The organism is Pseudomonas sp. HP_08, from assembly GCF_055284095.1.
In genome coordinates, this window is the sequence record NZ_JBTOQC010000011.1 from 115,344 (window position 1) to 170,819 (window position 55,476).

The window sequence follows — 55,476 nt, forward strand, 5'->3', positions numbered from 1 at the left end:
TTATGCCAGTGACTTGGTGAACTTCATTCGTGAAGAAACCGGCGATCACTTTCATATCGAAGTCGCGGCCTACCCGGAGATGCACCCGCAGGCGCGCAACTTCGAGGATGACCTGGCGCATTTTGTGACCAAGGTCAACGCCGGTGCCGACAGCGCGATCACCCAGTATTTCTTCAATGCCGACAGCTATTTCTACTTCGTCGAGCGCGTGCAGAAGCTGGGCGTGAACATCCCGATCGTGCCGGGCATCATGCCGATCACCAACTACAGCAAGCTGGCCCGGTTCTCGGACGCCTGCGGCGCGGAAATTCCGCGCTGGGTGCGCAAGCAGCTCGAAGCCTACGGCGACGACAGCGCGAGCATTCAGGCCTTTGGCGAGCAGGTCATCACCGAGATGTGCGAAAGCCTGCTGCAAGCCGGCGCGCCGGGGCTGCACTTCTACACCCTGAACCAGGCCGAACCGAGCCTGGCGATCTGGAACAACCTCAAGCTGCCACGCTGAGGTTGATAACAGGTCCTTGGCGGCCCCGAAACATTGCTTCGGGGCCGCACTCCTGATAAAACCGTTGGGCAGCCGGAAACCAGCACAGCGTAGTGGCTCTGTTATACTCCGGCCTTCCCGCCAGGCTTACGCCCGGACGCTGGGTCTTGCAAAAGGCATCTCGATCACGCCGATGCAGTCACGAGATGGATTTCCGACCCTGCTGCACCGGACGCGATGCGTTCCTCATGAGCTCCTGAAAACCGCGGCCCACATCCCGCCGCAGGTCAAAGCAGCCAGAACGCCATTGCGCCAGGCACGATTTCCCTGAGCACAAGCTCCAACCAGAACAGGATTTCTCATGTCCTTTGCCTCCCTCGGTCTCTCCGAGGCTTTAGTCCGCGCTGTTGAAGCGGCGGGCTACACCCAGCCTACTCCCGTGCAACAGCGGGCTATCCCCGCCGTGTTGCAAGGTCGCGACCTGATGGTTGCGGCGCAGACAGGTACAGGTAAAACCGGTGGTTTCGCCCTCCCGATCCTGGAGCGGTTGTTCCCCAACGGTCACCCGGACAAATCCCAGCGTCACGGCCCGCGCCAGCCGCGCGTACTGGTCCTGACCCCGACCCGCGAACTGGCAGCGCAAGTGCACGACAGCTTCAAGCTGTATGCCCGCGACCTCAAGTTCGTCAGCGCCTGCGTATTCGGCGGTGTCGGCATGAATCCTCAGATCCAGGCCCTGTCCCGAGGCGTCGATGTACTGGTCGCCTGCCCGGGCCGCCTGCTCGACCTTGCCGGTCAAGGCAATGTCGATCTGTCCCACGTTGAAATCCTGGTGCTGGACGAAGCCGACCGGATGCTCGACATGGGCTTTGTGCATGACGTCAAGAAAGTCCTCGCACGTCTGCCGTCCAAGCGCCAGAACCTGCTGTTCTCGGCAACCTTCTCCAGCGACATCACGGCCCTGGCCGGCAAGTTGCTGCATGACCCAGAGCGCATCGAAGTCACGCCACCGAACACCACGGTCGAGCGCATCGAGCAACGTGTGTTCCGCCTGGCCGCCAGCCACAAGCGGGCACTGCTTGCCCACCTGATCACTCAGGGCGCATGGGAACAGGTGCTGGTCTTCACCCGCACCAAGCACGGCGCCAACCGCCTGGCCGAGTACCTCGACAAGCACGGCCTGAGCGCTGTAGCGATTCATGGTAATAAAAGCCAGAACGCCCGCACCAAAGCCCTGGCCGACTTCAAGGCCGGCGAAGTGCGGATCATGGTTGCCACCGACATCGCCGCCCGCGGCCTGGACATCGACCAGTTGCCACACGTGGTCAACTTCGAGCTGCCCAACGTCGACGAAGACTATGTGCACCGTATCGGCCGTACCGGTCGTGCGGGCCGCACCGGCGAGGCGATCTCGCTGGTTGCACCGGACGAAGAAAAGCTGCTCAAGAGCATTGAGCGCATGACCAAGCAGAAGATTGCCGACGGCGATCTGGCCGGCTTCGACGTCAACACGGTTGAAGCTGAAAAGCCTGAAACCCGTGAGCCTCGTCCACAGCGCAATACCCGTAACGGCCGTGCCGAAGGCGCTGACAAAGGCGAAAAGGGAAGCGGCGGCCGTCGCGATAAAGGCAAGGACAAAGGGCGCGAAAAAGACAAGAGCAAAGACAAGCCGGCCGCCGCAGCGGCACCGGGTGAACGTCCTGCTCGCCCACCGCGCGAGAAAAAACCGCGCGAAGGCACTGGCCGCAGCCAGCAACAGCCACAACAGCAACAGTCGGCTGCAGCCGCCATCCCGCGCGCACCGGCCAACCGTGATCCGGAAGTGTTCCTGGATGACGAGGTCGACAACTTCGGCAACCGCGCCGACTACGTCAGCCCTTATAAAGGCAATGCGCAGGGCCGCGGCCGTCGTCCAGGCGCCGCCTCGTCGCCAGGCACTGGCGCAGCACGGCCGCAGGGCCAGGCACCACGCAACAACTCGCCACGCCCGGCAGGTGCTGGCGCAGGCGCCGGTGCCGGCAAGCGCACCCACAACGGCCCGCGCACCGGCGGCCCACGCAACAACGCCCCGCGCGATCGCCAGGCTCGCGAAGAGCCCGCCGTTCGACCACAGGAGCGTCAGCCGCAGCAGCCAAAAATCGTGCACAAGGAATCGAAGATCGATCGCTTCCCGTCTGCCGAACTGCTCGACGAGTTGCCAAATCGCCCACGCGGTGAAAAACCGGCCCTGCTGACCCGCAATCGCGACAGCTAAAAGCCGCTAACGAAAACGCCGACCCTAGGGTCGGCGTTTTTGTATGCGCAATCTGTAAAACGTAACGAGCGCAGTAGTTTTACTTCTTCTGTACGCCTTCCAGCGAGATATCCAGATCCAGCGTCTGCGACGTCGGGCCTGGGCCTTTGATGCCGAAGTCGTTCAGGTTCAACGTGGTCGAACCGTTGAAGCCGGCACGGTAGCCGCCCCATGGATCCTTGCCTTCGCCGTTGAAAGTGGCCTTGATGACGACGGGCTTGGTGACGCCGTGCAGGGTCAGGTCGCCAGTCACGTCAGCGGTTTTCTCGCCGGTGGATTTCACGCTGGTGGAGACGAACTTGGCTTCAGGGAATTTGCCGGTGTCCAGGAAATCCTTGCTCTGAATGTGCTTGTCACGTTCGGCATGGTTGGTGAACAGGCTGGCGGTTTTCAGCTCGACCGCGATCTTGCTCGCTTCAGGCTTGGCGGCGTCAAAGCTGAACGTGCCGTCCCAGTCCTTGAAGGTACCGTGGATGAAGCTGTAACCCAGGTGGCTGATCTTGAAGTCGATGAAGGCGTGCTGGCCTTCCTTGTCGATCACGTAGTCAGCGGCCATTGCCTGACCGGCTGTGAACAATGCAGTACCCAGGGCCAGAGCGGCGAGAGACTTCTTCAACATGCTGTATTCCCTTTTTGGTTGAACTATCAATTACGACCCAGCATGCGCTTTAGGGTCACGTCACGATCGATGAAATGGTGTTTCAGAGCAGCCAGGCCATGCAGCACCGCGAAAATCACGATGGTCCAGGCCAGATAAAAGTGTATTTCTCCTGCGAGGTCGGCCTGCTGCGGCAGTCCGCTGATCAGCGCCGGCACCTCGAACAGCCCGAATACCGGAATGCCCACGCCGTCGGCGGTGGAAATCAGGTAACCGGCGGTCATCACCGCAAACAACGCGACATACAGAAACAGATGGCCGAAGGCCGCGCCGATGCGGGTCAATCTACTGTAGCTGGCCAATGGCGGTGGTGGCGGACTGATAAAGCGCCAGATCACCCGGCCCAGCATCACGGCGAACAACACAAGGCCAATGCTTTTGTGCAGGTCAGGACCTTGTTTACGCCAGCTGTCGTAGTAATCCAGCCCCATCATCCACAGCCCCAGGCCAAACAGGCCAAAGACCGTCAAGGCCACACCCCAGTGCAGCACGCGGCTGACCAGACCGTATCGAGAAGGTGAATTACGTAGCTGCATTGCCCAATACCTTGTAAGACGTGCGATCAGACTAGCGATTTATCTATCGAAAAAAAGCGCAAAAAACTGCTTTGAAGTATCGATAAATACGATCTTTATAACCGTCTGTCACCGCGTTTGTGTCAGACCCCAGGGATATCGACCGGTTCGTTACAAGCCTGTAAACCGGGCGCAACGCAGCATCGCCAGAAATTGGCGTGGGGAATATCAGCTGAAGACCACCGGCTTTGGAGTGCCGATGAACGGTCGTTACGGCGGGCAATCACCGTCGCGGCGCCATTGCCGGGGGCTGACGCCGAACCAGCGGCGGAAGGCGCGGCTGAAGGCGCTGGTTTCCGAATAGCCCAGCAGCGGCGCCAGGCTGGAAATCGGTAACTGATGCTGACGCAGATAATGGGTGGCCAGCTCACAGCGCAATGTGTCGACCACGGCCGAAAAGCTCAGGTTCTGTTCGCGCAAGCGCCGTTGCAGCGACCAGCTGGCCATGCCCAGTTGCGCGGCAATGTCTTCCAGCACCGGTTCGCCCTCCAACAGCCGCTGGCGCACCTGTTCGCGGACCTCATCGACGATATCCAGCGCGCCCTGCCCGCCCTTTTCACTCAACCGGCTGAGCTGGCTCAGCGAGTCCTGCATCACCAGCAGCAACAACGGGTCGCTCTGCGGCATGCTGCGTTGCAGGCCGCGCTTGGGGATCAGCAGTGAATTGAACGGCTGCTCGAAGTACACCGGCGCGTCGAAGACTTTGCAGTGCTCATGCCAGTGCTCGGGACGCGGATGCTCGAAATGCACCGCCCGCGGCGCCCACTGGCTGCCCAGCACATGGCGCACCAGGTTGAGCGCCATGCCCAGGGTCAACTCGGCGTCCTGACGCCGGCTGAGGATCGCGCCGTGGCGCACCTGGTAGTCGAAGCGATAGCAGTCGCCCACATCGACCAGACGGATCAGGCTGTTGCGCTGGTGCAGCGGAAAGGCGCGGGCGAAGTTGATCAGTGCCTGTTCGACGGTGGCCGAGCACAAGCCGATATAGCCCAGCAGCCCCAGCGCCTGGGGCTTGAACTGCTGGCCGTAGTACAGGCCGAAATTGTCACAGCCCGACTGGCGCGAAGCCTCTTCGAGCACCTGGCAGTAGTTGGGCAACGCCAGGCTCAGGGTCGGGTGGCGCAGCGACTCGGGGTCGATGCCGGACACACCCAGAATGCGGTCAGGGTCGCCGCCCTGCTTTTCAATGAAGTCGCACAGCCCGCTGGCGGCGGCCGCCAGCACACCGGCGTTGGCCTGAGCACCGGCCAGCAGCGAGGATCCCGCCGAGAATTCTGGCTGGGCGAGAAGAATGCTCATGGACGCCTCCTTTGTGACAATTGATGTCAGCAAGCAAGAAATACGCCGCTCACCCTGATGACGGCGGGGCGCAACGCTTTCGCCGGATCGATGCACGTTGCAAACGCGAATAAATGCACCCAAATGGGTCATCAGGGAACACCCGCACCGATGCCGGGCGGCAGATTTGACTCAATACGACAGCCCTGCACGTGGTCGGTAAAAAGTTGACCCTGGACGACAAAGAGCCATTCTCAAGGTCAAGTCGCGCCCATGAAATCCGCTCATGATGAAGATGAGGCTCGTTAATCAGGCCATCTCGAATAACAACAAACGTCGTCCGGAGAATTCTCATGATCTATGCCAAACCAGGTACTGCAGGCGCTGTCGTTACGCTCAAGCCGCGTTACGGCAACTACATCGGCGGTGAGTTCGTCGGGCCGGTCAACGGCCAGCACTTCACCAACACCAGCCCTGTGGATGCCTCGGTGATTGGCGAATTCCCCCGCTCCGACAGCGCCGACATCGAGCGCGCGCTGGACGCCGCCCATGCCGCCGCCGATGCCTGGGGCAAGACTTCGGTACAGAACCGTTCGCTGATTCTGTTGAAAATCGCCGACCGCATCGAAGCCAATCTTGAGTTGCTCGCCGTCGCCGAAAGCTGGGACAACGGCAAGGCCGTACGCGAGACCCTGAACGCCGATGTGCCGCTGGCCGCCGATCATTTCCGCTACTTCGCCGGCTGCATTCGCGCCCAGGAAGGCAGCAGCGCCGAGATCGACGAGCACACTGCCGCCTACCATTTTCACGAGCCGCTGGGCGTGGTCGGGCAGATCATCCCGTGGAATTTCCCGCTGCTGATGGCGGCCTGGAAACTGGCGCCGGCGCTGGCGGCCGGTAACTGCGTGGTGCTCAAGCCGGCTGAACAGACGCCGCTGTCGATCACCCTGCTGGCCGAAGTGATCGGCGACCTGCTGCCGCCCGGCGTGCTGAATATTGTCCAGGGCTTTGGCCGCGAAGCCGGTGAAGCGCTGGCCACCAGCACGCGCATCGCCAAGATTGCCTTTACCGGCTCGACGCCGGTCGGCTCGCACATCATGAAATGCGCGGCCACCAACATCATTCCGAGCACCGTGGAGCTGGGCGGCAAATCGCCGAACGTGTTCTTCGAAGACATCATGCAGGCCGAGCCTGCCTTCATCGAAAAGGCCGCCGAAGGCCTGGTGCTGGCGTTCTTCAACCAGGGTGAAGTCTGTACCTGCCCGTCGCGGGCGCTGGTGCAGGAGTCGATCTTCGAACCGTTCATGGTCGAGGTCATGAAAAAGATCAAGGCCATCAAGCGCGGCAACCCGCTGGACACCGAGACCATGGTCGGCGCCCAGGCTTCGCAGCAGCAATACGAGAAGATTCTCGGCTATCTGGAAATCGCTCAGCAGGAAGGTGCGCAATTGCTCACTGGCGGCGCCTCGGAGTCACTCGAAGGCGATCTGGCCAGCGGTTATTACATCCAGCCGACGCTGCTCAAGGGCACCAACGACATGCGCGTGTTCCAGGAAGAGATCTTCGGCCCGGTGGTCGGCGTAACCACCTTCAAGGACGAAGCCGAAGCCTTGGCGATTGCCAACGACACCGAATTCGGCCTCGGCGCCGGGGTCTGGACCCGCGACATCAACCGCGCCTACCGCATGGGCCGGGCGATCAAGGCCGGGCGTGTATGGACCAACTGTTACCACCTGTACCCGGCGCATGCTGCCTTCGGCGGCTACAAAAAGTCCGGGGTCGGGCGCGAAACCCACAAGATGATGCTCGACCACTATCAGCAGACCAAAAACCTGCTGATCAGCTATGACATCAATCCGCTGGGCTTCTTCTGATCTGCCGCATAGACAGCCAATCCAACACAGCAACGACCCGCTGCGGCGGGACGTGAAGGAGTCCAGATATGTCCAAAGAGACACTGACCACACCCTCTCAGGGGGGTGTGGAAACCGAAGCGGTCAGCGCCGAGTATTTCGCCAGCCGCCAACTCAAACAAGGCGCCGCCGGCTGGGTATTGCTGATCGGCCTGGGCGTAGCCTATGTGATTTCCGGTGACTACGCCGGCTGGAACTTCGGCCTGGCGCAAGGCGGCTGGGGCGGCATGTTCATCGCCACCTTGCTGATGGCGACCATGTACCTGTGCATGTGCTTCTCGCTGGCCGAACTGTCGTCGATGATTCCTACCGCCGGCGGCGGCTACGGCTTTACCCGCACCGCGTTCGGGCCTTGGGGCGGCTTTCTGACCGGTACGGCGATCCTGATCGAATACGCCATCGCGCCCGCCGCGATTGCCTGCTTTATCGGCGCCTATTGCGAGTCGCTGTTCGGTATCGGCGGCTGGATCATCTACCTGGTGTTCTACGTGGTGTTCATCGGCATCCACATTCTCGGCGCCGGCGAGGCACTGAAGCTCATGTTCGTGATCACCGCCGTGGCTGCCATCGCGCTGGGCGTGTACATCGTGGCGATGGTCCCGCACTTCCAGGTGGCCAACCTGTTCGACATCCCGGCCACCGAAGCCACTGGCGCCAGCAGCTTCCTGCCGTTTGGCTACATGGGTATCTGGGCCGCGCTGCCGTATGCGATCTGGTTCTTCCTGGCCGTTGAAGGCGTGCCGCTGGCCGCCGAAGAAACCAAAGATCCGAAGCGCGACCTGCCACGCGGCCTGATCGGCGCCATGCTGGTGCTGCTGGCCTTCGCCGGCCTGATCCTGCTGGTCGGTCCTGGCGCGGCCGGTGCCCAGGCGCTGGTGGCTTCGGGTAACCCGCTGGTCGAGTCGCTGGTCAAGGTCTACGGCGGTTCGACCTGGATGAGCCAGTTCGTCAACCTGGTCGGTCTGGCCGGCCTGATTGCCAGCTTTTTCTCGATCATCTACGCCTATTCGCGGCAGATCTTCGCCCTGTCGCGTGCCGGCTACCTGCCACGCGGCCTGTCGCTGACCAACCGCAACAAGGCGCCGGTCATGGCCCTGATCGTACCGGGCATCATCGGTTTCGGCCTGTCGCTGAGCGGTCAGGGCGACCTGCTGATTCTGGTCGCGGTGTTCGGCGCCACGCTGTCGTATGTGCTGATGATGGCCGCGCACATCACCCTGCGCGTGCGTCGTCCCGACATGCCACGCTCGTACCGCACACCCGGTGGCGTGCTGACCTCGGCGGTGGCACTGGTGCTGGCAGCCATTGCACTGGTCGCGGGCTTTCTGGTCGACACGCGGGTCGTGATCGGCGCTGCGGTCATCTACGCTCTGTTCATTGCCTACTTCGCCTTGTACAGCCGTCACCATCTGGTGTCCGGTACCCCCGAGGAAGAGTTCGCGGCCATTCAGGCGGCTGAACAATCCCTGCGCTGACCTGCTTATAGCGGCCACCCTGCGGGTGGCCGTGACAGGAGACTGATTAATGGCTCGGTTTACCCACACCATCGCTCACATGACCTGGAGCTTCGACAGCCTGCGCGAGCTGATGGCCAAGGCCAGCCCGGCGCGTTCCGGTGACTACCTGGCCGAAGTGGCCGCCGGCAGCGATGCCGAGCGCGCCGCAGCACAAATGGCGCTGGCCAATGTACCGCTCAAGCACTTCCTGCAGGAAGTCCTGATCCCTTATGAAAGCGACGAAGTCACCCAGCTGATCATCGACACCCACGACGCCGAGGCTTTCGCGGTGGTCAGCCACCTGACCGTCGGCGGCCTGCGGGACTGGCTGCTCAGCGAACAGGCCACCGAGGCCAGCCTCAAGGCACTGGCGCCCGGCCTGACCCCGGAAATGGCCGCGGCCGTGTCAAAGATCATGCGCATCCAGGACCTGGTGCTGGTCGCGCAGAAAACCCGCGTCGAAACGCGCTTTCGCAACACGCAGGGTTTGCGTGGGCGGATGTCGACCCGCTTGCAGCCCAACCACCCGACCGACGACCCGGCGGGCATCGCCGCCAGCATCGTCGACGGCCTGCTGTACGGCAACGGCGACGCCATGATCGGCATCAACCCGGCCACCGACAGCATGAGTTCGATCTGCACGCTGGTCGAGATGCTCGACGCGATCATCCAGCGCTACCAGATTCCGACCCAGTCGTGCGTGCTGACCCACGTGACCAGCTCGATTGCCGCCATCGAACGCGGCGCGCCGCTGGACCTGGTGTTTCAGTCGATCGCCGGCACCGAGGCGGCCAACGCCAGTTTCGGCGTCAGCCTCAAGGTGCTGCAGGAAGGCTATGAGGCGGGACTGAGCCTCAAGCGCGGCACGCTGGGCAACAACCTGATGTACTTCGAAACCGGACAAGGCAGCGCCCTGTCGGCCAACGCCCACCACGGCGTCGACCAGCAGACGTGCGAAGCCCGTGCCTATGGCGTGGCCCGGCATTTCAATCCGTTTCTGGTCAACACCGTGGTCGGCTTCATCGGCCCGGAGTACCTGTACAACGGCAAGCAGATCATCCGCGCCGGCCTTGAAGACCACTTCTGCGGCAAGCTGCTCGGCGTGCCGATGGGCTGCGACATCTGCTACACCAACCACGCCGAAGCCGATCAGGACGACATGGATGTACTGTTGACGCTGCTGGGCGCGGCGGGGATCAACTTCATCATGGGCATTCCGGGTTCGGACGATGTGATGCTCAACTACCAGACCACCTCGTTTCACGACGCGCTGTACGCCCGCAAGGTGCTGGGCCTGCATGCGGCGCCGGAGTTCGAGCAGTGGCTGGCGCGCATGGGCATCTTCCAGCAGCAAGGCGGTCAACTGCGCATGGGTAACGAACTGCCGCCGGCGTTCCGTCAGGCACTGGCGCAACTGGCTTAAGAGGTGGACATGACCGACCAATCCCCCGCGACCGAAAACCCCTGGCAGCATTTGCGCCAGCTGACGCCTGCACGCATTGCCCTGGGACGGGCCGGCACCAGCCTGCCGACGGCGGCGCAGCTGGATTTTCAGTTCGCCCACGCCCAGGCCCGCGATGCCGTGCACTTGCCGTTCGACCATGCCGGGCTGCGTGACGAACTGCACGAGCGCAAATTCGACACGCTGCTGGTCCACAGCGCCGCGCCCGACCGCCACACCTATCTGCAACGCCCGGACCTGGGCCGCAAGCTCAACGAGGAGTCCGCGCAGGCGCTGGATGATTACGCGGCGCAACACGGCAAGGGTTATGACCTGGCGATCGTGATTGCCGACGGCCTGTCGTCACTGGCCGTGCGCCGCCACAGCCTGCCGTTTCTCGACAAGCTGCTGGAGCAGGTGACAGAAGCGGGCTGGTCGCTGGCGCCGATCACCCTGGTCGAACAAGGCCGAGTGGCAGTGGCCGACGAGGTGGGCCAGCGGCTGGGGGCGAAGATGAGCGTGATCCTGATCGGCGAACGGCCGGGGCTCAGCTCACCGGACAGCCTGGGGCTGTACTTCACCTACGGGCCAAAAATCGGCCTCAACGATGCGTACCGCAACTGCATCTCCAACGTCAGGCTTGAAGGCCTGAGCTACAACATGGCGACCTTCCGCCTGATGTACCTGATGCGCGAAGCCTGCCGCCGCCAGCTCTCCGGCGTCGACCTGAAGGACGAAGCCGAAGTGCCGGTGCTGGATAACAGCGGGCCGGGGAATTTCCTTCTTAACGACAATCGCTGAGCCCGACGAACACAGGCCCCAGTAAATTTGTGGCGTTTCATCAATTTTGCGAGCGCTAGCGCACTCGGTCGCCGGCAAGCGGGCTCCTACGTAATGTGTGTCGTGCTCAGTATCAAGGCCAGCCAACCTCTGTAGGAGTGAGCGCCAGCTCGCGAAGGCGAAGGTGCAGTCACCCTAAATGGGCTGATTTCACTGGCCCTTTCGCGAGCTACGCTCGCTCCTACGTAATGTGTGTCGTACTCAGTATCAAGGCCAGAATGCGCGAGCCTTGAAGGCTGAGAGCACAGTGGCTACAGGGTTACGCCGTCTTACGGGGCGGTCTTCTTCACATGTTCTTTCTTGGCGTGTTCCTTGTGGGTCGACGCCTTGTGGTGCGTTTCCTTTTTGGCTGGCTCGACCTTGGCCGGTGCAGCCGCCGGGGCAGGTGTTGGCACAGGTACTGATGCTGGCAGCTGAATCTGCGCCGCTACAGGCTCGGGAGCCGGTGCCGGTTCTGGCGCTTTCTCGGCCGGTTTCTCTTCGGCGGCGCCAAACAGTTTGCTGAAGAATCCGGGCTCCTGCTTCTTCACCGGTACAGCGGCAGGCGCCGCCAGTAATGGCTTGGGCTCGAACGACTTGCCCGCCGCCAGGTCCTGCACTTGGCTGGCGGCACGTTGACCGCTGCGCAGTGCGCCTTCCAGGGTGCCGGGGTACAAGGTGTCGGTGTGCTCGCCGGCAAAGGCTATGCGTTGCACCGGCTTTTCCCACAGGCGCCAGAACTTGCTGATCTGCCCAGGCCCATACGCCAGGTACGATCCACCGGTGCCCGGGTCGACGCTGTAGCGGCGGATTTCATAACCGGTGTAGGCGCCGCGTGCCTGCGGATACAGCGTGTGCAGGCGAATCAGCACCTGATCGACCAGTTGCTTGTCGCCAAAGGTCTGCATGATCCGCGCGTTGTCGCCCGACAGGTTGATCACCACGTTGGCGCCGCCCTTCAGCGCCGGCTCGATCCACAGCATGCCCAGCCCGGTATTGCTGAAAATCTCGCCCGACAGGCGCGCCTTGCTGTCCCATACCGGGGTCTTGAACTTAAGCATGATCTGGTCGCGCCAACCGTAGTTGGTGCCCTTGAGCGCCGCCTGATGTTTGGGGTCCAGCGCCGGGGTGAGCTGAATCTGGCCCAGCGCGCGCAGCGGCACGGCCAGCACCACGTAGTCGGCGCTGTAGCCCACCGCGCCGACCTTGACGGTCACGCTGTCCTTGTCCTGGATGATCGCTGACACCGGTGACTGGGTCTTGATCGCCTTGATCTGCCGGGTCAGCGCTTCGATCAACACCGCGCTGCCACCGGGCAGGCGTGCTGCGCGGCGGTCGCGCTCGTCGACGCCACGATACACGCGGGTCTGCTGGGCGAAATACAGCAGCGACAGGCGCGATGGTTCGTCGTAGCGGGTGCGGATCTGCTGGTTGACCAGTTGCCGCGCCACCGGCGGCAGGTTCTGGCGGTCCAGCCAGTTGGAGACGTTGATCTGATCGAGGGCAAACAGCGTGCTGTTGGCCGCCGGATTTTCCGGGTCGTCGATCGAACGTGCCAGGTTATCCAGGGTGTCTTCGTAACGCTTGAGCGCCTCGGCGGTAGCCGGTTGTTTGGCGGCCAGGTCGGCGGCGGTGAAATACACGCCATCGATCAGGTAGCCGGGGCTGCGCACATACTCAGGCGCCGCGACGCTGGCCAGCTTGAAACGCTCCAGGTACTGATTGAGCAGTGGCTGGGCCTTGGTGTTGCCGATCCACTCACTGCTGGCCAGCCCCGAACGCCCGCCGGTGCTGCCACGTGCTTCGAGCACCGTGACTTGCCAGCCCTTGGCCTGCAACTCATAGGCGGCGGTCAGCCCCGCCAGCCCGCCACCGACCACAATGGCCGTGCGCGGTTTGTCATCGGCGAGCGTATTGACGCTGACCAGTCCTATAACCACCCACACACAGGCACGCAGCCAGGCCGAACGCATTGCGTAAACTCCGATAGAAAATGCAGGAAATGGCAGCAATGAGCTGCAGATAAAGCGAAGAGCCGCGCAGCATACGTCAGCTGTTGCTTGCCGCAAAGGTTGTTCGCACGCCAGCCATTCCGTAGGCTTGCGCGATTGTTTGTCCTCGCATTCGGCGAGTCGCTTAACGGAGATTGCCCATGGGCTTGAACGATCAGTGGATGCAGCGCGACCTGGCGGTGCTGTGGCACCCCTGCACCCAGATGAAAGACCACGAACAACTGCCGTTGATTCCGATCCGCCGGGGCGAAGGTGTGTGGCTGGAAGACTTCGAAGGCAAGCGCTACCTGGATGCGGTCAGCTCGTGGTGGGTCAATGTCTTCGGCCACGCCAACCCGCGCATCAACCAGCGCATCAAGGACCAGGTCGACCAGCTTGAACACGTGATCCTCGCAGGCTTCAGCCACCAGCCGGTGATCGAGCTGTCCGAGCGTCTGGTCAAGCTGACGCCCGAAGGCCTGACCCGCTGCTTCTATGCCGACAACGGCTCGTCGTGCATCGAAGTGGCGCTGAAGATGAGCTTTCACTACTGGCTCAATCGCGGCCAGCCGGGCAAGCAGCGCTTTGTCACCCTGACCAACAGCTACCACGGCGAAACCATGGCGGCGATGTCGGTGGGTGATGTGCCGCTGTTCACCGAAACCTACAAGCCGCTGTTGATGGACACCCTCAAGGTGCCCAGCCCGGACTGCTTCCACCGCCCGGACGGGGTGAGCTGGGAAGAGCACTCGCGCACGATGTTCCAGGCCATGGAGCAAACCCTGGCCGAGCACCACGCCAGCGTCGCGGCCGTCATCGTCGAGCCGCTGATTCAGGGTGCCGGCGGCATGCGCATGTACCACCCGGTGTACCTCAAGCTGCTGCGCGAGGCCTGCGACCGTTACGGCGTACACCTGATCCATGACGAAATCGCCGTGGGCTTCGGCCGCACCGGGACGATGTTCGCCTGTGAACAGGCCGGAATCCGCCCGGATTTCCTGTGCCTGTCCAAGGCCCTGACCGGCGGCTATCTGCCGCTGGCGGCGTGCCTGACCACCGACGAGGTGTATGACGCCTTCTACGACGACTACCCGACCCTGCGGGCCTTTTTGCATTCGCACAGCTACACCGGCAACCCGCTGGCCTGCGCCGCTGCCCTGGCGACTCTGGACATCTTCGAGCAGGACAACGTGATCGAGGCCAACAAGGCCCTGGCGCAACGCATGGCCAGCAGCACCGCGCACCTGGCCGACCACCCCAACGTCGCTGAAGTACGCCAGACCGGCATGGCGCTGGCCATCGAGATGGTCAAGGACAAGGCCAGCAAGACGCCCTATCCGTGGCAGGAACGCCGTGGCCTGAAAGTGTTTCAGCACGCCCTTGAACGCGGCGCCCTGCTGCGCCCGCTGGGCAATGTGGTGTACCTGCTGCCGCCGTATGTGATCACCGAAGCGCAGATCGACTTTCTTGCCGAGGTGGCCAGCGAAGGCATCGACATCGCCACGCGCGAAAGCGTCAGCGTTGCGGTGCGCGAGAATTTCCACCCCGATTTCCGCGATCCGGGCTAGACCACACTTACATTATCTTCACCAGAGACCACGCATGAGACTGTCCCGTTTCTTCATCGACGCCCCGCTGAGCCTGGGCGAACACAGCTTGCCTGAGGCCCAGGCGCATTACATCGGCCGGGTGCTGCGCATGACCGAGGGCCAGGCCCTGCAGGTGTTCGACGGCTCGGGCGTCGAATACCGTGGCACCTTGCTGGAAGTCGGCAAGAAGCAAGTGCGCGTACAGCTCGACGAGCAGTTTGCCGGCCAGGCGGAATCCACCTTGCGCATCCACCTGGGCCAGGGCCTGTCGCGGGGCGAGCGCATGGACTGGGCGATCCAGAAAGCCACCGAACTGGGCGTGGCTGAAATCACCCCGATCGTCAGCGAGCGCTGTGAAGTGCGCCTCAAGGATGAGCGTGCGCAAAAGCGTCAGGACCACTGGCAACAGATCGCGATCAGCGCCTGCGAACAGTGCGGCCGTTCGGTGGTGCCGGTGATTCACCCGCCGCTGCCATTGGCCGAGTGGCTCAAGCAGACCGAAGCCGACCTGAAACTGGTGCTGCACCCGGTCGCCGAACCGCTGAGCAGCCATGCAGCACCTGCGAGCCTGGCGTTTCTGATCGGCCCAGAAGGCGGGCTGAGCGAGGCAGAAGTCGAGCAGGCCAAAGCCGGCGGCTACCACGCCGCCCGCCTCGGCCCGCGCGTACTGCGCACCGAAACCGCCCCGGTGGTAGCCCTGAGCGTGGCGCAACAACTGTGGGGCGACTTCTAACAAACGCTGCAGCTCTTGCAGGAGCGCGCTCCGGAATTTGTGTCGTACTCAGTATCAAGGCCAGCCCAAAATCCGTGGGAGCGAGCGCCAGCTCGCGAATGCTGACTATCAGTCACCGAATGGGTTGACTATGACGGCCCCTTCGCGAGCTCTACGCTCGCTCCTACGGCATTTGTGTCGTACTCAGTATCAAGGCCAGAATGCGCCAAGCCTTGAAGGCTGACGCGCATTTGGCTTGAGAACACAGTTGCTACAAGGGTCTGTGCTTGCAAGGTGTCAGCGACAAAACGTTGCCGGTTAAAGCACATACCCATAGATCGCCACAAAATGCATCAGGCTGCCGGCGATCACGAACAGGTGCCAGATGCCGTGCCAGTGACGGATGTGGTCGAAGGCGAAAAAGATGATGCCGACGGTGTACATCACGCCACCGCCGGCCAGCCAGATAAAGCCCGCCGTGCCCAGGGTGGCGAGCAGCGGTTTGACCGCCACCAGCACGATCCAGCCCATCACCGCGTAGATCACCACCGACAGCACCCGCGCTTCGGAGCGTGGCTTGATCTCTTGCAGGATGCCGATCAGCGCCAGCGCCCAGACCACCCCGAACAGGCTCCAGCCCCACGGCCCGCGCAACGACACCAGGCAGAACGGCGTGTAGCTGCCGGCGATCATCAGGTAGATCGAAAAATGATCGACCTTGCGCATGATCGTTTTCGCCCGCCCGCGCACGCTGTGATAAACCGTCGAGGCGCTGTAAAGGCCGACCAGGCACACGCCATACACCGCCACGCTGACGATCTTCCAGATGTCGTGTTGCAGGCTCGCCAGCACCAGTAGCCAGACCGCACCGACGGCGGCCAGCAGCGTGCCGACCAGGTGCGACCAGGCGTTGAATTTTTCTCCGTAGTACATCGTTAACCGCCCTTTTGTTGCCGAAGGTTTACTATCGAACACTCCACTAAAAGCACGCCCACCAGAAGCGCCGCCAATGCAGATCGACGATGAATTGACCCTCAAGAAGCTCGAAACATTCCTGGCGTTCATGCGCACCGGCAATCTGAGCCGTGCCGCTGCCGAGTTGCAGACCAGCAATGTCAGCGTCCACCGCGCCATTCATTCGCTGGAAAGTGCGCTGCGTTGCCCGCTGTTCAAGCACGAAGGCCGTAACCTTACGCCACTCGAAAGCGCCTATGTGCTGGAAGAACGCGCGCAGAAGCTGATTCAGGATGTCGTGACCACCGTAGAACTGACGCGCCAGGCGGCCGGTTTCTCGGCGGCACGTTTCAAGCTCGGGGCGTTGTATTCGCTGACTGTGCGCACCGTGCCGCAGTTGATCATGGGGTTGAAGCTGCGCCGCAGCGAGCTGAATATCGACCTGATCCTGGGCTCGAACATGGACCTGCTGTACAAGCTCAAGAACATGGAAGTCGACGCGATGCTGGTGTCGCTGGACGAGAACGTCAACGACCCGGACTGCGATCACCTGGCGCTGTTTTCCGACGATATCTTTCTCGCGGTGCCGGTCGATTCGCGCTTTGCCCGGCACAGTGAAGTGGACTTGAGCGACCTGCGCGAAGAGACCTTCATCACCCTGACCCAAGGCTTCGCCACCCACCGCGACGGCGTGCGGGTGTTCAGCCAGGCAGGCTTCGAGCCCAAGGTGGCGATGCAGGTGAACGATATTTTCACCCTGCTGAGCATGGTCAGCTCAGGCGTCGGCTACGCGCTGCTGCCGGGGCGCATCGCCGCGGTGTACGAAAACCGCGTGCGGCTGATCCCCTTGCAAGCGCGTTACCGCATGCAGCAAGACATCGGCGTGGTGTTCCTCAAATCCCGCGAACGCGACCCGAACCTGCTGGCCCTGGTCGCGGAATGCCGCATGTATGCGAGCCGCACCTGACCTGGTAGGAGCGCGCTCTGCCGGAATGCCGGACCACCGCGACCGAGTGCGCAGCGCTCGCAAAGTCTCGGAAACGCTGAAAATTTACGACTGCTAACGCAGCCGGTCGCGGGCAGAGCGCGCTCCTACCGGGGGTCAGCCCACCAGGCCGCGTACGGCGAAATACAGCAGCGAGGGGCCGAGCAGGCAGCCCAGACCCGTGTGAAAGGTCGCGGTCAGTGCGCCGTAGGGCACCAGTCGCCGGTCGGTGGCGGCAAGGCCTGCGGTCACGCCGCTGACGGTGCCGGCCAGGCCGCCGAAGACCATCGCCGAGCGCGGATTGTCCAGGCCCATCCAGCGCGCGGTCATCGGCGTGCCGACCATCACCACGATGGCCTTGATCAAGCCGGTGGCAATCGACAGCGCCATCACATCGGAGCTCGCGCCCAGCGCCGCGCCGGTCACGGGACCGACGATGTAGGTCACCGCACCCGCACCGATGGTGGTCATGCTCACCGCATCGCGATAGCCGAATACCCACGCCACGCTGGCGCCGACAATGAACGGCAGGATGGTGCCCAGCAGCAGCGCCACGACACCGATCATCCCGGCCTTGCGCGCTTCGGTGGCTTGCACTTCGAACGCCGTGGCAACGATGGCGAAATCGCGCAGCATCGCGCCACCCATCAGACCGATGCCGGAGAACAGCGCCACATCCGCCAGGCCCTTCTGCCCGCCAGTCAGGGTGCCGCCGACCCAGGCCAGCACCAGGCCGATGACGATGGCAATCGCCGAGCCGTGCACACGGCCAAAGGTCAGCCGGTTAGAGATGATCACCGAGACCCACATGATGATGCCGACAAAGGCAAAGGCGGTGATCAGGCCGTTGTGTTCCAGGGCTTTTTCAATGAGTGCCTGCATATCAGCGCCCTCCCGCCGGCGCAGCGCCCGGAACGATCAGCGGCTCTTCGGCGGGCAAAGGTTCACCCTTGTTGGTACGGCTGATCAACGCAATGGCGCAGGCGCACAGCACCACCGAACCGAGCGCGGCGAGGACCGCGACCGGCCCGCCCTTGAGTGCAGTAACGACATTCTGTTGCGCGGCCATCGCGACCACCACCGGGATGTACATCGCGCCCCAGAAACCGACGCCCATCTCGCAGCCTTTGCTCATGCCGCCGTTCTTTTCCATCCACAAACGCGCGCAGATCAGCAGGATCATCGCGATCCCGACCCCGCCCACGTTGGATTTGACGCCCAGCAGCACGCCAAGCATGTCGCCGATGACCACGCCTGCAAGCGTGCAGATGGCCAGTAATGCCACACCGTAGATAATCATGTGTCGTTCCTTTTTTGCATTGCTGAAGTTGTTGTTTTTGTCCTTCGTAGCAGCTGCACTCGGTCTCTAGGGTTGGCGGCTTTCCTCCTCGCGCGACAAGGCGACCAGACTGTCCAGACGCGCGCCGTCATAGGCGATCGCCGTTGCGTGTTGCAGGACCTTGCGGCCCAGCCCGGTCAGTACGGAACCGGGTGGCAGTTCGATCTGTAGATGAACGCCGCGCTCATGCGCGGTTTCGACGGTGCTGCGCCAGTCGATGACCCGGCACATGTTGAACGCCAGGTCGTCGCGCAGCTTTTCAGCGTTGTGAATCGGCCGTGCCGAGGTGCCGCTCAGATAGCGCAGCCGTGGCGTGCGCACCTCGACCCTGGCGAAGGCCTCGGCCAGCGCACGCGCCGGTGCGTCGAGCAATGTGCAGTGCGACGGCACGCTGACCGCCAGGCGTTTTGCGCCACTGGCACCGGCGGCTTTGGCCAGTTTGGCAACCTGCTGCATGGCCGCTTCGCTGCCGGCGATGACCAGTTGCCGCTCGGCGTTGATATTGGCCAGGAACACCGGCGTCTGCGGGCTATTGACCTGCGCCAGCAGCCCTTCGACCTCGGGCAGTTCCAGGCCGAGAACCACGGTCATGCCATAGCCTTCGGGATAAGCGTTGTGCATCAGCTCGCCGCGCAAGGCGACCAGTCGCAAGGCATCGTCGAAGGCCAGTGCCTCGGCGATCACCGCTGCGGGATAAGCACCGATCGACAAGCCGGCCACGAAATCCGTCGTACAGCCACGCCGTTGCAAGACCCGCGCAGCCGCAACGCCGGCGATCAGCAAACACAACTGCACGGCGCGGGTGCTGCGCAAGGCTTGCTCGCTGTCCAGAGCCAGGACGTCTTCGCCCAGCACTGTGCTGGCGTGGTTCAAGGTGTCCAGCACCTGCGGCTCACTGGCCAGGCGATGGAGCATGCCCGGTTGTTGCGCGCCCTGGCCGGGAAACACCCACAAGCGGCTCATGCGCAGGCCTCAAGGGGCTGCCACGGGTCGCTGAGCAACAGCGCGCCGTGACTGCTTTTGAGCAAGACCTGTCGCGAGCTGCCGGCCCATTCGCGCAGCGCCAGCGCGCCGCCCGGCAGTTGCAACTGCACGTCGATGCGGCACGCCGCGGTACCCAGCGCCGCGACCAGATCCGCCGCCCAGGCGCGGGACATATACGCCAGGGTGCGCACGATCAGGTCCAGATCGCTGTCCTGATGCAAGGCCGCGACACCGCTGGCCAGCTCGAACCCGGCACTGCCGGCCACGCCCCAGACCAGCCCCAGCGACGCCATCAACGGCCGCACCTGTTCAAGCGCTTGCAAGGCCGGCCAGTCACGCACACCCATAACGTCGATCAAGTCTTCAGGGCGTACCTGCCGCACCACGGCGGCACGCGGCATGCTTGCGGCATAACGCTGTTCACGACGCGGCCCGCGAATGCCCACCGCTACACGCTCGGCACTCAACAGCTGGCGCCGCACCACCACCGGCTGACCCTGGCTGACCACCTCGACTGCCCATTCGGGCGCATCGCTTGGCAATTCAGCCACAGTCATGCCGCTCAGCAGGTCATGCGGCAGCAGCGCAGGGTGCAGTAATGCAGTCACGCCCATTGCTCGCGCAGCCGCTGACGCACCAGCGCCGAGGCCGCCCGATGCCGCGCACCGAGCCGGCCACTGAGGTCGCGACCGCTGCGCTGGACATCGGCGATGGCGGCGCTCAGCACCTGGCGTACCTGTGCCAGGTCCTGTTCCTGCGGCTGCTCGATCTGGCTGACCGTCAGGGTTTCCCACAGCAGGCCGAGGCTGGCGTAGCTGTCGATGTCGTAGGCCATCGGCGGGATGCTGGCGGCGAGTTTTTCCAGTTCATCGACACTGCGCTGGGTCACCCGCGCCGCCGAGGCCTTGCCCATCGCATGCACCATCACGCCCGGATCGCGCAGGGCGATCAGGCGGTTGGCCTGGTAACCGTGAGCCAGAAACGCACCGGACATCGCCTTGCCGACCAGCAGGCCGATCACCGCATGCCCGGCCAGCCGGGCGCGGGCATAGCTGTCCACAGCGCCGGCCAGCGCCTGATGAATACCCAAGGCTTCTTCGCGGCGGCCATAGGCCTGGCTGGGCACATCGATGATCGCGATCAATGCACGCTTGTGCTCGCTGTTGCGGTCCAGTTCGATGGCCTGATCGACCGCCTTGGCCAATCCCCAGCCTTCCAGCAGCCCGACCTCGCCTTCACGGGCGCGTGGGAAAGGGTTGTCGGCATCCGGGACCACGGCGATAAAACGCACCGCCTGTTCACCGAGATTGCCGTCTGTTGCACGCACCGACACCGGCAAGCCATCCACCGCTTGACCTTGCGCACCGAGTGCGTCGAGCCAGTTCACACCACGTTGCGAAGCGCTCATGAGCGGACTCCTTGATAAAGCGTGCGCACTGTTTGCGCATCGATTTGCGGCACGGTGTTCTGTGGGGTGGTGTCGAGTTGCGCCAGACGCTGCAGGTACTCGGCGTACTGACCGCTGCGATGGCGGGCCGGCACACCTTGCGCAAGCCAGCCGGCAACCTGCCGATGAATCTCGCTGACGTCATCGGCGGCAAAGCCGTCGACCAGCGCGCTGGCAAAGCGCTGCTCGCCACCGGTCAGGCTCCAGATGAATGGCCGGTCGCGTGAGTCGTATTCTTCGATTCCGGCTTCCTGCTCGATCACTTGCGGACCATTGAGGCCCAGACGGGCTTCGCGGGTCACCAGCAAATAGCTGCACAAGCCAGCGGCAATCGACATGCCGCCAAAGCAGCCGACGCTGCCGGCAATCACGCCGATCACCGGCTGGTACTGGCGCAAGTCGACAATCGCCGCCTGGATCTCGGCAATTGCCGCCAGCCCCAGATTGGCTTCCTGCAGGCGCACGCCGCCGGTTTCCAGCAGCACAATGGCGGCGGTCGGAATGCCGTTGCGGTTGTCTTCAGCGGCCAGTTCCAGGGCGCCGGCCATCTTCGCGCCGCCGACCTCGCCCATGCTGCCGCCCTGAAACGCACCCTCGATGGCAGCGATGACCACCGGCCGACCATTGACCGTGCCCTTGGCAACCACGACGCCGTCATCGGCCTGCGGCACCACGCCTTGCTGGCTGAGCCAGGGCGAGATCAGCCGCTCGAAAGGGTCGATCAATTCACGAAAGCTTCCCGCGTCGAGCAAGGCCCTGGCGCGCTGGCGGGCACCGAGTTCGATGAAGCTGTGCTGCTGGAGCAAACGCGCGGTATCAGTCATGGCCGACCTCCTCGAAGCCTTGTTCCAGACGCAGGCGCACCACGCCCGGCGTGGCGCCGAAGTCATGGATATCGATATTCAGCGCCAAGGGTGTCTGGCCGTCGAACATGCGCTCGAACAAGTGCTGCCAGCGTGCGCTGGCGCCGTTGACCGAGGTCACCACGCGGATCGACAGCGTGCCCGGCAGGCCCGGTTCCAGCAGCACTTCCAGATCGCCGGAGCCGACACAGCCAACCAGCGCACGACCGCGCGGCGGCTGGCCGGCGGGAAATTGGAATGACAGGGTTTCCATGGTCAGAGACTCCGTGAAGGATGGCCGAGCGCAGGCTCCAGGCCATCGATAAACAGGCAGGCGGCGAGCAGATCGGCAGCGCCTCCGGGCGAGGCATTCAGGTCGGTGAGTTGCCGGTCCAGCGCTTGCAACTGGCGACGCCCGGCCAGGCTGGCGCTGCCGCCGGCATCCAGCACCCGCTGAGCGCCGTGCTGCATGGCGTGCAAGCCTTCGGTGCCGGCGCGGTAGAGCACGCAGGTGTCGGTGAGTGAAGTCATGATCGCCAGCAAGGCATCGAGCCGCGCATTCTGCTCGCCACTGCCGGCCGCGCGGCTACGCTGCAACTGCGCAAGACCCTGTCGGGTGACCGCCGGAAAACCCTGTTGCGCCTGTTCGCGAGCACCCTGGGCGCCATAACGCCGGGCGACTTCGCGCCCGTGGCTGGTCGCCGCAGGACCGGCAGCAGGCAGAGCCTGACGATCGTCGATCAGCGCCAGTCGCGCCGCCCTTGAACACATGCCGGCAGGTGTCAGGTCTTCGGGGTCTAGGGCTACCGCCGCGACCAGCAAGCCCAAGGCCCAGATTGCACCGCGATGGGTGTTGACGCCGCCGGTGACGCGCAGCATCTCGACCTCGCCTTCGCGCCCCAGCCGGCCAAGCGCCTCGCGCAGCGGCTGGCCGACTTCGCGGTGTTCAACGGCCGCTTCGGCCATTTGCTTGAACGCCGGCCACAATGAAATCGCCGAAGCCTGCATCAGGCCCAAATGCATATCACGGTGCGCGCCGCTGCTGCGCCGGTCGACCAGCGCCGGCTTGGGCGACAGCTCGGCTTCGTCGATCAGCGCCTCGACCGCCAGATCGGCCAGGCGGTCGGCCAGCGACAGGTCGGGTACAGGAAGTTTGAGTGCACTCATCACCAGCTCCTGAATTTGGCGGGCGGGTTGTACAGGCCACCGGACCACTCGACCAGATCGGCAATGCTCTTGGCCGCGAGCAATTCACGGCTGGCATCGGTGCGACGAATGCCGAGGTCTTCGGGCAGCGCGATCAACCCTTCGCGGCGCAGGCGTGCGGTTTCTTTCGGGTCGTGGCGCAGGCCGATGGCAGTCACGCCAGCCACCGCCGCGATCATCGCCCGGCGCTCTTCCAGGCTGCGGGCCTTGTACAGGTAGGCGATGCCCTCTTCGGTGAGCAGGTGGGTCACGTCGTCGCCGTAGACCATGATCGGCGCCAGCGGCATGCCGCTTTTCTTCGCCACGTCGATGGCATCCAGCGTGTCGACGAACGTCGGTTTGCCGCCTTCCTGGAAAGTTTCGACCATCTGCACCACCAGCTTCTTGCCACGCTCCAGATACGCCGCCGGGCCGTCGCTGTCGCCAGTGCGCATGTCCAGCCAGGCCGGTGTGCTGTGGCGCCGGCCGCGCGGGTCGTGGCCCATGTTCGGCGCGCCACCGAAACCGGCCAGGCGGCCACGGGTCACGGTGGAGGAATGGCCATCGCCGTCGACTTGCAGGGTGGCGCCGATAAACAGGTCCACCGCGTACTGCCCGGCCAGTTGGCACAACTGCCGGTTGGAACGCAGCGAGCCATCGCGACCGGTGAAGAACACATCCGGGCGCGCGGCGATGTAATTCTCCATGCCCAGTTCGGTGCCGAAGCAATGCACGCTCTCGACCCAACCGCTCTCGATGGCCGGAATCAACGTCGGGTGCGGATTGAGCGTCCAGTTACGGCAGATCTTGCCTTTCAGGCCCAGCGATTCGCCGTAGGTCGGCAGGATCAACTCGATGGCAGCGGTATTGAAGCCGATGCCGTGGTTGAGCGACTGCACGTTGTGTTTTTCGTAGATGCCGCGGATCGCCATCATCGCCATCAGCACGTGCACCGGCTTGATGTGGCGCGGGTCGCGGGTGAACAGCGGCTCGATGTAGAACGGCTTGTCGGCCACCACCACGAAGTCGACCCATGAGGCCGGAATATCCACCCGTGGCAGCTCGCTGACATCGTCGACCAGCTGGTTGACCTGAACGATGACGATGCCATCGCTGAACGCCGCCGGCTCGATCAGCGCCGGGCTGTCTTCGGTGCTGGGGCCGGTGTAGATATTACCGGCGCGGTCGGCCATGAAGCCTGCCGACAGCACGACATTGGGGATCAGGTCCACCACCAGCCGTGCATAGAGTTCGATGTAGGTATGAATGGCGCCGACTTCCAGCAACCCGTCTTCGAGCAACTGGCTGATGCGCAGGCTCTGGGTGCCGGCAAACGAGAAATCCAGCTTGCGGGCGATGCCGCGTTCAAACAGGTCCAGGTGCTCGGAGCGCCCGACGCTGGGCATGATCATGTGCAGGTCATGGACCTTGCCGGGGTCAACCTTGACCAGCGAGCGCGAGAGAAAGTCGGCCTGCTTCTGGTTGTTGCCCTCCAGCACCACCCGGTCGCCGGCGACCAGCAACGCTTCCAGGGCGGCGACGATGTTCTCGGTGGGGATCACCACACCGTCGGCCAATGGCCTGACCTGGTCCAGCCGCCGCTGCTTCTCGCTGCGCCGCCGCGACCAGCGCGCGTCGAGGTTATTTATCGTTGTCATGGTCACTCCACGAGATTCGCTGTCGTGGGTCACCTTAGAAGCTGGGGGGCGGGGTATCAATCAAGGTGGGTGTGGGATTGTTACGGTCAGGGTAATGGTTAAACGCCCATGCCTGGTGTGCTTGCTACTGTTAATACCCGGCAAATGTCAGTCCAGGTTAAAGGCTCTTTTAATAGCGTTGATCCACTGATCACTGTCATCACGCACCAGTAACAAAGTTTCTGCACGGTATCACGACCAATGATACCGTGCAGAAATCCTGTTACTGAACGAGTTCCTGGTACTCATTCAAAGAGATGAGAGGCAATAACAGGTCAGCATTACCTATCCCACCGCACCTGATACCGCGTACTGCGCCCGCCTCCCGGCAGCTTTTCCAGGCAGCCCTTGTCGAGCAAATCACTCAAGTGCCGGGTTGCCGTAGCTTTGCTGACTTTGGCCACGCTCTGGTATTGCGCGGCGCTGATACCATTTTCAAACCCTGGCTTGTCGGCCAGCAGATCGCCGTCGAGCAATCGGTTGAGTACCTTGATCTGCTCGACGCTCAAACCCTGGGTTCGATGCTGTTGCCAGAAACGGGCCTTGGCCAATACCCGGTCGATACGCTGGTTGGCCTCTTGCACAGCATGCAGCAGGGTTTGCAGGAACCACTCCAGCCAGGCCGTGATATCAAGCCCGCCCTTCTGGCTGCGCTCCAGAATGGAGTAATAGCCTTGTCGGGCGTCAAGAATGCTGGCCGACATGGCATAAAAACGAATCGCTTGAGGATGTGCCTGCGCCAGGGCCAGATCGGTCATGGCTCGGGTCAGGCGGCCATTGCCGTCATCAAAGGGATGCAGGGTGATAAACCAGAAATGAGTGATGCCGGCACGCAGCAAGGGGTCAAGGCTGACATCGGCTGCGCTGCTGCTGAACCAGCTGAAGAATTGCGCCAGTTGCGCCTCCAGCCCTTGGCGAGGAGGCGCTTCGAAATGCACCCGCGGGCTGTCCAGCCGCCCTGAAACCACCTGCATGGGCTCTGCACCGCGCAATTCGCCAACCCGGATGTGACGCGACAAGACCGATTCATGACTGACGAATAACAATCGGTGCCAATGCAGAACCCGCTCAAGATCCAGATCCGCGTTCCAGCGCTGGGTGGCATCGAGCATCAGTTCGGCAAGGCCTTCACTGCGCGGGCTGACGCGCTGCTCGTCTACCAGCCCCAGCCGCCGGGCCAGAGAGGAACGCACCGAACCCACATTGAGTGGCTCACCTTCGATGGCCGACGAAGTGATGATGTTCTGCAACAAGGCGTCCAGCTCAGTATTGACCATGGCATCGCTGCCGGCCGCCGCCAGTCGACCGGACAACTCGCCCTGCGCCTGGAGGCAAGCGCGCAACAGAGCCGCCAGTTGCTCGTGCTGCCAGCTGAAACGGGGCCAGTCGGGGTGTTGCCAGATCCAGTCTGCAGGCGTGGTCATGGGGTATACCCTGGAGTGATGAGCCGAATGCTACCTCTATTCGGCTCACCCCGTGAGCCGAATAGAGTCATTAATCGGCTCATACTCATCAGTATTCGACGATCAAGGCGTACCCTTCGGTCCCAGGCCGGCCTCCAGCAGCCATTGTTCAAGGCCGGGCAAATCGGGAATGCGCGCCTGGGTGTCGCCGACTTGCACGGCGGCCAGTTCCAGGCGCGCCAGCGGCACGTCGACGTAGCTGAGCTGGTTGTCGACCTTGCACGAGCGCGGGATGCTCTGGATCAGCAGCGCCATGTAGCGCAGCCCGCGGTGGCCGCCCAGTGCATTGAGGACCACGATGCGCGCCCGGCCGCCGACCTTGGTGCGCCCGCCGCAGGCGGCTTCGAAGCTGAGCAGTGGCAGGCTCAGGTCGCGCCAGACGATATTGCCCAGGTACCATGGCGGCGCATCGGGGTCGGCGTGGCAATCCTGATAGTCGATCAGCTCGGCCACAGCGACATTGGGCAGCAGCAGGTAGCGGTCGCTCAGCGGCAGCAGCAAGCAGGTCAGGCTGGTCAAGCGGGCCGAATGAAAGCTGGCATCAGACATCAATCGTACTCCAGCGCTGGATGCTGTCGAGCAGCACCGATTCCTGATAGGGCTTGCTCAGGTAGTCGTTGACGCCGATGGCCATGGCCCGGTCGCGGTGCTTCTGGCCTGAGCGCGAGGTAATCATGATGATCGGCAGATTCTTGAATTGCTCATGCTGGCGAATCCGCGTGGCGACCTCGAAGCCGTCCATGCGCGGCATTTCGATGTCCAGCAGCAGAATATCCGGGGTGTAGCTTTCAAGCAGGCTCATTGCATCGACCCCGTCCTTGGCGGTCACTACCTGCATGCCGTGGCGTTCCAGCAGCCGGCCGGTGACCTTGCGCACCGTCACCGAGTCGTCGACCACCATGACCCGCAAGGCCCGTGGCCCGGTCTCGGTGAACCAGGCGGTGTCGTCCGCCAGGGCCTGCGGCGTGCGATTCTGTTGGGCGCGCACATAGGCCAGCAGGTCTAGAATCAGCACCACCCGGCCATCGCCCAGAATCGTCGCGCCGCTCAGGCCCGGCACCTGGGCGAACTGCGTGCCGAGGCTCTTGACCACAATCTCGCGTGAGCCGGCCAGCGCATCGACCTGCACCGCCACCCATTGGTCCTGCAGATGCACCAGCAGCACCGGCAACGGCTGGAACTGGTCGTGCAGGCGCGGCTGGCCATTGCCGAGCAGCTCGCCCAGATAACGCAGTTCGTAGGTGCGCCCGCCATAGCGATAGCGCGGCGGGCGGGCCTGGTAGTGTTCGAGCAACTGGCCGGGCATGACCCGCACGATGCCTTCGATGGTGTTCAGCGGCACCGCGTATTGCTCCTCGCCGCACTGCACCATCAAGGCGCGGTTGACCGACACCGAGAACGGCAGGCGAATGCGAAAGCGCGTGCCAAGCCCGGCCACCGAGTCGATGGTCATCGAGCCGCCCAGTTGCTTGACCTCGGCATGCACCACGTCCATGCCCACGCCACGCCCGGAAATCTGGGTGATCACCTCGGCGGTGGAAAACCCGGCCTCAAGAATGAACGGCAGCACTTCATGGTCGGCCAGCACCGCATCGGCGCGGATCAGGCCGCGCTTGATCGCCTTGCGCCGCACGGCCGCCAGGTCGACGCCCGGGCCGTCGTCGCTCAGTTCGATGATGATATCGCCGCCTTCGTGCATCAGTTCCAGCCGGATCAGCCCCTGCTCCGGCTTGCCGGCCGCAATCCGCCGCTCGGTGCTTTCAAGGCCATGGTCGACGGCGTTGCGCAGCATGTGCTCCAGCGGCGCGACCATGCGTTCCAGGACGCTGCGGTCCAGTTCACCATCGGCATTGCCGATCTCGAAATTGACCTGTTTATCCAGCTCGCCGGCCACCTGGCGCACCACCCGGCGCAGGCGCGGCACCAGCCGTTCGAAGGGCACCATGCGCGTGCGCATCAGGCCCTCTTGCAGTTCGGTATTGACCCGCGCCTGCCGGGTCAGCAACGTGCTGGCGGCGCGGGCGCGCAGGTCCAGGGTTTCCTTGAGGTCGAGCAGGTCCGAGGCCGACTCGCTCAAGGCCCGTGACAACTGTTGCAACTGCGAGTGGCGGTCCATTTCCAGCGGGTCGAACTCTTCGTAGCCGCGCCGTTCGGCCTGCACCTGTTCGCGCGCCAGCAAGCGGCCCTGGGTTTCGCTGTCCAGGCGACGCAACTGGTCACGCATGCGCGCCAGGGTGATTTCGATTTCGGCCAAGGTGGTCTGGGTGTCGAAAATCTGCTGCTCGATGCGCCCGCGAAAGATCGACGTTTCGCCGGCCAGATTGACCAGTTGCTCAAGGTCTTCGGCGGCCACCTTGACCATTTCCGGGCCCAGGCGCTCGGCATCGTTGTCGGCAGGCGCATTGACCGGCGCCGGCGCGGCCGCAGCCGCCGCCGGTTCCAGCACGTCCAGCTGACGCAGGTTGTCGATCAATGGCAGCGGGTCAGGCAGCGGCCGGCCGGCGCGCACGGCATCGAGCATGTCGGCCAGCAGGTCATGGCCGCGTTGCAGCAGGCCCATCAACAACGGGCCTGGTGGACGAATACCCGCCGCCACCGACTCATACAGCGACTCGACTTCATGGGCCAGGTCGCTGAGCGGCTTGATCTCCAGCATCCGCGCGCCGCCCTTGAGGGTGTGCAGGTCGCGCAGCAGGTTCTCGACCTCAAGGGTGTTGTGCGGGTCGGCCTGCCAGCGCGCCAGTGCAGCGCCTGCGCTGTCGAGAATATCGAAGCCTTCTTCAAGGAAGATTTCCAGCAGTTCAGGGTCGCGCTCGCTCGTCTCCGGGTCTTTGCCCGGCACGGCCGCCGGCCCATCGTTCCAGGCCACGCCCTGCCCCTGACGCAACGCTTCGATGGCGCCGATCAAAGGCGCAGGGTCGTCCAGCGGTTGCTGCTCGTGCAGTTGCTCAAGCAGTTGCGCTATCTGGTCGTGGCTGTCGAGCAGCAACCCGGCAAGCGCGGGCGAATAACTGTAGCGGCGGTCGATCAAGCCTTCATAAAGTGCTTCGAGCTCATGGCCCAGATCGCTGATCGCGCCGATGCCGGCCAGGCGCGCGCCGCCCTTCAGGGTATGCAGATCGCGTTGCAGTGCCGAAAGCGGCGTGGGGTTGTCCGGCTCGCTTAGCCAGCGGTGCAGCGCCTGGCCTGCGCTGTCGAGAATATCGGCGGCTTCTTCGAGGAAGATCGTGACGATTTCTTCGTCCAGCTCTGCTTCGTTATCGAATGCGGCTTCATCCAGCACAGCTTCGTCGGCCAGTTGGTCGATCACCGTGCCCAACTCCGACACGCGGCTGCCATCGCTGGCCACCAGGCCCGTGGCGTCCGGCGCCAGTGCCTGGTCGAGCAGCGCATACAGCGCCTGCACGCAGTCGGGACGTGGCGTGACGTCTTGCCCGGCAGCGATCTGGTCGAGCATGTCGACCAGGGCCTCATGGGCGCGCCCGGCCTCTGCAAAAAACCGTTCGCTGACGGCCAGGCTGCTTTCTTCAACCGAGCCGTACAGGTCAAGCAGCGCTTCGCACAGCTCATCGACCTGCGGCAGTTCGGCCAGGTGCGCGCCGTGGCCCAGGGTCGTCAGTTCATCGAGCAGCGCGGTGAGCTCCTGGCGCGCGCCGGGGTGTTGCCGCCAGCGCTGCAACAGGCCTTCGGCGTCGAGCACGATGTCCATGCCTTCATCGAGAAAGGTCGCGATCAGCTTGGGGTTGTGCTTGACCTGCACACCGTCGGGCGCGTCGTGCAAGGCGGCGGCCAGGCGCTGTTCAAGCAGCGAGCGGGCCGCTTCGATCAGTTGCGCAGCGCCCGGAATCGGCGCCAGCGGCTGGCTGTCGAGCTGCTCCAGACCTTGGTAAAACAGCGGCTCTGCGGCGCGCAACAGCTTGAGTTCCGGGGTTTCGATGGCGATCAGATTGGCCTTGAACTCGCGCACCAGTGAGTCCAGCGGGCTGGCAAGTTCAGCCATCGGCAACACACCGGCCATGTACGCGCTGCCTTTGAGGGTGTGCAGCGCGCGCAGCAAATCGTCGCCAATGGCCGAGGAGTCGCGGCGCGCGGCGCTGTCGAGAAAGCGGTCGATGGCATGCAAATGCCCCAAGGCTTCCTGACGAAAAATCTCCAGCAGTTGCGGGTCGAGCGCTTCGACCGGTTTGACCGCAGGCACGGCGCTGGCATCGAAACCCGCCAGGCGCTGTGCCTGCGCCGCCAGACGGTCGACATCGTCGCGCTGGCGCTGGGCGCCGGCGGCAAAGTCTTCGACCAGCGCCGGCAGCAAGGCCTGCACCTCGCCCAGCAACTGGCGCACGGCCTGATCGGCGGGCACGCTGCGTTCGAGCACCCGGTTAAGCAGGTTTTCCACCGACCAGGCCAGCTCGCTGAGCACCAGCGCGCGCACCATGCGGCCGCTGCCCTTGAGCGAGTGAAAGGCGCGGCGCACCTCGCGCAGCGCATTGAGGGTGGCCGCGCCCGGCGTGGCCAGGGCGATCAGCCAGCGCGGCAGCGACTGCTGCAAGGCGGCGAGTATTTCATCGGCCTCTTCGATAAACACCTGACGCAGCTCGTCGTCGACCGCCGCCTCTTCGGGCGGTGGCGGCAGCAGGCTGGCCGGCATGTCGCGGCCTGGCGGATTGATCGTCGCCAGCGGGCTGGCCAGTACCTGGGCGATGGTGCGGGTCGGCGGCTCACCGACGGCCAGCGGATCCTGGCGCGTGGTCTCGACCGGCGACGCTTCAGGCACAGCCGCCTCAGGCATATCGGCCGCCGGTGCATAACCGAGCCGGGCGAGGCTGGCCTGGGCCATGTCGAGAATCTGCTCGCCCGGCGCCTCGTGGTCCTCGCTCATGCGTTCGAGGTAATACTCGACAGCGGTCAGGGCCTCGGCCAGGCCATCGAGGGAAGCCTCGTCGGGACGGGTGTCGGTGCTTAACAGGCGCTCGCGCAAATAGTCATTGCACGCCACCAGCAGGCTGGCGACCCGGCTCAGCGGAATCATTGCCAGGGCGCCGCGCACCTGCACCAGCAACTCGCACAGCGGCTCCAGGCGTTGCCGCGACCACTCGCCGTCCAGGCAGTCGATCAGCACGTCCTTGGCCTGTTGCAGCACCAGCCGTGCCTCGCGCACCACCAACTGGTGAATCTGGGTCAGGTCGGTGGTCGGCAGGCGGCTTTCTTCGCGGCGGGTCTCGCCAACGCTGCCGATCATGCCGGCCAGGGTCGACTCGACGTACAACAGCGCCCCGGCCACGTCCATCAGGGCGGCATCGTTGGGCTCGCGTTGCCCCTGCGCCATGCCCTGAACCACGCCGGTCTGGTCGATGATCACCTTGCGCGGCTGGCCGAAACCGAGCACCGCCAGGGTGTCGGCAATCTGCCGCAACGGTCCCAGCAAGGCATTGAGCTCACTGACATGCTGGCGGTCGCCGCGCACGAACACATCGAGCCGCTCCTTGGCGCGTACCAGGCCTGCGCACACCGCCAGAATCACCGAGCGCATCGCATCGCGATCGGGACCGGCCATGTGCGCACGTTCCTGGTCGACCACTTCGCTGCCCGGCAAGGCATCGTCGAGCACATAGTCGTCGCGCAGAGCGAGCATTCTGGGCGCCCGGCTGTCGGACTTGGCGATATAAAACAGCAGGCTTTTGAGCAGTTCTTCAGGTGCGGGCTGGTTGATGCCTTGAATGCCCTGCGCGATCAGGCGCTTGAGTTCACGGTCGGCGTCGCGCAACAGGCTGCGCAAGGCCGGGCTGTTGGTGAAGCTGCCGGCCGGCATGCTGTCGACCAGCGCCGAAGCAATGCGCCACAAGGCGCCCAGTGGCGCATCGCTGCACAGGTGCTCAAGGTCACTGAACACGCTCGCCAGGTGTTGCAGGTTTTCTGGCACATCCTGCTCGCGCATCAGCCCGGCCAGCGCGCTTTGCAGGCCTTGGCGCCAATGGCGCAGAAGCTCGGGCAATTCGGGGCTGTCGCGCAGCTGCAAGGTCTGTTCATCGAGCGGCTCGATGTCGTAGAACTGCGGGGCAAACAGGCTGGTTTCCGACAACAGGCTTTCGCCACGGGCGCTGCGCAGGTCGTTGAGCAACGGCAGGATGACCAGCGGCAGATCGCGGCGCGCCGCATGCGTGCGCTCCAGATACACCGGCAACTGGGTCATGGCCTGATTGAGCAGGTGTACGGTTTCCGACTGGCTGCCCACCCGGCCTTCACGCAGCGCCATGCCCAGGTGCTCGATTTCTTCGGCCAGCAGGGCTGCGCCGTAGAACTCGATCATCTGCAGGCTGCCCTGCACCTGATGCACGCCATGGATGTATTCATCCAGCGCGGCCTGGTTGCCGGACGCGGCCACGAACACTTCAAGCGCCTGACGGGCCTGGCTGAGGGTTTCGGCGATCTCGCCCTTGACCCATTCCAGGGCGACGTAATCGTGACGATCAGGCATGGCGCTGAATGCTCTGGGAAACGTGCGTGGTCATCGTTGAGGCCTCAAACGTGATCACTGGAAGGCGGCAGGGTAAAGCCGGACACCGAACGGCGCATCTCGCTGGCCATCTTCGCCAGGTTGCCGATGCTCTCGGCCGTCACCGAGGTGCCCGAGGTGGTCTGCGAGGTGATCTGCTGGATCACGGTCATGGTCTGCGCGATCTGCCCGGCCGACACCGCCTGTTGCTGGGCGGCGACCGTGATGCTTTCGATCAGCTCGGCCAGCACCCGCGAGACGCCTTCGATTTCTTCCAGCGCCACCCCGGCATCTTGCGCCAGGCGCGCGCCGCGCACCACTTCGCTGGTCGTCTGCTCCATCGAGATGACCGCTTCGTTGGTGTCGTTCTGGATGGCCCGCACCAGGGTTTCGATCTGCTTGGTGGCCGACGACGAACGCTCGGCCAGACGCTGCACCTCATCGGCCACCACGGCAAAGCCGCGCCCGGCATCGCCGGCCATGGACGCCTGGATCGCCGCGTTGAGGGCCAGGATATTGGTCTGGTCAGAGATATCATCGATCAGGCTGACAATGTCGCCGATTTCCTGCGAAGACTCGCCCAGGCGCTTGATGCGCTTGGAGGTGTCCTGGATCTGCTCGCGGATGTTGTCCATGCCGTCGATGGTGTTGTGCACCACCTCATTGCCTTTATTGGCAATGGCCACCGAACGGGCGGCCACGGCCGAGGACTCCGTGGCGTTGGTCGACACCTGATCGATGGACTGCGCCATGTCGTTGATCGCCGTGGACGCCGCGCTGATCTGCAACGCCTGATGCTCGGAGGCGCGTGCCAGTTGCGTGGCCGTGGCCTGGGTATCCTGCACGGCGGCGGCGACTTGTTCGGCGGTGATATTGATGGTCGCCACCAGCTCACGCAGCTGATCGATGGAATAGTTGATCGAGTCGGCAATCGCGCCGGTGAAGTCTTCGGTCACCGAAGCCGCCACGGTCAGGTCGCCATCGGCCAGTTCTTCGATCTCATCGAGCAGGCGCATGATCGCCGCCTGGTTGCGCTCGCTCTTTTGCGCCGTCTCGTGCAACTGGCGATTGGTTTCACGCACCATCACCAGGCCGATCAGAATGATCGACATCAGCGCCAGCAGGCCGATGACATAACCGCCCACCGAGTTCACGGTACGCCGGCTGGCCAGGTGCTCCAGGCTGCCGGCCAGGGTCGAGGCCTGGTCCAGCAGGGTCTGCGAGGTGGTGAAGATTTTTCCCGAGGCTTCGCGCACCTGGAACAGTTCAGGCGAGGTTTCGAGAATTTCGTCCACAGAGCCCGAGACGAATTCGAACAGTTCGGCAATCTCCTTCAGGCGTGCCCGGGCATCGCGGTCTTCGACCTGGCTGATCATCATCCCCGCATTGCCTTCGAGCATGCCGTTGAGCACCCGGCCGAACTGGCTGGCGTCACGCCCGAAGGCATCGGCGGCGGGCACGGCCGATTCGTCGCCGGCCAGCACCGTGTTGACCGAGCCGAGAATGCGCTCGCCCAACAGCGCCTGGCGCTGGGCAAGCACCACCTGGCTGGCCGGGGCGTGGTTTTGCAGGAGGATTTCGACGACCTTTTCGTATTCGGTCTGTAGCTGCGGAATAGTTTCGGCCAGGGTAGCGGCCACCTGATGCAGCGAGAGCACGGTCTGTTCGTTGGCCAGGATCACATCGGTGCTTTTGCGCAGCGCTTCCCAATCGTTCTGCACCGCGCGCAGCTCATCGCGCACCCCGGACGGCGCAGCCGGCAGGCCGGTGGCCGCGTCGCCTTTTTTCAGGTAACCCCAGCGCAGGTCGAAATCGTTGCGCGCATCCGCCAGCAACCTGAACGCCTGCGCCTTGCCGCCGGCGGCCTCGGTGGCGTTCTTGGCGATGCGCTGCGACAACACGCGCAGCTCGCCGGCATGGCCGATGTACTGCTTCTCGTAGTTGGACTGGGTGTTGAGGTAAGCAAAGTTGGCGAACAGCAAAATAATGAACACGATCAGCGCGATAAACAGCGTGATGATCTGCGCCCGGCTGCGCGCGCCTTCCTGCAACGTGCCTGTATCAATCATTAATCAGGCCCCCGCCTGGCGAACAGCAATTCAAAGCGAGACATCCATGAAGCCGTCGGACTGTGCCAGCGCCCGGGTGCTGAACACCCGCCAGGGCTGCTCGCGGACAAACTGGCCGCGCACAAAGGGCGTCATGTTCGGTGTCAGCGAGGCATCGGTGCCGGGCACCAGGCTCAGCGGATCAAAATGCTGCATGCCCAGGACTTCATCGACCAGCAGCCCTGCGAACACTTCAGGCTGCTCGACCACCAGCACCTGGCGTTGCTTGCGCAGCAGCGAGCGTTCATGACCGAAATAGCCGCACAGGTCGATGACCGGCAACAGCCGCCCACGCAGGTTGGCCACGCCCAGCACCCAGGATTTGACCCCAGGCATCGGCGTGTAGCGTGGTTCGTTGAGAATCTCGGCGATCTCGCCCATCGGCGTGACGAACAGGTGCTCGCCCAGGCGAAAGCCGATCCCGCTCCAGTCCTGCTCGCGGGTGGGCTGCGCCGGCAGGCCCGAGGCCAGCGACCGGCAGCGCTGATCAATGGCAAACAACAGCTCGAACGCGGTGCGCGAGCCACTCAGGGACGGTTGCATCGACATGATGGCTCTCAGCCGGCCAGCACCGAATTCAGGATCCTGATCAGCGTGTCTTCGTCCACCGGCTTGGTCAGGTAGTCGCGGGCGCCCTGGCGCTTGGCCCAGACCTGGTCGGTTTCCTGATCCTTGGTGGTCACCACGATCACCGGAATGTGGTTGGTGTCGGCGTCCTTGGTCAGCTGGCGCGTGGCCTGGAAGCCGTTGAGCCCCGGCATGACGATGTCCATCAGCACCGCATCCGGCTTTTCCTGGCGCGCCAGGGCGACGCCATCGGCACCGTTCTCGGCCTTGAGCACCTGATGGCCGTGCTTTTCGAGGATGCTGGTGAGTTTGTACATTTCAGTCGGCGAATCATCGACGATCAATATTCGAGCCATGGTATTCCCCAAAAGATAGCGGGCCTGCCGCACATGCCGCAGGCCTCACGATTCACGTTGTTCTACGGCAACGAACCCCGGCACATGGGCCTTGATGGCGTTGAGCAGTTCTTCCTGACTGAAAGGCTTGGTCAAAAACTGATCGGAGCCGACGATTCGCCCCTTGGCCTTGTCGAACAGGCCGTCCTTGGACGACAGCATGATCACCGGCGTGGACTTGAAAGCCCGGTTGTTCTTGATCAACGCGCAGGTCTGATAGCCGTCCAGGCGCGGCATCATGATGTCGACGAAGATAATGCGCGGGTGATGGTCGACGATCTTGGCCAGCGCCTCGAAACCGTCAATCGCGGTGATGACTTCACAGCCGGCGCTTTTCAGGATGGTTTCGGCAGTACGGCGAATGGTCCGCGAATCATCGATGACCATGACCTTCAATGCTGTGGCGTGCTGTTGCATGTGGGCTGTTCCGTCGCCGCGAGCCGGCTCTTACAGGCCGCAGCCAGACAGGCTACGGATGCCGTGACTTTTTAGCACACTCTCCAGATGCAATCCATAAACCGCGCGGGCACCGGGCTCTTGACCGCAAGGCACGACGCAAGCCACCCTGACGGCTATTTCGGCCAACGGCCACAACGAATAGAGGATATTGCCGATGAGTGTTCGCCTAGGGATTGTCATGGACCCGATCGAGCGCATCTCCTATAAGAAGGACAGCTCGCTGGCCATGCTCCTGGCTGCACAGGAACGCGGCTGGTCGCTGTTCTATATGGAGCAGCAGGATCTTTACCTGAACGCCGGCAAGGCCCGCGCCCGCATGAAGCCGCTGACGGTGTTCGCCGACCCGGCCAAATGGTTCGAACTGGGTGATGAAGCCGACACCGGCCTAGCCGAGCTGGACGTGATCCTGATGCGCAAGGACCCGCCCTTCGACATGGAATTCGTCTACTCCACTTACCTGCTGGAGCAGGCCGAGCGCGACGGCGTACTGGTCGTCAACAAGCCGCAGAGCCTGCGCGACTGCAATGAAAAGCTGTTCGCCACGCAATTTCCGCAGTGCACGCCACCAACCCTGGTCAGCCGTCGCCCGGACATCCTGCGCGCCTTCACCGAAGAACAGGGCGATACCATCCTCAAACCGCTGGACGGCATGGGCGGCACCTCGATCTTCCGCCACCGCGCCGGCGATCCGAACCTGTCGGTGATTCTCGAAACCCTGACCGCAAACGGCACCCAGCAGATCATGGCGCAGGGCTACCTGCCCGCCATCAAGGACGGCGACAAGCGCATTCTGGTGATCGACGGCGAGCCTGTGGATTACTGCCTGGCGCGCATCCCGGCCGCCGGCGAAACCCGTGGCAACCTGGCCGCCGGCGGACGCGGCGAAGCCCGCCCGCTGACCGAACGCGACCGCTGGATAGCCGCCCAGGTCGGGCCAACGCTGCGTGAAAAAGGCCTGCTGTTCGTCGGCCTGGACGTGATTGGCGAGCACCTGACGGAAATCAACGTCACCAGCCCGACCTGTATCCGCGAGATCGACAATGCGTTCGGCACCAAGATTGGCAGCCTGTTGATGGACGCGATCGAGAAGAAGCTCAACGCGCGTTAAGTGCGCGAGCTGCGAGCTGCAAGCTGCAAGCTGCAAGCTGCAAGCGAGGCTTTCGGCTTTTTCTTGCCGCTTGCAGCTTATGACTTGTAGCTTGTGCGTTATCATGCGCCACCCTGCAAACGCTGACCTACAGGCTCCAAAGATGCCGTACCGCCCATGACAGCAATGGCCCACAACCCCCTTCTGATCGAACACCCGCGTGGCGGTGTGCGTTCGCGCGACCGTCTGGGCTTTACCCTGTTGATCGCAGCGCTGGTGCACCTGGCGCTGATCCTCGGGGTGGGCTTTACCTATGTGAAGCCCGAGCAGATTTCCCGCACCCTGGAAATTACCCTGGCAACCTTCAAGAGCGAGAAAAAGCCCGAGCAGGCTGACTTTCTGGCACAGGACAACCAGCAGGGCAGCGGTACCCTGGACAAGGCTGCAACGCTCAAGACCACCGAGCTGGCGCCTTTTCAGGACACCGAGATCAACAAGGTGACGCCACCGCCGGCCAACAAGGCAGTCCAGAAGCAGGAAGCCCCCAAGACCGCCGTGGCCACCGTGGCGCCCGCCAGGGAAAAGACCGTGACCCGCCGCGAAGAGGTCAAGCCGGACCCCAAGCCACGGGAAACGCCGACATTCGACAGCGCGCAACTGAGCAATGAGATTGCCAGCCTGGAAGCCGAGCTGTCTGACGAACAGCAGCGTTATGCCAAGCGGCCGAAGATTCACCGCCTCAATGCCGCCTCGACCATGCGCGACAAGGGCGCCTGGTACAAGGACGACTGGCGCAAGAAGGTCGAGCGGGTCGGCAACCTCAATTACCCTGAAGAAGCACGCCGCCAGCAGATCTACGGCAGCCTGCGCCTGCTGGTGTCGATCAACCGCGACGGCTCGCTGTATGAAGTGCTGGTCCTTGAGTCTTCCGGCCAGCCACTGCTGGACCAGGCCGCGCAGCGCATCGTGCGTCTGGCAGCGCCTTTTGCGCCGTTCAGCGGCGACCTGGCAGACATCGACCGCCTGGAAATCATCCGCACCTGGAAATTCGCCCGCGGTGACAAGCTTTCAAGTAACTGATCAGCCCGATAATGGCCGCGCCTGCAATAAGTGACAGTTGTCAGGTGCCTCCGGCGACGCCACACTAGGCGCCATGAAAAACGTCACTGCGAGTTACCTCAAACATCAATTCCTGATCGCCATGCCGCACATGCACGATCAGAACTTTGCGCAGACCCTGACCTACATCGTCGAGCATAACGCCGACGGTGCCATGGGGCTGGTCATCAACCGCCCGCAAGAATTGACCCTGGCCGATGTGCTGGAGCAGTTGCGCCCCGAAGAACTGCCGCCGGTGCGTTGCCAAATGATCAAGATTCATTCCGGCGGCCCGGTGCAGACCGATCGCGGCTTTGTGCTGCACCCCAACGGGCCGAAGTTTCAGGCCACCGTCGAGCTGGACGGTGTATCGCTGTCGACCTCGCAGGACGTGTTGTTCGCCATCGCCGACGGCACCGGCCCCGCGCACAGCCTGATCACTCTGGGTTATGCCGGCTGGGACGCCGGGCAACTGGACGCCGAAATGGCCGCCAATGCCTGGCTGACCTGCCCGTTCGATGCCGCCATCCTGTTCGAAACCGACAGCGCCCAGCGCCTCGATGCCGCGGCCGCCAGCCTGGGCATCAACCTGAGCCTGCTGTCGACCCAGGCAGGGCACGCTTGATGGCCTTGCGTCTGATTCTGGGCTTCGATTACGGCACCCGCTCGATCGGTGTGGCGGTCGGCCAGGCGATCACCGGCCAGGCCCGTGAACTGTGCACCCTCAAGGCGCAGAACGGTGTGCCCAACTGGGATCAGGTCCAGGCGCTGTTCAAGGAATGGCAGCCCGATGCAGTCGTGGTCGGCCTGCCGCTGAACATGGACGGGACGCCCAGCGACATGAGCGCGCGCGCCGAGAAGTTCTCGCGCCAGATCAATGGCCGTTTCAACATCCCCGCCTACACCCATGACGAACGCCTGACCACCTTCGAGGCCAAGGGCGAGCGCATGGCGCGCGGAGGCCAGCGTGGCAGTTACCGTGACAACCCGGTGGATGCGATTGCCGCCGCCTTGCTGCTGCAAGGCTGGCTGGATGCCAACCCTGAGTTGCTCGATGCGTGACCTTTTGCCGCCGCAAAGCTTCGAATCCCACGTTTGCGCTTGAGCGCGTCCGCTATCGGGCGCGTTGCAAGCTTCTGAAGGAGCCAGCATGAGTTTGCCCAACCCCGTCGATCTGATCCGCCAGATGGCCACCGACCTGAACACGCACCTGAATAACCGTGGCATCAGCGAACCGCGCTTCATCGGCATTCGTACCGGCGGCGTGTGGGTCGCTCAGGCGCTGCTGCAGGCCCTGGAGCATCCAGGCCCGCTGGGCATGCTGGACGTGTCGTTTTACCGCGACGACTTCAGCCAGAACGGCCTGCACCCGCAGGTTCGGCCTTCGGAGCTGCCATTCGAAATCGAAGGCCAGCACCTGGTGCTGATCGACGACGTACTGATGAGCGGCCGCACCGTGCGCGCGGCCCTCAACGAGCTGTTCGATTACGGCCGCCCGGCCAGCGTGACCCTGGTCTGCCTGCTGGACCTGAACGCCGGCGAGCTGCCGATCCGTCCCGATGTGGTCGGCGCGACCCTGGCCCTGGCGCCTCACGAGCGAGTCAAGCTGAGCGGTCCTGCACCGCTGGCCCTCGATATCCAGGACCTTTCCACTGCCTCAGCCTTTTAAGAGTCCATTGCGATGACGCCTCTCGACGCCAAGCGACCGCTGCAGCTCAACCATCAGGGCCAGCTGCGCCATTTTCTGTCTTTGGACGGCCTGCCCCGCGAGCTGCTCACAGAAATCCTCGACACCGCCGACTCGTTTCTCGAAGTCGGTGCCCGGGCGGTGAAAAAAGTCCCGCTGCTGCGCGGCAAGACCGTCTGCAACGTGTTCTTCGAGAACTCGACGCGCACCCGCACTACTTTCGAGCTGGCCGCCCAGCGGCTGTCGGCAGACGTCATCACCCTGAACGTGTCGACCTCCTCGACCAGCAAGGGCGAAACCCTGTTCGACACCCTGCGCAACCTTGAAGCCATGGCCGCCGACATGTTCGTGGTCCGCCATGCCGACTCCGGTGCCGCGCACTTCATCGCCGAACATGTGTGTCCCGAGGTGGCGATCATCAACGGCGGCGACGGCCGCCACGCGCACCCGACCCAGGGCATGCTCGACATGCTGACCATCCGCCGCCACAAAGGCAGCTTCGAGAACCTCTCAGTGGCCATCGTCGGCGATATCCTGCATTCGCGGGTGGCGCGCTCGAACATGCTGGCGCTCAAGGCGCTGGGCTGCCCGGACATTCGCGTCATCGGTCCCAAGACCCTGATGCCGGTGGGCATCGAGCAATACGGCGTGAAGGTCTACACCGACCTGAACGAAGGCCTGAAGGATGTCGACGTGGTGATCATGCTGCGCCTGCAACGCGAACGCATGCAGGGCGGCCTGTTGCCCAGCGAAGGCGAGTTCTACCGCCTGTTCGGCCTGACCACTGCACGCCTGGCGGGCGCCAGGCCGGATGCCATTGTCATGCACCCGGGCCCGATCAACCGCGGGGTCGAGATCGAATCGGCGGTGGCCGACGGTCCGCATTCGGTGATTCTCAATCAGGTGACCTACGGCATCGCCGTGCGCATGGCCGTGTTGTCCATGGCCATGAGCGGTCAGACCGCACAACGTCAATTCGAGCAGGAGAACGCCCAGTGAAGCTCAGCATCCTCGGCGCTCGCGTCATCGACCCGGTCAGCGGGCTGGATAAAGTCACGGACCTGCACATAGAAGCAGGCAAGATCCTCGCCATTGGCGCCGCACCCGCAGGCTTTGAGCCGGCACACAGCATTGATGCCGCAGGGCTGGTTGCAGCGCCCGGGCTGGTGGACCTCAATGTCTCGCTGCGCGAACCCGGCTACAGCCGCAAGGGCACCATCGCCAGCGAAACCCGCGCGGCCACGGCCGGTGGCGTGACCAGCCTGTGCTGCCCGCCGCGCACCAAACCGGTACTCGACACTTCGGCGGTGGCCGAGCTGATTCTGGACCGCGCCCGTGAAGCCGGCTTCAGCAAGGTGTTTCCGATCGGCGCACTGAGCAAAGGCCTTGAAGGCGAGCAACTGGCCGAACTGGTTGCCCTGCGCGATGCCGGCTGTGTGGCGTTCGGCAACGGCCTGAAGACCTTCGCCAATACCCGCACCTTGTGCCGGGCGCTGGAATACGCGGCGACCTTCGACCTGACGGTGATTTTCAACTCGCAGGATCACGACCTGGCCGCCGGTGGCCTGGCCCACGAAGGCCCGACCGCCAGCTTCCTGGGCCTGGTCGGCATTCCGGAAACCGCCGAAACCGTGGCCCTGGCCCGCGACCTGCTGCTGGTCGAACAAAGCGGCGTGCGTGCGCACTTCAGCCAGCTGACCAGCGCCCGTGGTGCGGCAATGATCGCCGATGCCCAGGCACGCGGCCTGCCGGTCACCGCCGATGTGGCGCTGTATCAGCTGATTCTGACCGACGAGGCGCTGATCGACTTCTCCAGCCTTTACCACGTGCAGCCGCCGCTGCGCACCCGCGCCGACCGTGACGGCCTGCGCGCGGCAGTCAAGTCGGGGGTGATCCAGGCCATTTCCAGCCATCACCAGCCGCATGAGCGCGATGCCAAGCTGGCGCCATTTGGCGCGACAGAGCCGGGCATCAGCAGCGTGGAATTGCTGCTGCCGCTGGCCATGACCCTGGTCGAAGACGGCCTGCTCGACCTGCCGACACTGATCGCCCGCCTGAGCACCGGCCCCGCCGCTGCACTGCGCCTGCCGGCCGGCCAGTTGCAGGCAGGCCTGGCAGCGGACCTGGTGCTGTTCGACCCGACCGCCAGCACGCTGGCCGGCCAGGCCTGGCTGTCGAAGGGCGAAAACTGCCCGTTCCTTGGCCACTGCCTGCCGGGTGCGGTGCGCTACACGCTGGTCGATGGCCGAATCAGCTACAGCGCGTGATTGCAGGGTTCTTCGCGGCTAATGCCGCGAAGAGCCCGCCTTAACGCCGCAACTGGGCATTCTTGATCGAGATCTGGTTGTTCATCGTCCAGAAGTCATACAGCACGCCGATCAGAAACAGCCCGCCGGTAAACAGGTAGATGATCCCGGTGATCCATTTGCCCTGGTACAGGCGGTGTACGCCGAAGACGCCCAGAAACGTCAGCAGAATCCACGCCAGGCTGTAGTCGGTGGGACCTGGGGTAAACCGCAGGTCGGCTTCGCGGTCCATCGACGGGATCAGGAACAGGTCGATCAGCCAGCCGATGCCAAACAACCCCAACGTAAAGAACCAGATGGTGCCGGTGACCGGCTTGCCATAGTAGAAACGGTGCGCGCCCAAAAAGCCGAAAATCCACAGCAGATAACCCAGGACCTTGCTGTGCGTATTGGGTTGATAGGTGTTCATGAGCTACCTCGTCGCATTGATAGAGAAAAATGGATGTAAATTTTGTGACTTTTTATCGGTCTTCCGACGTATGGCTAAATCCTTTCACCTTTGGTGCAAGGCCTTGTAACACAAGGGATTGCTACACAATACAAGACAATCCGTCGCAATAATTGCAACGATTGAGGGCAAATAGTGTCCTGGGGTGGGGTCGGCTTTGTGCGCAAGCTGTTATAGAGTTGCGCGCTGATCTTTAAGAGCCTTGCCGAATGCGTCCTTTTTTCAAGACATGGCTGACTGTTTGTCTCCTTATGCCATTGGCCGCCCACGCCACCAATCGTGAGCAAAATCTGCCCGCAGGCTTCTCTGGCTATACCGCCAAGAGCCATGCCTCGGCATCGCGCGAAACCTCGCGCACCGAATCCCGTTCCGAGACCGTCAGCGCGCCGCACAGCCGCAAGACTGCCCCTGCTCAGAGCCCGGTGATCGCCAACAATTCCCGAAAGTCCGTTGTGGCGCCCGCAGCTGCCGGCACCAACAAGCAGGGCAGCGCGGTGGTCAAGCGCGCGCTGGAAGCGGTTGGCACGCCGTACCGCTGGGGCGGCAACACGCCGGGCAAGGGCCTTGATTGCAGCGGCCTGGTCAAATACGCCTTCACCGACGTGACCAATGTCGACCTGCCGCGCAGCTCCAAGGACATGGCCGAAGGTCATGGCCAGGCCGTGGACCGCAAGGACCTCAAGCCAGGCGACCTGTTGTTCTTCAACATCAAGAGCCGGCGCATCAACCACGTCGCCATCTACCTGGGCAACGACCGTTTCGTCCACGCGCCCCGCCGTGGCAAGGCCGTGACCGTCGATTCGTTGAAAAAACCGTACTGGAACAAGAGCTACAAAGTGGCCAAGCGCGTGCTTAAACAGAAACCTGCGCTGAACATCGCCAAGAACTGATATCCCTCACGGATGATGTGAACCCTGTAGGAGCGCGCTTGCCCGCGACCGAGTGCGTAGCGCTCGCAAAATCTCGGAAACGCTGAAAACTTACGACTGCTAACGCAGCCGGTCGCGGTGGTCCGGCATTCCGGCAAGCGCGCTCCTACAACGCGTCATATTCGTGTCTCTAGAAATTGTCCGGCAGCTTGGCTTTTTCGCGGGCACTTTCGCGGCTGATGATGCCGCGCTTGAGCAGGTCGGCCAGGCACATGTCCAGCGTCTGCATGCCCAGCGCACCACCGGTCTGGATCGACGAGTACATCTGCGCCACCTTGTCTTCGCGGATCAGGTTACGGATCGCCGGTGTGCCCATCATGATTTCATGCGCCGCCACCCGGCCACCACCGACCTTCTTCAGCAGCGCCTGCGAGATCACTGCATGCAGCGATTCGGAGAGCATCGAGCGGATCATGGCTTTTTCGGCCGCCGGGAACACGTCGACCACCCGGTCGATGGTCTTGGCCGCCGAAGTGGTGTGCAGCGTGCCGAACACCAGGTGACCGGTTTCAGCGGCAGTCAGTGCCAGGCGAATGGTTTCCAGGTCGCGCATCTCACCCACCAGAATCACGTCCGGGTCTTCACGCAGGGCTGAGCGCAGCGCCTCGGAAAAGCTCAGGGTGTCGCGGTGTACTTCGCGCTGGTTGACCAGGCACTTCTTGGACTCGTGGACGAATTCGATCGGGTCCTCGATGGTCAGGATGTGGTGATGCTTGTTGCTGTTGAGGTAATCGACCATCGCCGCCAGCGTCGTCGACTTGCCCGAACCGGTGGGTCCGGTGACCAGCACCAGCCCGCGCGGCACATCGGTAATACGGCGAAACACTTCGCCCATCCCCAGGTCTTCCATGCTCAGGATCTTCGACGGAATGGTCCGGAACACCGCGCCCGCGCCTCGATTCTGGTTAAAGGCGTTGACCCGAAAACGCGCCACCCCAGGCACCTCGAACGAGAAGTCCGTCTCCAGACGCTCCTCGAAGTCCTGGCGCTGCTTGTCATTCATGATGTCGTAGATCAGCGCCTTGACCTGCTTGGCGTCCAGCGCCGGCAGGTTGATGCGCCTGACGTCGCCATCGACGCGGATCATCGGCGGCAGCCCGGCGGAGAGGTGCAAGTCGGAAGCGCCTTGTTTGGCACTGAAGGCCAGCAGCTCGGTAATATCCATACAGCTCCTCAATCACATAGAATGCCGCAGACCTCAGACCTGCTGGCACGAATCAATGTCCACGATAGCAGCGAATATATCAACGCTCGAACAACGAATCCGTGACGCCGCCCAGGCGGCAAAGCGAGAGCCTGCCAGCATCGGCCTGCTGGCGGTGAGCAAGACCAAGCCTGCCGAGGATCTGCGCGAGGCGCATGCCGCAGGCTTGCAACACTTTGGCGAGAACTACCTGCAAGAAGCGCTGGGCAAACAGCAGCAATTGGCAGACCTGCCCTTGTACTGGCATTTCATCGGCCCCATTCAGTCGAACAAGACCCGTGCCATCGCCGAGCACTTCGACTGGGTGCATTCCGTGGACCGCCTGAAAATCGCCCAACGCCTGTCCGAGCAACGCCCCGAGCACCTGGCGCCGCTGAATATCTGCATTCAGCTCAATGTCAGTGGCGAGGCCAGCAAGTCGGGTTGCACGGCAGAAGATTTGCCCGCACTGGCCGAGGCCATTGCCGGCCTGCCGCGCCTGAAACTGCGTGGCCTGATGGCGATTCCCGAACCCACCGACGACCTCGCCGCGCAACGCGCCGCCTTTGCCAGGGTTCGCGCCCTCCAGGCGCAGCTGCCGCAGGCGCTGGATACCCTTTCGATGGGCATGAGCCACGACCTGGAGGCCGCCATCGCAGAGGGCGCCACCTGGGTACGCATCGGCACAGCCCTGTTTGGCGCCCGTGACTATGGGCAGCCATAAACTTCTGACTCAAGGAAACCCGTCATGAGCAAGACCCGTATTGCCTTTATCGGCGCCGGCAACATGGCCGCCAGCCTGATCGGCGGCCTGCGCGCCCAAGGCGTTGATGCCGCCGACATCCGCGCCAGCGATCCGGGTGCCGACACCCGTGCGCGCATCGCTGCCGAACACGGCATCGTCGCCGTGGCCGACAACGCTGAAGCCATCGACGGCGCCGACGTGATCCTGCTGGCGGTCAAGCCACAGATGATGAAAGCCGTCTGCCAGGCCCTGAGTCCAAGCCTCAAGCCCGATCAACTGATCGTCTCGGTTGCCGCCGGCATCACTTGCGCCAGCCTCAACCAGTGGCTGGGCGAGCAGCAGCCGGTGGTGCGCTGCATGCCCAACACGCCGGCGCTGCTGCGCAAGGGCGTCAGCGGCCTGTACGCCACCGACAAGGTCACTGATGTTCAGCGTCAGCAGGCCGAGCAGTTGCTGTCGGCGGTCGGTATCGCGCTGTGGCTTGAACAAGAGCAGCAGCTCGATGCGGTGACCGCCGTCTCTGGCAGTGGCCCGGCGTATTTCTTCCTGTTGATCGAGGCGATGACCGCAGCCGGCGTGAAGCTTGGCCTGCCGCAGGACGTCGCCCGCCAGTTGACCGAACAGACCGCCCTTGGTGCTGCGCTGATGAGCACCGGCAGCGATGTCGATGCCGCCGAACTGCGCCGCCGCGTGACTTCGCCGGCCGGCACCACGGAAGCGGCCATCAAGGCGTTCCAGGCCGGTGGCTTCGAAGCCCTGGTCGAGACTGCCCTGACCGCCGCTGCCACACGTTCGGCCGAGCTTGCCGAGCAACTGGGTCAATAACATTTAAAGTCGCCCTCAAGGCGAGGGCCGGAGCTTATAGATGAGTGAGTTGAGCAACGCTGCAAGTTTTATCATCCAGACCCTCGGCAGCCTGTACCTGCTGATCGTCATGCTGCGCTTCGTGCTGCAACTGGTGCGGGCAGACTTCTACAACCAGATGAGCCAGTTCATCGTCAAGGCCACCCAGCCACTGCTGCGCCCGATGCGCCGGGTTATCCCGAGCCTGTTCGGCCTGGACATGTCCTCGCTGGTGCTTGGAGTCCTGGTGCAGATGCTGGTCATGGGCCTGATCCTGCTGTTGAAATTCGGCACGATTGACGTGTATCAGGTCGGTACCGGGGCGGCCTTGCTGTACCTGCTGGTCTGGTCGCTGATCGGCGTCATCATACTGCTGCTGAATATCTTCTTCTGGGCCCTGCTGATCAGCGTGATCCTGTCGTGGGTCGCGCCCGCCAGCCACAACCCGGCCGCGCAACTGGTCAACCAGATCTGCGAGCCGCTGCTGGCCCCGCTGCGCCGGCGCCTGCCTAACCTGGGCGGCCTGGACCTGTCACCGATTGCCGCGTTCATCGCCATCAAGGTGATCGAGATGACCCTGATCGTCTGGCTGATCAAGGTGACTGCGATGCCGGATGTGGTACGCCTGTTGATCTGATGCAACTGTTCAGGGGGCGACCCACCGGGCCGCTTCCTGTTCATATGTTGCCGCTGCCCCCTCGGGTCTTTAGACTTACGCCTCTTTAAAGCGAGAGCAGGGTCGATGCCCACGGTCTTTCCCCCCGATTGTGTTGGTCTGGTCACACCGCAGCTGGCGCATTTCAGCGAGCCACTGGCCCTGGCCTGTGGCCGTACGCTGCCAGCTTATGACCTGATCTACGAAACCTACGGCCAGTTGAATGCCCAGCGCAGCAACGCTGTATTGATCTGTCACGCCCTGTCGGGCCATCACCACGCCGCTGGCTACCACAGCACCGAAGAGCGCAAGCCCGGCTGGTGGGACAGTTGCATCGGCCCCGGCAAGCCCATCGACACTAACCGGTTCTTCGTCGTCAGCCTCAATAACCTGGGCGGCTGTAACGGCTCGACCGGACCGAGCAGCATCGACCCTGAAACCGGCGAGCCGTTTGGCGCCAACTTCCCGGTGGTGACCGTCGAAGACTGGGTACACAGCCAGGCGCGGCTGGCCGACCGGCTGGGCATCAGCCAATGGGCGGCGGTGGTCGGCGGCAGCCTGGGCGGCATGCAGGCGTTGCAGTGGACCATTACATTCCCGGACCGTGTGCGGCATTGCCTGGCTATCGCCTCGGCACCCAAGCTGTCGGCGCAGAACATCGCGTTCAACGAAGTGGCGCGCCAGGCCATTCTTACCGACCCGGAATTCCACGCCGGCGCCTTCCAGTCGCTGGGCGTGATTCCCAAGCGCGGCCTGATGCTGGCGCGCATGGTCGGCCACATCACCTATCTGTCCGACGACTCGATGGGTGAGAAATTCGGCCGTGGCCTGAAGAACGAAAAGCTCAACTACGACTTCCATAACGTCGAATTCCAGGTCGAGAGCTACCTGCGTTATCAGGGCGAAGAGTTCTCCGGGCGCTTCGATGCCAACACCTACCTGCTGATGACCAAGGCGCTGGACTACTTCGACCCGGCTGCCGCGTACGACGATGACCTGGCGAAAACCTTCGCTGCGGCCAGCGCGAAATTCTGCGTGATGTCCTTCACCACCGACTGGCGCTTCTCGCCGGCCCGCTCGCGAGAGCTGGTGGATGCGCTGATGGCGGCGCGCAAGGACGTCACCTACCTGGAAATCGAGGCGCCTCAGGGCCACGATGCCTTCCTGATCCCGAACCCGCGCTATGTGCAGGCTTTCGGCAACTACATGAATCGTATTGCGCTGTGAGGACCTCATGAGAGCCGATCTGGAGATCATCCAGGAATGGATCCCCGCTGGCAGCCGCGTGCTCGACCTGGGCTGCGGCGACGGCGAGCTGCTGGCCTGGCTGCGCGACCACAAGCAAGTCACCGGCTACGGGCTGGAAAAAGACCCCGACAACATTGCCCAGTGCGTGGTCAAGGGCGTCAACGTCATCGAGCAGGACCTGGACAAGGGCCTGGGCAACTTTGCCAGCAACAGCTTCGATGTGGTGGTCATGACCCAGGCCCTGCAGGCCGTGCATTACCCCGACCGGATTCTGGACGAGATGCTGCGCGTGGGCCGTCAGTGCATCATCACCTTTCCCAACTTCGGCCACTGGCGCTGCCGCTGGTACCTGGCCCGCAACGGCCGCATGCCGGTGTCGGACTTCATGCCCTACACCTGGTACAACACGCCGAACATCCACTTCTGCACCTTCAAGGACTTCGAGGCCCTGTGCCGCGAGCGTGAAGCGCGGGTGCTGGACCGCATGGCGGTCGATAACCAGCACCGTCACGGGTGGGCGAGCAAGCTGTGGCCTAACCTGTTGGGTGAGATCGGCATTTACCGGGTGCGCAGCCCGGGCCTGACCGAACACCGGATCGCGGTATGACGCCCTTCGCCCTCCAGGCCTTTTTCCGGACGTATAAATGAACATCACCCAACTGGTACTGGCCAGCCACAACGGCGGCAAACTCAAAGAACTGCAAGCCATGCTCGGCGGCCGGGTGCAGTTGCGCTCGATCGGCGAGTTCAGCGCGGTAGAGCCTGAAGAAACCGGCCTGTCGTTCGTGGAAAACGCGATCCTCAAGGCCCGCAATGCGGCGCGCCTTTCCGGTTTGCCGGCGCTGGCCGACGATTCGGGCCTGGCGGTGGATTTCCTCGGCGGCGCGCCGGGCATTTATTCGGCGCGTTATGCCGACGGCCAGGGCGATGCAGCCAATAACGCCAAGCTGCTCGACGCCCTCAAGGATGTCCCCGACGAGCAACGTACCGCGCAGTTCGTGTGTGTGCTGGCGCTGGTGCGTCATGCCGACGATCCGCTGCCGATCCTGTGCGAAGGCCTGTGGCACGGGCGCATTCTGCGTGCCGCCAGCGGCGAGCACGGCTTTGGCTACGACCCGCTGTTCTGGGTGCCGGAGCGCGATTGCTCCAGTGCCGAGCTGTCGCCACTGGAGAAAAACCAGCTCAGCCACCGCGCCCGCGCCATGGCCCTGTTGCGCCAGCGCCTGGACCTGCAATGACCGCTGATTCAGCCGCACAACCGCTGTATGCCGGCGCCGGTGGCTTTTCTTCGTTGACGCCCCGGCCCGCGTTGCCTGTTTTGCCGCCGCTGTCGTTGTACATCCATATTCCGTGGTGCGTGCGCAAATGCCCGTACTGCGACTTCAATTCGCACACCGCCAGCCCGATCCTGCCCGAGCAGGAATACGTCGACGCGCTGCTGGCCGACCTGGATCTGGACCTGCCGCACGTCTATGGCCGCGAACTGAAGTCGATCTTCTTCGGCGGCGGCACGCCCAGCCTGTTCAGCGCCGCGGCATTGGGCCGCTTGCTGGCCGGTGTCGAGCAGCGCATTCGCTTTGCCGCCGACATCGAGATCACGCTGGAAGCCAACCCTGGCACTTTCGAGCAAGAGAAATTCAGCGCCTATCGCGGGCTGGGCATCAACCGCCTGTCGATCGGCATCCAGAGCTTTCAGGAACAAAAGCTCAAGGCGCTGGGGCGCATTCATAACGGCAACGAAGCGATACGCGCCGCCGACATGGCCCGGGCGGCCGGTTTCGATAACTTCAACCTCGACCTGATGCACGGCCTGCCCGACCAGAGCCAGGACGAGGCGCTGGGCGATTTGCGCCAGGCCATCGCCTTGGCGCCAACGCACCTGTCCTGGTATCAGCTGACGCTGGAGCCGAACACGGTGTTCTGGAACCAGCCGCCGTTGCTGCCCGAAGACGACATCCTCTGGGATATCCAGGAAGCCGGTCAGCAATTGCTCGCCGACAGCGGTTATGCGCAGTACGAAGTGTCGGCCTACGCCCAATCCGGCAAGGCGGCGCGGCATAACCTCAATTACTGGAGTTTTGGTGATTTCATCGGCATCGGCGCCGGTGCCCACGGCAAGCTCAGCCATCCGGACGGGCGTATCGAGCGCACCTGGAAGACCCGACTGCCCAAGGATTACCTGAACCCGGCCAAGCCGTTTCAGGCCGGGTCCAAGGTGCTGGCCGCCGATGAATTGCCCTTTGAATTCCTGATGAACGCCCTGCGCCTGACAAATGGCGTGGACGCTGCATTATTTCGTGAAAGAACCGGTCTAAGCCTCGATTCACTGGCCAGCGGCCGCGAGCAGGCGCAAAAGCGCGGCTTGCTGCAGGCAGACCCGGAGCGCCTGGTCGCCACGCCGCAAGGTCAGTTGTTCCTCAATGACCTGCTGCAATACTTTCTGATCTAAGGACTTTGCATGGACTTCGTACTCGATCTGCTGGCCACCGTCTCGCGCTGGAGCCGCAGCAATCTTTCGGAAATCTCACTGGCGCTGGTGGGGTGTCTGCTGGTGCTGTTCGGATCGGATATCAAGGCCTGGGTCGAACAACGCGCCGGCAGCTTGTCCGGCGCGATGCGCGTGCCTTTACTGGCGCTGGCCTGCACCGTCGGCAGCGGCCTGGCGCTGATCTACGCCACGCCATGGGTGGTCAAGGGCCTGAGCCAGTTCAACAACTACAGCCTGGCGCCGGTATTGCTGGTGGTACTGGTGCTGATCGGCGTGATCGCCGATCGCAAATGACCCAATGAGTCAAGACTCGGGGCAAACCTGTGGGAGGCAGCTCTGCTGGCGATTGCTGCGTAATAGACCTGGATATGTGTCTGCCCCTACCGGCCCTATCGCGAGCAGAGCTCCCTCCCACAAAGACCGTGTTGCCTTGGCCGATCAGGCGATCTTTTCGAACTTCAAATCCCATACGCCATGGCCAAGACGTTCGCCGCGGCGTTCGAACTTGGTGATCGGGCGTTCTTCGGGGCGCGGCACGTACTGGTTGTCGGCGGCCAGGTTGCGGTAGCCCGGCGCCACGCTCATCACTTCAAGCATGTACTCGGCATACGGTTCCCAGTCGGTGGCCATGTGGAACACGCCGCCCGGCTTGAGCTTGCTGCGCACCAATTGGGCGAACTCGGGCTGCACGATGCGGCGCTTGTGGTGGCGGCTCTTGTGCCATGGGTCCGGGAAGAACAGCATCAGGCGGTCGAGGCTGTTGTCGGCGATGCAGCGGTTGAGCACTTCGATCGCGTCGCAGTCGTAGACCCGCAGGTTTGTCAGGCCTTCGGTCAAGGCACCATTGAGCAGCGCGCCGACACCCGGGGAATGCACCTCGACACCGATGAAGTCGTGCTCGGGCGCCGCAGCGGCCATTTCCAGCAGCGAGTGGCCCATGCCGAAGCCGATTTCCAGAGTGCGCGGCGCCGAGCGGCCGAACACCTGATCGAAGTCCACCGGCGCGTCGGTCAGTTGCAGACCGAACTGCGGCAGCCCCTGATCCAGACCGCGCTGCTGGCCTTCGGTCATGCGCCCTGCGCGCATCACAAAACTCTTGATGCGGCGGTGCGGACGGGCCTCGCCTTCTTGCTCTTCAGGCGAATCGGGTGAAACGTGCGAATCAGTCATCAACAGGCTCTTACTTGATCAGGCCATCCAGCGGCGAAGACGCGCTGGCGTAGAGTTTGCGGGGCATGCGGCCGGCCAGGTAAGCCAGGCGGCCGGCGATGACCGCGTGTTTCATGGCTTCGGCCATGAGCACAGGGTGTTGGGCGTGGGCGATGGCCGAGTTCATCAGCACCGCTTCGCAGCCCAGTTCCATGGCAATGGTGGCGTCGGAAGCGGTGCCGACACCGGCATCGACCAGCACCGGCACTTTGGTTTCTTCAAGGATAATCTGCAGGTTGTACGGATTGCAGATCCCCAGGCCGCTGCCGATCAGGCCGGCCAGCGGCATGATCGCGATGCAGCCGATTTCAGCCAGCTGACGCGCGACGATCGGGTCATCGCTGGTGTAGACCATGACATCAAAGCCGTCCTTGACCAGCACTTCGGCGGCCTTGAGGGTTTCGATGACGTTGGGGAACAGGGTCTTCTGGTCGGCCAGCACTTCGAGCTTGACCAGATTGCGGCCATCGAGCAGCTCGCGTGCCAGGCGGCAGGTGCGCACCGCTTCAGGCGCGTCGAAGCAGCCGGCGGTGTTGGGCAGAATGGTGTAGCGGTCCGGCGGCAGCACGTCGAGCAGGTTCGGCTCGCCAGGGTTCTGGCCCAGGTTGGTACGGCGCACGGCAACCGTGACGATCTCGGCACCCGATGCCTCGATGGCCAGACGGGTCTGTTCCATGTCGATGTACTTGCCGGTGCCGACCAGCAGGCGCGACTCAAAGGTACGGCCCGCCAGAACGAATGGCTTGTCGCTGCGAACATTGCTCATCGTGAATCCTCAGTAGAGTGCAGAGTGGGTCATCGGTAACCGCAAAGGGTTAGCCGCCGCCGATGGCATGAACGACCTCGACCTGATCGCCTTCGCGCAGGGAAGTGGTCTCATGCTGGCTTCGCGGCACGATATCCAGGTTCAATTCGACTGCGACGCGGCGCCCGACAAGGTCCAGGCGCGCCAGCAAGGCGGTGACGGTCTCGCCGTCGGGCAACTCAAAGGGTTCACCGTTCAACTGAATGTGCATGCGCAGCAGCAGCCATCATGGTTAGGGGGCCAGCATTCTAGCCCGCCCGGCCAGTCTGACCAACCCCGCACCGCGCCATTCGTCTCAGGCGACGCTGCCCAGCTTCCAGGCCATCACGCCAAGGATCGACCAGCCGAACAGAAAGCACAGGCCGCCGAACGGGGTAACGATGCCCAGCTTGCTGGTGCCGGTCAGCGTCAACAGGTACAAGCTGCCGGAGAACAGCACGATGCCGGCGACAAAGGCAAAACCGGCCCAGTTGACCAGCCGGCCCGGCATATGCGCCGCCAGCAAGGCCACCCCGAACAGCGCCAGAGCGTGGATCAACTGATAAAGCACGCCAGTCTGGAAGATCGCCAGGTACTCGGGGCTCAGCCGTCCTTTAAGGCTGTGAGCGGCAAAGGCGCCCAGGCCGACACCGGTAAATCCGAAAAAGGCCGCCAACATCAAAAAGCTACGAAGCATCGATAACTCCAGGCAAGATCGTGCATTTACACGCGGTCTGTATAATGGCCCGCTCAACGGGTTCGGCCAAGCGATGTCTATGCTGCGTATTCTTTTCCGACGTTTCGTCAAGGCGCTGCTGTGGTTCGCGGCGGGCAGCATCGTTGTGGTCCTGCTGTTGCGCTGGATTCCGCCACCGGGTACGGCGTTGATGGTCGAGCGCAAGATCGAGTCGTGGTTCAATGGCCAGCCCATCGACCTGCAACGCGACTGGCAACCCTGGGAGCAGATTGCCGCACCGCTCAAAGTCGCGGTGATTGCCGGTGAAGACCAGCGCTTTGCCGAACACTGGGGTTTCGATCTCGCCGCCATTCAGGCCGCCATCGTGCACAACGAGCGTGGCGGTTCGCTGCGCGGAGCCAGCACCCTGAGCCAGCAAGTGGCCAAGAACCTGTTTCTGTGGTCGGGACGCAGCTATCTGCGCAAGGGACTGGAAGCCTGGTTCACCGCCCTGATCGAGCTGCTGTGGTCCAAGCAACGCATTCTTGAGGTGTATCTCAACAGCGTGGAGTGGGATGAAGGCGTGTTTGGCGCCGAAGCCGCTGCCAGGCACCACTTCCGCACCTCGGCCGCCAACCTGTCGACCCAGCAGGCCAGTTACCTGGCCGCTGTGCTGCCCAACCCTCGGCAATGGAGCGCCAGCCGCCCCAGCAGCTACGTTTCACGCCGGGCCGGCTGGATTCGCCAGCAGATGCGTCAACTGGGTGGCGAGAGTTACCTGACCGGGCTCAACGACAGCCGCCAATGGTGAGGCCGCGCGCCTTATAGCCCGGCGCTTATAGCCCGACCCTCAGAGCCCAGAGATGGCGCCCGGTGCGAGCGGCTCGTCATCCTGCACGATGCCCGTGCGCAGCGGCGCGCCGAACTCGGGAATCTCGATCTCGAAGATATCCCCAGGCTGAGCCTTGATCGCGTCGGCAAATGACAGCGTCGCGGTGCCGAAAAAATGCACATGCACATCGCCCGGACGCAGGAACTGGCGGTATTTGAAATGGTGGTACTCAAGGTTTTCCAGGCTGTGGCACATGTTCTGCTCGCCGCTGAGAAATTCCTTCTGCCACAGTACTTCGCCATTGCGGTGAATGCGGCTGGTACCGACCAGATGCGTGGGTAACGCACCGATGCGCAACTCCGGGCCGTAGGCACAAAAGCGCAGCTTGGAATGCGCCAGGTACAGATAGCTGCGCCGCTCCAGCACATGGTCAGACAGCTCGTTGCCCAGCGCGTAGCCCAAGCGGTATGGCTTGCTGTCCGGACCGATCACGTACAGGCCAACCAGTTCGGGTTCTTCGCCGACGTCCTCGGCAAAGGTCGGCAACGGAAAGTCCGCGCCGGGACGCAGCACGATGCTGCCATCGCCTTTGTAGAACCACTCCGGCTGCGCGCCTACCTGCCCCGCGCCCGGCTTGCCGCCCTCCACGCCCCAGCGAAACATCCGCGCCGTGTCGGTCAGGGTCGCTTCGTCCTGGTCCTTTTTCTGGTGCATCTTGTCGCGGGTGTCGGCGCTGCCGAGGTGAGTCAGGCCAGTGCCGCTGACCAGGCAATGCGCCGGGTCTTCATGGTCCAGCGGTGGCAATACGTGGCCGCCTTCGAGCAACTCGCGATACTGCGGGCCAGGCTCACTGCCGCGCTTGAGCACTTCTTCCTGCAGGCCATGGCCTGCGCCAATGGCAGCCAGCGCCAGCTCGCGGGTGCTGGTCGTGGCAAGCACGGTGTGGACCTGGTCGCCTTCGACAAGGCCGACCTGGCGAACACCGGCAGAGGTCTGGAACTGAATCAATCGCATGGCTGTGGCCTTCTTGTTGTTGGAGATAAAGAGCAGGAGATGACCTGCACTTTACGAATCGCGCATGCGCCTGCCTAATGAGA

General features: G+C 63.3%; 54 protein-coding genes (1 of these 54 cut by a window edge). 26 read left to right on the top strand and 28 right to left on the bottom strand.

From position 1 onward, the window contains the following. On the top strand, positions 1-502 hold the 3' portion of the coding sequence (metF, locus tag ACYAS9_RS11410; protein ID WP_463568400.1) for a methylenetetrahydrofolate reductase [NAD(P)H]. The gene continues 344 nt to the left of window position 1, outside the view; 502 of the gene's 846 nt are visible here — the last part of the coding sequence; its start codon lies off the left edge, out of view; its stop codon occupies positions 500-502. Positions 503-842: 340 nt separating this feature from the next. Then, positions 843-2,735 (top strand): DEAD/DEAH box helicase, encoded by a 1,893-nt coding sequence (locus tag ACYAS9_RS11415; protein ID WP_463568401.1) that lies wholly within the window; start codon positions 843-845, stop codon positions 2,733-2,735. A 79-nt stretch (positions 2,736-2,814) separates the two neighbouring features. On the opposite strand, the gene ACYAS9_RS11420 is transcribed toward ACYAS9_RS11415, so the two are convergent. The 3 genes from ACYAS9_RS11420 to qhpR all read right to left on the bottom strand — a co-directional run bounded on the left by ACYAS9_RS11420 (position 2,815) and on the right by qhpR (position 5,306). Beyond that, positions 2,815-3,393, bottom strand: coding sequence for a YceI family protein (locus ACYAS9_RS11420; RefSeq protein ID WP_463568402.1), 579 nt, complete (start codon positions 3,391-3,393; stop codon positions 2,815-2,817). A gap of 26 nt (positions 3,394-3,419) precedes the next feature. Beyond that, on the bottom strand, positions 3,420-3,968 hold the full coding sequence (locus ACYAS9_RS11425) for a cytochrome b (RefSeq protein WP_463568403.1): 549 nt from the start codon (positions 3,966-3,968) through the stop codon (positions 3,420-3,422). 249 nt (positions 3,969-4,217) lie between these two features. Further along, a complete protein-coding gene (gene qhpR / locus ACYAS9_RS11430; protein WP_463568404.1) occupies positions 4,218-5,306 on the bottom strand; it encodes an AraC-like transcriptional regulator QhpR in 1,089 nt (362 codons plus the stop codon). A gap of 332 nt (positions 5,307-5,638) precedes the next feature. Here qhpR and exaC point away from each other — a divergent pair, with 332 nt between their 5' ends. The 4 genes from exaC to eutC all read left to right on the top strand — a co-directional run bounded on the left by exaC (position 5,639) and on the right by eutC (position 10,936). Next, positions 5,639-7,159: an acetaldehyde dehydrogenase ExaC gene (gene exaC / locus ACYAS9_RS11435; RefSeq protein WP_463568405.1), complete on the top strand. Its 1,521-nt coding sequence runs from the start codon at positions 5,639-5,641 to the stop codon at positions 7,157-7,159. A gap of 68 nt (positions 7,160-7,227) precedes the next feature. Beyond that, the gene (gene eat / locus ACYAS9_RS11440; protein WP_463568406.1) at positions 7,228-8,673 is read left to right on the top strand and encodes an ethanolamine permease; all 1,446 of its coding nucleotides are present in this window, start codon (positions 7,228-7,230) and stop codon (positions 8,671-8,673) included. A 49-nt stretch (positions 8,674-8,722) separates the two neighbouring features. After that, complete coding sequence (locus ACYAS9_RS11445; RefSeq protein ID WP_463568407.1) at positions 8,723-10,117, top strand: ethanolamine ammonia-lyase subunit EutB; 1,395 nt, start codon at positions 8,723-8,725, stop codon at positions 10,115-10,117. 9 nt (positions 10,118-10,126) lie between these two features. Further along, complete coding sequence (eutC, locus tag ACYAS9_RS11450) at positions 10,127-10,936, top strand: ethanolamine ammonia-lyase subunit EutC (RefSeq protein WP_463568408.1); 810 nt, start codon at positions 10,127-10,129, stop codon at positions 10,934-10,936. A gap of 308 nt (positions 10,937-11,244) precedes the next feature. Here eutC and ACYAS9_RS11455 read toward each other — a convergent pair whose 3' ends face one another. Beyond that, positions 11,245-12,927: a flavin monoamine oxidase family protein gene (locus tag ACYAS9_RS11455; RefSeq protein WP_463568409.1), complete on the bottom strand. Its 1,683-nt coding sequence runs from the start codon at positions 12,925-12,927 to the stop codon at positions 11,245-11,247. A gap of 179 nt (positions 12,928-13,106) precedes the next feature. On the opposite strand from ACYAS9_RS11455, the gene ACYAS9_RS11460 reads away from it, so the two are divergent. Then, positions 13,107-14,513, top strand: a complete 1,407-nt coding sequence (locus tag ACYAS9_RS11460; RefSeq protein ID WP_463568410.1) for an adenosylmethionine--8-amino-7-oxononanoate transaminase — start codon at positions 13,107-13,109, stop codon at positions 14,511-14,513. A gap of 34 nt (positions 14,514-14,547) precedes the next feature. Beyond that, a complete protein-coding gene (locus ACYAS9_RS11465; RefSeq protein ID WP_463568411.1) occupies positions 14,548-15,267 on the top strand; it encodes a 16S rRNA (uracil(1498)-N(3))-methyltransferase in 720 nt (239 codons plus the stop codon). Positions 15,268-15,564: 297 nt separating this feature from the next. Here the strand turns inward: ACYAS9_RS11465 and trhA are convergent, their stop codons facing one another. Beyond that, entirely contained in the window at positions 15,565-16,179 is a 615-nt protein-coding gene (gene trhA, locus ACYAS9_RS11470) for a PAQR family membrane homeostasis protein TrhA (protein WP_463568412.1), read from the bottom strand. A gap of 76 nt (positions 16,180-16,255) precedes the next feature. Between trhA and ACYAS9_RS11475 the strand changes: the two genes are divergently transcribed. After that, complete coding sequence (locus tag ACYAS9_RS11475) at positions 16,256-17,167, top strand: LysR family transcriptional regulator (RefSeq protein WP_463568413.1); 912 nt, start codon at positions 16,256-16,258, stop codon at positions 17,165-17,167. A 135-nt stretch (positions 17,168-17,302) separates the two neighbouring features. Here ACYAS9_RS11475 and madM read toward each other — a convergent pair whose 3' ends face one another. The 16 genes from madM to pilG form a co-directional block, all read right to left on the bottom strand. Then, complete coding sequence (gene madM, locus ACYAS9_RS11480; protein ID WP_463568414.1) at positions 17,303-18,067, bottom strand: malonate transporter subunit MadM; 765 nt, start codon at positions 18,065-18,067, stop codon at positions 17,303-17,305. A 1-nt stretch (position 18,068) separates the two neighbouring features. Then, positions 18,069-18,485 carry a malonate transporter subunit MadL gene (madL, locus tag ACYAS9_RS11485; RefSeq protein WP_463568415.1) on the bottom strand — a complete coding sequence of 139 codons (417 nt, stop codon included), beginning with the start codon at positions 18,483-18,485 and terminating at the stop codon, positions 18,069-18,071. Positions 18,486-18,551: 66 nt separating this feature from the next. Beyond that, positions 18,552-19,487 carry a malonate decarboxylase subunit epsilon gene (mdcH, locus tag ACYAS9_RS11490; protein ID WP_463568416.1) on the bottom strand — a complete coding sequence of 312 codons (936 nt, stop codon included), beginning with the start codon at positions 19,485-19,487 and terminating at the stop codon, positions 18,552-18,554. Continuing rightward, on the bottom strand, positions 19,484-20,116 hold the full coding sequence (locus ACYAS9_RS11495) for a malonate decarboxylase holo-ACP synthase (protein ID WP_463568417.1): 633 nt from the start codon (positions 20,114-20,116) through the stop codon (positions 19,484-19,486). The genes mdcH and ACYAS9_RS11495 overlap by 4 nt, the downstream gene beginning before the upstream one ends. After that, complete coding sequence (gene mdcE, locus ACYAS9_RS11500; RefSeq protein ID WP_463568418.1) at positions 20,113-20,916, bottom strand: biotin-independent malonate decarboxylase subunit gamma; 804 nt, start codon at positions 20,914-20,916, stop codon at positions 20,113-20,115. The genes ACYAS9_RS11495 and mdcE overlap by 4 nt, the downstream gene beginning before the upstream one ends. Next, positions 20,913-21,779: a biotin-independent malonate decarboxylase subunit beta gene (locus ACYAS9_RS11505; protein ID WP_463568419.1), complete on the bottom strand. Its 867-nt coding sequence runs from the start codon at positions 21,777-21,779 to the stop codon at positions 20,913-20,915. The genes mdcE and ACYAS9_RS11505 overlap by 4 nt, the downstream gene beginning before the upstream one ends. After that, a complete protein-coding gene (locus ACYAS9_RS11510) occupies positions 21,772-22,071 on the bottom strand; it encodes a malonate decarboxylase subunit delta (RefSeq protein ID WP_463568420.1) in 300 nt (99 codons plus the stop codon). The genes ACYAS9_RS11505 and ACYAS9_RS11510 overlap by 8 nt, the downstream gene beginning before the upstream one ends. 2 nt (positions 22,072-22,073) lie before the next feature. Further along, positions 22,074-22,964 (bottom strand): triphosphoribosyl-dephospho-CoA synthase, encoded by an 891-nt coding sequence (locus tag ACYAS9_RS11515; RefSeq protein WP_463568421.1) that lies wholly within the window; start codon positions 22,962-22,964, stop codon positions 22,074-22,076. Further along, positions 22,964-24,640: a malonate decarboxylase subunit alpha gene (gene mdcA, locus ACYAS9_RS11520; protein WP_463568422.1), complete on the bottom strand. Its 1,677-nt coding sequence runs from the start codon at positions 24,638-24,640 to the stop codon at positions 22,964-22,966. The genes ACYAS9_RS11515 and mdcA overlap by 1 nt, the downstream gene beginning before the upstream one ends. Positions 24,641-24,960: 320 nt before the next feature. Further along, positions 24,961-26,103, bottom strand: coding sequence for a Fic family protein (locus ACYAS9_RS11525; RefSeq protein WP_463568423.1), 1,143 nt, complete (start codon positions 26,101-26,103; stop codon positions 24,961-24,963). A 102-nt stretch (positions 26,104-26,205) separates the two neighbouring features. Further along, positions 26,206-26,691 carry a chemotaxis protein CheW gene (locus ACYAS9_RS11530; RefSeq protein ID WP_463568424.1) on the bottom strand — a complete coding sequence of 162 codons (486 nt, stop codon included), beginning with the start codon at positions 26,689-26,691 and terminating at the stop codon, positions 26,206-26,208. Then, entirely contained in the window at positions 26,684-32,614 is a 5,931-nt protein-coding gene (locus ACYAS9_RS11535) for an Hpt domain-containing protein (protein WP_463568425.1), read from the bottom strand. Before ACYAS9_RS11535 ends, ACYAS9_RS11530 begins: the two co-directional genes overlap by 8 nt. 44 nt (positions 32,615-32,658) lie before the next feature. Further along, complete coding sequence (locus ACYAS9_RS11540) at positions 32,659-34,701, bottom strand: methyl-accepting chemotaxis protein (RefSeq protein WP_463568426.1); 2,043 nt, start codon at positions 34,699-34,701, stop codon at positions 32,659-32,661. A 30-nt stretch (positions 34,702-34,731) separates the two neighbouring features. Then, positions 34,732-35,271 (bottom strand): chemotaxis protein CheW, encoded by a 540-nt coding sequence (locus ACYAS9_RS11545; protein WP_463568456.1) that lies wholly within the window; start codon positions 35,269-35,271, stop codon positions 34,732-34,734. Positions 35,272-35,297: 26 nt separating this feature from the next. Beyond that, a complete protein-coding gene (pilH, locus tag ACYAS9_RS11550) occupies positions 35,298-35,663 on the bottom strand; it encodes a twitching motility response regulator PilH (RefSeq protein WP_463568427.1) in 366 nt (121 codons plus the stop codon). Between the two features lie 45 nt (positions 35,664-35,708). After that, the gene (pilG, locus tag ACYAS9_RS11555; protein ID WP_463568428.1) at positions 35,709-36,119 is read right to left on the bottom strand and encodes a twitching motility response regulator PilG; all 411 of its coding nucleotides are present in this window, start codon (positions 36,117-36,119) and stop codon (positions 35,709-35,711) included. 196 nt (positions 36,120-36,315) lie between these two features. On the opposite strand from pilG, the gene gshB reads away from it, so the two are divergent. The 7 genes from gshB to ACYAS9_RS11590 all read left to right on the top strand — a co-directional run bounded on the left by gshB (position 36,316) and on the right by ACYAS9_RS11590 (position 42,300). Beyond that, positions 36,316-37,269: a glutathione synthase gene (gene gshB / locus ACYAS9_RS11560; protein ID WP_459742459.1), complete on the top strand. Its 954-nt coding sequence runs from the start codon at positions 36,316-36,318 to the stop codon at positions 37,267-37,269. 156 nt (positions 37,270-37,425) lie between these two features. Further along, entirely contained in the window at positions 37,426-38,328 is a 903-nt protein-coding gene (locus tag ACYAS9_RS11565; protein ID WP_463568429.1) for a TonB family protein, read from the top strand. A 73-nt stretch (positions 38,329-38,401) separates the two neighbouring features. Then, entirely contained in the window at positions 38,402-38,971 is a 570-nt protein-coding gene (locus tag ACYAS9_RS11570; protein ID WP_463568430.1) for a YqgE/AlgH family protein, read from the top strand. Then, the gene (gene ruvX / locus ACYAS9_RS11575; RefSeq protein ID WP_463568431.1) at positions 38,971-39,408 is read left to right on the top strand and encodes a Holliday junction resolvase RuvX; all 438 of its coding nucleotides are present in this window, start codon (positions 38,971-38,973) and stop codon (positions 39,406-39,408) included. The genes ACYAS9_RS11570 and ruvX overlap by 1 nt, the downstream gene beginning before the upstream one ends. Before the next feature lie 88 nt (positions 39,409-39,496). Further along, complete coding sequence (gene pyrR, locus ACYAS9_RS11580) at positions 39,497-40,015, top strand: bifunctional pyr operon transcriptional regulator/uracil phosphoribosyltransferase PyrR (protein ID WP_463568432.1); 519 nt, start codon at positions 39,497-39,499, stop codon at positions 40,013-40,015. Positions 40,016-40,027: 12 nt separating this feature from the next. Continuing rightward, positions 40,028-41,032 (top strand): aspartate carbamoyltransferase catalytic subunit, encoded by a 1,005-nt coding sequence (locus tag ACYAS9_RS11585; RefSeq protein ID WP_463568433.1) that lies wholly within the window; start codon positions 40,028-40,030, stop codon positions 41,030-41,032. Next, a complete protein-coding gene (locus ACYAS9_RS11590) occupies positions 41,029-42,300 on the top strand; it encodes a dihydroorotase (RefSeq protein ID WP_463568434.1) in 1,272 nt (423 codons plus the stop codon). The genes ACYAS9_RS11585 and ACYAS9_RS11590 overlap by 4 nt, the downstream gene beginning before the upstream one ends. Positions 42,301-42,340: 40 nt before the next feature. On the opposite strand, the gene ACYAS9_RS11595 is transcribed toward ACYAS9_RS11590, so the two are convergent. Beyond that, complete coding sequence (locus tag ACYAS9_RS11595; RefSeq protein WP_463568435.1) at positions 42,341-42,748, bottom strand: NINE protein; 408 nt, start codon at positions 42,746-42,748, stop codon at positions 42,341-42,343. Between the two features lie 248 nt (positions 42,749-42,996). Here ACYAS9_RS11595 and ACYAS9_RS11600 point away from each other — a divergent pair, with 248 nt between their 5' ends. After that, on the top strand, positions 42,997-43,677 hold the full coding sequence (locus tag ACYAS9_RS11600; RefSeq protein WP_463568436.1) for a C40 family peptidase: 681 nt from the start codon (positions 42,997-42,999) through the stop codon (positions 43,675-43,677). A 169-nt stretch (positions 43,678-43,846) separates the two neighbouring features. Here the strand turns inward: ACYAS9_RS11600 and ACYAS9_RS11605 are convergent, their stop codons facing one another. After that, positions 43,847-44,881 (bottom strand): type IV pilus twitching motility protein PilT, encoded by a 1,035-nt coding sequence (locus ACYAS9_RS11605; protein WP_459742472.1) that lies wholly within the window; start codon positions 44,879-44,881, stop codon positions 43,847-43,849. A gap of 55 nt (positions 44,882-44,936) precedes the next feature. On the opposite strand from ACYAS9_RS11605, the gene ACYAS9_RS11610 reads away from it, so the two are divergent. The 8 genes from ACYAS9_RS11610 (at position 44,937) to ACYAS9_RS11645 (ending at position 51,172) form a co-directional block, all read left to right on the top strand. Continuing rightward, a complete protein-coding gene (locus tag ACYAS9_RS11610; protein ID WP_463568437.1) occupies positions 44,937-45,623 on the top strand; it encodes a YggS family pyridoxal phosphate-dependent enzyme in 687 nt (228 codons plus the stop codon). 24 nt (positions 45,624-45,647) lie between these two features. Further along, positions 45,648-46,469, top strand: coding sequence for a pyrroline-5-carboxylate reductase (gene proC / locus ACYAS9_RS11615; RefSeq protein ID WP_463568438.1), 822 nt, complete (start codon positions 45,648-45,650; stop codon positions 46,467-46,469). 40 nt (positions 46,470-46,509) lie between these two features. Further along, positions 46,510-47,124, top strand: coding sequence for a YggT family protein (locus ACYAS9_RS11620; protein ID WP_463568439.1), 615 nt, complete (start codon positions 46,510-46,512; stop codon positions 47,122-47,124). A gap of 105 nt (positions 47,125-47,229) precedes the next feature. Continuing rightward, entirely contained in the window at positions 47,230-48,369 is a 1,140-nt protein-coding gene (gene metX / locus ACYAS9_RS11625) for a homoserine O-succinyltransferase MetX (RefSeq protein ID WP_463568440.1), read from the top strand. Between the two features lie 7 nt (positions 48,370-48,376). Continuing rightward, positions 48,377-48,997 (top strand): methionine biosynthesis protein MetW, encoded by a 621-nt coding sequence (gene metW, locus ACYAS9_RS11630; RefSeq protein WP_459742482.1) that lies wholly within the window; start codon positions 48,377-48,379, stop codon positions 48,995-48,997. Positions 48,998-49,034: 37 nt separating this feature from the next. Then, positions 49,035-49,628, top strand: a complete 594-nt coding sequence (rdgB, locus tag ACYAS9_RS11635; protein WP_463568441.1) for an RdgB/HAM1 family non-canonical purine NTP pyrophosphatase — start codon at positions 49,035-49,037, stop codon at positions 49,626-49,628. Continuing rightward, on the top strand, positions 49,625-50,839 hold the full coding sequence (hemW, locus tag ACYAS9_RS11640; protein ID WP_463568442.1) for a radical SAM family heme chaperone HemW: 1,215 nt from the start codon (positions 49,625-49,627) through the stop codon (positions 50,837-50,839). The genes rdgB and hemW overlap by 4 nt, the downstream gene beginning before the upstream one ends. Before the next feature lie 9 nt (positions 50,840-50,848). After that, positions 50,849-51,172: a DUF3392 domain-containing protein gene (locus tag ACYAS9_RS11645; protein WP_459742488.1), complete on the top strand. Its 324-nt coding sequence runs from the start codon at positions 50,849-50,851 to the stop codon at positions 51,170-51,172. A gap of 144 nt (positions 51,173-51,316) precedes the next feature. Here the strand turns inward: ACYAS9_RS11645 and trmB are convergent, their stop codons facing one another. The 4 genes from trmB to ACYAS9_RS11665 all read right to left on the bottom strand — a co-directional run bounded on the left by trmB (position 51,317) and on the right by ACYAS9_RS11665 (position 53,568). Beyond that, complete coding sequence (gene trmB / locus ACYAS9_RS11650) at positions 51,317-51,964, bottom strand: tRNA (guanosine(46)-N7)-methyltransferase TrmB (RefSeq protein WP_463568457.1); 648 nt, start codon at positions 51,962-51,964, stop codon at positions 51,317-51,319. A gap of 94 nt (positions 51,965-52,058) precedes the next feature. Next, complete coding sequence (locus ACYAS9_RS11655; protein WP_463568443.1) at positions 52,059-52,853, bottom strand: thiazole synthase; 795 nt, start codon at positions 52,851-52,853, stop codon at positions 52,059-52,061. Positions 52,854-52,902: 49 nt separating this feature from the next. Next, positions 52,903-53,103: a sulfur carrier protein ThiS gene (gene thiS, locus ACYAS9_RS11660; protein WP_463568444.1), complete on the bottom strand. Its 201-nt coding sequence runs from the start codon at positions 53,101-53,103 to the stop codon at positions 52,903-52,905. 84 nt (positions 53,104-53,187) lie between these two features. After that, positions 53,188-53,568, bottom strand: a complete 381-nt coding sequence (locus ACYAS9_RS11665) for a DUF423 domain-containing protein (protein WP_463568445.1) — start codon at positions 53,566-53,568, stop codon at positions 53,188-53,190. Positions 53,569-53,647: 79 nt separating this feature from the next. Here ACYAS9_RS11665 and mtgA point away from each other — a divergent pair, with 79 nt between their 5' ends. After that, the gene (gene mtgA, locus ACYAS9_RS11670; RefSeq protein ID WP_463568446.1) at positions 53,648-54,358 is read left to right on the top strand and encodes a monofunctional biosynthetic peptidoglycan transglycosylase; all 711 of its coding nucleotides are present in this window, start codon (positions 53,648-53,650) and stop codon (positions 54,356-54,358) included. Positions 54,359-54,397: 39 nt separating this feature from the next. Here mtgA and araD1 read toward each other — a convergent pair whose 3' ends face one another. After that, complete coding sequence (araD1, locus tag ACYAS9_RS11675; RefSeq protein ID WP_463568447.1) at positions 54,398-55,393, bottom strand: AraD1 family protein; 996 nt, start codon at positions 55,391-55,393, stop codon at positions 54,398-54,400. Positions 55,394-55,476: the final 83 nt, after the last annotated feature.

What these genes read in the sequence shown, in the direction of transcription:
- ACYAS9_RS11415 (WP_463568401.1), top strand. Translation starts at nt 843, where the DNA reads ATGTCCTTTGCCTCCCTCGGTCTCTCCGAGGCTTTAGTCCGCGCTGTT.
- ACYAS9_RS11420 (WP_463568402.1), bottom strand. Translation starts at nt 3,393, where the DNA reads ATGTTGAAGAAGTCTCTCGCCGCTCTGGCCCTGGGTACTGCATTGTTC.
- ACYAS9_RS11425 (WP_463568403.1), bottom strand. Translation starts at nt 3,968, where the DNA reads ATGCAGCTACGTAATTCACCTTCTCGATACGGTCTGGTCAGCCGCGTG.
- qhpR (WP_463568404.1), bottom strand. Translation starts at nt 5,306, where the DNA reads ATGAGCATTCTTCTCGCCCAGCCAGAATTCTCGGCGGGATCCTCGCTG.
- exaC (WP_463568405.1), top strand. Translation starts at nt 5,639, where the DNA reads ATGATCTATGCCAAACCAGGTACTGCAGGCGCTGTCGTTACGCTCAAG.
- eat (WP_463568406.1), top strand. Translation starts at nt 7,228, where the DNA reads ATGTCCAAAGAGACACTGACCACACCCTCTCAGGGGGGTGTGGAAACC.
- ACYAS9_RS11445 (WP_463568407.1), top strand. Translation starts at nt 8,723, where the DNA reads ATGGCTCGGTTTACCCACACCATCGCTCACATGACCTGGAGCTTCGAC.
- eutC (WP_463568408.1), top strand. Translation starts at nt 10,127, where the DNA reads ATGACCGACCAATCCCCCGCGACCGAAAACCCCTGGCAGCATTTGCGC.
- ACYAS9_RS11455 (WP_463568409.1), bottom strand. Translation starts at nt 12,927, where the DNA reads ATGCGTTCGGCCTGGCTGCGTGCCTGTGTGTGGGTGGTTATAGGACTG.
- ACYAS9_RS11460 (WP_463568410.1), top strand. Translation starts at nt 13,107, where the DNA reads ATGGGCTTGAACGATCAGTGGATGCAGCGCGACCTGGCGGTGCTGTGG.
- ACYAS9_RS11465 (WP_463568411.1), top strand. Translation starts at nt 14,548, where the DNA reads ATGAGACTGTCCCGTTTCTTCATCGACGCCCCGCTGAGCCTGGGCGAA.
- trhA (WP_463568412.1), bottom strand. Translation starts at nt 16,179, where the DNA reads ATGTACTACGGAGAAAAATTCAACGCCTGGTCGCACCTGGTCGGCACG.
- ACYAS9_RS11475 (WP_463568413.1), top strand. Translation starts at nt 16,256, where the DNA reads ATGCAGATCGACGATGAATTGACCCTCAAGAAGCTCGAAACATTCCTG.
- madM (WP_463568414.1), bottom strand. Translation starts at nt 18,067, where the DNA reads ATGCAGGCACTCATTGAAAAAGCCCTGGAACACAACGGCCTGATCACC.
- madL (WP_463568415.1), bottom strand. Translation starts at nt 18,485, where the DNA reads ATGATTATCTACGGTGTGGCATTACTGGCCATCTGCACGCTTGCAGGC.
- mdcH (WP_463568416.1), bottom strand. Translation starts at nt 19,487, where the DNA reads ATGAGCCGCTTGTGGGTGTTTCCCGGCCAGGGCGCGCAACAACCGGGC.
- mdcE (WP_463568418.1), bottom strand. Translation starts at nt 20,916, where the DNA reads ATGAGCGCTTCGCAACGTGGTGTGAACTGGCTCGACGCACTCGGTGCG.
- ACYAS9_RS11505 (WP_463568419.1), bottom strand. Translation starts at nt 21,779, where the DNA reads ATGACTGATACCGCGCGTTTGCTCCAGCAGCACAGCTTCATCGAACTC.
- ACYAS9_RS11510 (WP_463568420.1), bottom strand. Translation starts at nt 22,071, where the DNA reads ATGGAAACCCTGTCATTCCAATTTCCCGCCGGCCAGCCGCCGCGCGGT.
- ACYAS9_RS11515 (WP_463568421.1), bottom strand. Translation starts at nt 22,964, where the DNA reads ATGAGTGCACTCAAACTTCCTGTACCCGACCTGTCGCTGGCCGACCGC.
- mdcA (WP_463568422.1), bottom strand. Translation starts at nt 24,640, where the DNA reads ATGACAACGATAAATAACCTCGACGCGCGCTGGTCGCGGCGGCGCAGC.
- ACYAS9_RS11525 (WP_463568423.1), bottom strand. Translation starts at nt 26,103, where the DNA reads ATGACCACGCCTGCAGACTGGATCTGGCAACACCCCGACTGGCCCCGT.
- ACYAS9_RS11530 (WP_463568424.1), bottom strand. Translation starts at nt 26,691, where the DNA reads ATGTCTGATGCCAGCTTTCATTCGGCCCGCTTGACCAGCCTGACCTGC.
- ACYAS9_RS11535 (WP_463568425.1), bottom strand. Translation starts at nt 32,614, where the DNA reads ATGCCTGATCGTCACGATTACGTCGCCCTGGAATGGGTCAAGGGCGAG.
- ACYAS9_RS11540 (WP_463568426.1), bottom strand. Translation starts at nt 34,701, where the DNA reads ATGATTGATACAGGCACGTTGCAGGAAGGCGCGCGCAGCCGGGCGCAG.
- pilH (WP_463568427.1), bottom strand. Translation starts at nt 35,663, where the DNA reads ATGGCTCGAATATTGATCGTCGATGATTCGCCGACTGAAATGTACAAA.
- pilG (WP_463568428.1), bottom strand. Translation starts at nt 36,119, where the DNA reads ATGCAACAGCACGCCACAGCATTGAAGGTCATGGTCATCGATGATTCG.
- gshB (WP_459742459.1), top strand. Translation starts at nt 36,316, where the DNA reads ATGAGTGTTCGCCTAGGGATTGTCATGGACCCGATCGAGCGCATCTCC.
- ACYAS9_RS11565 (WP_463568429.1), top strand. Translation starts at nt 37,426, where the DNA reads ATGACAGCAATGGCCCACAACCCCCTTCTGATCGAACACCCGCGTGGC.
- ACYAS9_RS11570 (WP_463568430.1), top strand. Translation starts at nt 38,402, where the DNA reads ATGAAAAACGTCACTGCGAGTTACCTCAAACATCAATTCCTGATCGCC.
- ruvX (WP_463568431.1), top strand. Translation starts at nt 38,971, where the DNA reads ATGGCCTTGCGTCTGATTCTGGGCTTCGATTACGGCACCCGCTCGATC.
- pyrR (WP_463568432.1), top strand. Translation starts at nt 39,497, where the DNA reads ATGAGTTTGCCCAACCCCGTCGATCTGATCCGCCAGATGGCCACCGAC.
- ACYAS9_RS11585 (WP_463568433.1), top strand. Translation starts at nt 40,028, where the DNA reads ATGACGCCTCTCGACGCCAAGCGACCGCTGCAGCTCAACCATCAGGGC.
- ACYAS9_RS11595 (WP_463568435.1), bottom strand. Translation starts at nt 42,748, where the DNA reads ATGAACACCTATCAACCCAATACGCACAGCAAGGTCCTGGGTTATCTG.
- ACYAS9_RS11600 (WP_463568436.1), top strand. Translation starts at nt 42,997, where the DNA reads ATGCGTCCTTTTTTCAAGACATGGCTGACTGTTTGTCTCCTTATGCCA.
- ACYAS9_RS11605 (WP_459742472.1), bottom strand. Translation starts at nt 44,881, where the DNA reads ATGGATATTACCGAGCTGCTGGCCTTCAGTGCCAAACAAGGCGCTTCC.
- ACYAS9_RS11610 (WP_463568437.1), top strand. Translation starts at nt 44,937, where the DNA reads ATGTCCACGATAGCAGCGAATATATCAACGCTCGAACAACGAATCCGT.
- proC (WP_463568438.1), top strand. Translation starts at nt 45,648, where the DNA reads ATGAGCAAGACCCGTATTGCCTTTATCGGCGCCGGCAACATGGCCGCC.
- ACYAS9_RS11620 (WP_463568439.1), top strand. Translation starts at nt 46,510, where the DNA reads ATGAGTGAGTTGAGCAACGCTGCAAGTTTTATCATCCAGACCCTCGGC.
- metX (WP_463568440.1), top strand. Translation starts at nt 47,230, where the DNA reads ATGCCCACGGTCTTTCCCCCCGATTGTGTTGGTCTGGTCACACCGCAG.
- metW (WP_459742482.1), top strand. Translation starts at nt 48,377, where the DNA reads ATGAGAGCCGATCTGGAGATCATCCAGGAATGGATCCCCGCTGGCAGC.
- rdgB (WP_463568441.1), top strand. Translation starts at nt 49,035, where the DNA reads ATGAACATCACCCAACTGGTACTGGCCAGCCACAACGGCGGCAAACTC.
- hemW (WP_463568442.1), top strand. Translation starts at nt 49,625, where the DNA reads ATGACCGCTGATTCAGCCGCACAACCGCTGTATGCCGGCGCCGGTGGC.
- ACYAS9_RS11645 (WP_459742488.1), top strand. Translation starts at nt 50,849, where the DNA reads ATGGACTTCGTACTCGATCTGCTGGCCACCGTCTCGCGCTGGAGCCGC.
- trmB (WP_463568457.1), bottom strand. Translation starts at nt 51,964, where the DNA reads ATGCGCGCAGGGCGCATGACCGAAGGCCAGCAGCGCGGTCTGGATCAG.
- ACYAS9_RS11655 (WP_463568443.1), bottom strand. Translation starts at nt 52,853, where the DNA reads ATGAGCAATGTTCGCAGCGACAAGCCATTCGTTCTGGCGGGCCGTACC.
- thiS (WP_463568444.1), bottom strand. Translation starts at nt 53,103, where the DNA reads ATGCACATTCAGTTGAACGGTGAACCCTTTGAGTTGCCCGACGGCGAG.
- ACYAS9_RS11665 (WP_463568445.1), bottom strand. Translation starts at nt 53,568, where the DNA reads ATGCTTCGTAGCTTTTTGATGTTGGCGGCCTTTTTCGGATTTACCGGT.
- mtgA (WP_463568446.1), top strand. Translation starts at nt 53,648, where the DNA reads ATGCTGCGTATTCTTTTCCGACGTTTCGTCAAGGCGCTGCTGTGGTTC.
- araD1 (WP_463568447.1), bottom strand. Translation starts at nt 55,393, where the DNA reads ATGCGATTGATTCAGTTCCAGACCTCTGCCGGTGTTCGCCAGGTCGGC.